The sequence below is a fragment of the Bacteroidota bacterium genome (assembly GCA_040388375.1).
Classification (GTDB): Bacteria; Bacteroidota; Bacteroidia; order UKL13-3; family UKL13-3; genus JAAFJM01.
On the sequence record JAZKBU010000006.1, the window covers coordinates 173,015 to 230,685 of the forward strand.

At 36.0% G+C, this 57,671-nt stretch carries 41 protein-coding genes (1 of these 41 cut by a window edge); 17 read left to right on the top strand and 24 right to left on the bottom strand.

Features of this window, described 5'->3' with window-relative positions:
* Positions 1–180 precede the first annotated feature (180 nt).
* The 3 genes from V4538_10680 to V4538_10690 all read left to right on the top strand — a co-directional run bounded on the left by V4538_10680 (position 181) and on the right by V4538_10690 (position 2,944).
* Entirely contained in the window at positions 181–789 is a 609-nt protein-coding gene (locus V4538_10680) for a zinc-ribbon domain-containing protein (protein MES2381496.1), read from the top strand.
* A gap of 127 nt (positions 790–916) precedes the next feature.
* Positions 917–1,825, top strand: a complete 909-nt coding sequence (locus tag V4538_10685; GenBank protein MES2381497.1) for a cation diffusion facilitator family transporter — start codon at positions 917–919, stop codon at positions 1,823–1,825.
* Positions 1,826–2,944 (top strand): acyltransferase, encoded by a 1,119-nt coding sequence (locus tag V4538_10690; GenBank protein MES2381498.1) that lies wholly within the window; start codon positions 1,826–1,828, stop codon positions 2,942–2,944.
* 3 nt (positions 2,945–2,947) lie between these two features.
* Here the strand turns inward: V4538_10690 and V4538_10695 are convergent, their stop codons facing one another.
* Together V4538_10695 and V4538_10700 are read right to left on the bottom strand one after the other, a co-directional pair.
* Positions 2,948–3,844 carry a DMT family transporter gene (locus V4538_10695; GenBank protein ID MES2381499.1) on the bottom strand — a complete coding sequence of 299 codons (897 nt, stop codon included), beginning with the start codon at positions 3,842–3,844 and terminating at the stop codon, positions 2,948–2,950.
* A gap of 9 nt (positions 3,845–3,853) precedes the next feature.
* Positions 3,854–5,194, bottom strand: coding sequence for an MATE family efflux transporter (locus tag V4538_10700; protein MES2381500.1), 1,341 nt, complete (start codon positions 5,192–5,194; stop codon positions 3,854–3,856).
* Between the two features lie 231 nt (positions 5,195–5,425).
* On the opposite strand from V4538_10700, the gene V4538_10705 reads away from it, so the two are divergent.
* Positions 5,426–6,070 (top strand): peroxiredoxin, encoded by a 645-nt coding sequence (locus V4538_10705; GenBank protein MES2381501.1) that lies wholly within the window; start codon positions 5,426–5,428, stop codon positions 6,068–6,070.
* A 153-nt stretch (positions 6,071–6,223) separates the two neighbouring features.
* Here the strand turns inward: V4538_10705 and V4538_10710 are convergent, their stop codons facing one another.
* Positions 6,224–8,941, bottom strand: coding sequence for a putative LPS assembly protein LptD (locus tag V4538_10710; GenBank protein MES2381502.1), 2,718 nt, complete (start codon positions 8,939–8,941; stop codon positions 6,224–6,226).
* A 56-nt stretch (positions 8,942–8,997) separates the two neighbouring features.
* Between V4538_10710 and V4538_10715 the strand changes: the two genes are divergently transcribed.
* The 3 genes from V4538_10715 to V4538_10725 all read left to right on the top strand — a co-directional run bounded on the left by V4538_10715 (position 8,998) and on the right by V4538_10725 (position 12,367).
* Positions 8,998–9,771 carry an N-acetylmuramoyl-L-alanine amidase gene (locus V4538_10715; GenBank protein MES2381503.1) on the top strand — a complete coding sequence of 258 codons (774 nt, stop codon included), beginning with the start codon at positions 8,998–9,000 and terminating at the stop codon, positions 9,769–9,771.
* 68 nt (positions 9,772–9,839) lie between these two features.
* Positions 9,840–10,862, top strand: coding sequence for an MlaD family protein (locus tag V4538_10720; protein ID MES2381504.1), 1,023 nt, complete (start codon positions 9,840–9,842; stop codon positions 10,860–10,862).
* Positions 10,863–11,251: 389 nt separating this feature from the next.
* The gene (locus tag V4538_10725; GenBank protein MES2381505.1) at positions 11,252–12,367 is read left to right on the top strand and encodes a Fic family protein; all 1,116 of its coding nucleotides are present in this window, start codon (positions 11,252–11,254) and stop codon (positions 12,365–12,367) included.
* A gap of 8 nt (positions 12,368–12,375) precedes the next feature.
* Here V4538_10725 and V4538_10730 read toward each other — a convergent pair whose 3' ends face one another.
* The 15 genes from V4538_10730 to mraZ form a co-directional block, all read right to left on the bottom strand.
* Complete coding sequence (locus V4538_10730) at positions 12,376–12,897, bottom strand: hypothetical protein (GenBank protein MES2381506.1); 522 nt, start codon at positions 12,895–12,897, stop codon at positions 12,376–12,378.
* Positions 12,898–12,905: 8 nt separating this feature from the next.
* Positions 12,906–15,524, bottom strand: coding sequence for a DNA mismatch repair protein MutS (mutS, locus tag V4538_10735; protein ID MES2381507.1), 2,619 nt, complete (start codon positions 15,522–15,524; stop codon positions 12,906–12,908).
* Between the two features lie 198 nt (positions 15,525–15,722).
* Positions 15,723–17,480 carry a cell division protein FtsZ gene (ftsZ, locus tag V4538_10740; GenBank protein ID MES2381508.1) on the bottom strand — a complete coding sequence of 586 codons (1,758 nt, stop codon included), beginning with the start codon at positions 17,478–17,480 and terminating at the stop codon, positions 15,723–15,725.
* Between the two features lie 95 nt (positions 17,481–17,575).
* A complete protein-coding gene (ftsA, locus tag V4538_10745; protein ID MES2381509.1) occupies positions 17,576–18,898 on the bottom strand; it encodes a cell division protein FtsA in 1,323 nt (440 codons plus the stop codon).
* A gap of 31 nt (positions 18,899–18,929) precedes the next feature.
* Positions 18,930–19,718 (bottom strand): hypothetical protein, encoded by a 789-nt coding sequence (locus V4538_10750; protein MES2381510.1) that lies wholly within the window; start codon positions 19,716–19,718, stop codon positions 18,930–18,932.
* A gap of 4 nt (positions 19,719–19,722) precedes the next feature.
* Positions 19,723–21,099, bottom strand: a complete 1,377-nt coding sequence (murC, locus tag V4538_10755) for a UDP-N-acetylmuramate--L-alanine ligase (protein MES2381511.1) — start codon at positions 21,097–21,099, stop codon at positions 19,723–19,725.
* Between the two features lie 6 nt (positions 21,100–21,105).
* Positions 21,106–22,203 (bottom strand): undecaprenyldiphospho-muramoylpentapeptide beta-N-acetylglucosaminyltransferase, encoded by a 1,098-nt coding sequence (gene murG / locus V4538_10760; GenBank protein ID MES2381512.1) that lies wholly within the window; start codon positions 22,201–22,203, stop codon positions 21,106–21,108.
* 20 nt (positions 22,204–22,223) lie between these two features.
* A complete protein-coding gene (locus V4538_10765; GenBank protein MES2381513.1) occupies positions 22,224–23,423 on the bottom strand; it encodes a putative peptidoglycan glycosyltransferase FtsW in 1,200 nt (399 codons plus the stop codon).
* Between the two features lie 68 nt (positions 23,424–23,491).
* Positions 23,492–24,835, bottom strand: coding sequence for a UDP-N-acetylmuramoyl-L-alanine--D-glutamate ligase (murD, locus tag V4538_10770; GenBank protein ID MES2381514.1), 1,344 nt, complete (start codon positions 24,833–24,835; stop codon positions 23,492–23,494).
* Between the two features lie 103 nt (positions 24,836–24,938).
* Complete coding sequence (mraY, locus tag V4538_10775) at positions 24,939–26,207, bottom strand: phospho-N-acetylmuramoyl-pentapeptide-transferase (protein MES2381515.1); 1,269 nt, start codon at positions 26,205–26,207, stop codon at positions 24,939–24,941.
* Between the two features lie 39 nt (positions 26,208–26,246).
* Positions 26,247–27,713 carry a UDP-N-acetylmuramoyl-L-alanyl-D-glutamate--2,6-diaminopimelate ligase gene (locus tag V4538_10780; GenBank protein MES2381516.1) on the bottom strand — a complete coding sequence of 489 codons (1,467 nt, stop codon included), beginning with the start codon at positions 27,711–27,713 and terminating at the stop codon, positions 26,247–26,249.
* Between the two features lie 5 nt (positions 27,714–27,718).
* Positions 27,719–29,854 carry a penicillin-binding protein gene (locus tag V4538_10785; GenBank protein MES2381517.1) on the bottom strand — a complete coding sequence of 712 codons (2,136 nt, stop codon included), beginning with the start codon at positions 29,852–29,854 and terminating at the stop codon, positions 27,719–27,721.
* Entirely contained in the window at positions 29,855–30,268 is a 414-nt protein-coding gene (locus V4538_10790) for an FtsL-like putative cell division protein (GenBank protein ID MES2381518.1), read from the bottom strand.
* Positions 30,269–30,276: 8 nt separating this feature from the next.
* Entirely contained in the window at positions 30,277–31,176 is a 900-nt protein-coding gene (gene rsmH, locus V4538_10795; protein MES2381519.1) for a 16S rRNA (cytosine(1402)-N(4))-methyltransferase RsmH, read from the bottom strand.
* Positions 31,177–31,215: 39 nt separating this feature from the next.
* The gene (gene mraZ, locus V4538_10800) at positions 31,216–31,680 is read right to left on the bottom strand and encodes a division/cell wall cluster transcriptional repressor MraZ (GenBank protein MES2381520.1); all 465 of its coding nucleotides are present in this window, start codon (positions 31,678–31,680) and stop codon (positions 31,216–31,218) included.
* 505 nt (positions 31,681–32,185) lie between these two features.
* Here mraZ and V4538_10805 point away from each other — a divergent pair.
* The 6 genes from V4538_10805 (at position 32,186) to V4538_10830 (ending at position 39,795) form a co-directional block, all read left to right on the top strand.
* The gene (locus tag V4538_10805; GenBank protein MES2381521.1) at positions 32,186–34,015 is read left to right on the top strand and encodes an O-antigen ligase family protein; all 1,830 of its coding nucleotides are present in this window, start codon (positions 32,186–32,188) and stop codon (positions 34,013–34,015) included.
* 9 nt (positions 34,016–34,024) lie between these two features.
* Entirely contained in the window at positions 34,025–35,245 is a 1,221-nt protein-coding gene (locus tag V4538_10810) for a T9SS type A sorting domain-containing protein (protein MES2381522.1), read from the top strand.
* Between the two features lie 115 nt (positions 35,246–35,360).
* Positions 35,361–36,260 carry a gliding motility-associated ABC transporter ATP-binding subunit GldA gene (gldA, locus tag V4538_10815; GenBank protein ID MES2381523.1) on the top strand — a complete coding sequence of 300 codons (900 nt, stop codon included), beginning with the start codon at positions 35,361–35,363 and terminating at the stop codon, positions 36,258–36,260.
* 72 nt (positions 36,261–36,332) lie between these two features.
* Complete coding sequence (gene gldF, locus V4538_10820; protein MES2381524.1) at positions 36,333–37,061, top strand: gliding motility-associated ABC transporter permease subunit GldF; 729 nt, start codon at positions 36,333–36,335, stop codon at positions 37,059–37,061.
* Positions 37,062–37,080: 19 nt separating this feature from the next.
* Complete coding sequence (gene gldG / locus V4538_10825) at positions 37,081–38,772, top strand: gliding motility-associated ABC transporter substrate-binding protein GldG (GenBank protein ID MES2381525.1); 1,692 nt, start codon at positions 37,081–37,083, stop codon at positions 38,770–38,772.
* Between the two features lie 18 nt (positions 38,773–38,790).
* Entirely contained in the window at positions 38,791–39,795 is a 1,005-nt protein-coding gene (locus tag V4538_10830) for a DUF4340 domain-containing protein (protein MES2381526.1), read from the top strand.
* Positions 39,796–39,799: 4 nt separating this feature from the next.
* Here the strand turns inward: V4538_10830 and V4538_10835 are convergent, their stop codons facing one another.
* From V4538_10835 to V4538_10855, 5 genes are read right to left on the bottom strand one after another with little or no spacing between them, the layout of a single operon-like run.
* Entirely contained in the window at positions 39,800–40,447 is a 648-nt protein-coding gene (locus tag V4538_10835; GenBank protein ID MES2381527.1) for a porin family protein, read from the bottom strand.
* A gap of 4 nt (positions 40,448–40,451) precedes the next feature.
* Complete coding sequence (locus tag V4538_10840; protein ID MES2381528.1) at positions 40,452–43,277, bottom strand: T9SS type A sorting domain-containing protein; 2,826 nt, start codon at positions 43,275–43,277, stop codon at positions 40,452–40,454.
* 24 nt (positions 43,278–43,301) lie between these two features.
* Complete coding sequence (locus V4538_10845) at positions 43,302–44,141, bottom strand: hypothetical protein (GenBank protein ID MES2381529.1); 840 nt, start codon at positions 44,139–44,141, stop codon at positions 43,302–43,304.
* 8 nt (positions 44,142–44,149) lie between these two features.
* Positions 44,150–44,986: a hypothetical protein gene (locus tag V4538_10850; protein ID MES2381530.1), complete on the bottom strand. Its 837-nt coding sequence runs from the start codon at positions 44,984–44,986 to the stop codon at positions 44,150–44,152.
* 37 nt (positions 44,987–45,023) lie between these two features.
* Positions 45,024–46,259: a hypothetical protein gene (locus tag V4538_10855; GenBank protein ID MES2381531.1), complete on the bottom strand. Its 1,236-nt coding sequence runs from the start codon at positions 46,257–46,259 to the stop codon at positions 45,024–45,026.
* Between the two features lie 187 nt (positions 46,260–46,446).
* On the opposite strand from V4538_10855, the gene V4538_10860 reads away from it, so the two are divergent.
* From V4538_10860 to V4538_10870, 3 genes are all read left to right on the top strand, one after another.
* Positions 46,447–47,508, top strand: coding sequence for a c-type cytochrome (locus tag V4538_10860; GenBank protein ID MES2381532.1), 1,062 nt, complete (start codon positions 46,447–46,449; stop codon positions 47,506–47,508).
* 6 nt (positions 47,509–47,514) lie between these two features.
* A complete protein-coding gene (locus V4538_10865) occupies positions 47,515–49,284 on the top strand; it encodes a bifunctional metallophosphatase/5'-nucleotidase (GenBank protein ID MES2381533.1) in 1,770 nt (589 codons plus the stop codon).
* A gap of 339 nt (positions 49,285–49,623) precedes the next feature.
* Complete coding sequence (locus V4538_10870) at positions 49,624–52,440, top strand: COR domain-containing protein (protein MES2381534.1); 2,817 nt, start codon at positions 49,624–49,626, stop codon at positions 52,438–52,440.
* A gap of 136 nt (positions 52,441–52,576) precedes the next feature.
* Here V4538_10870 and V4538_10875 read toward each other — a convergent pair whose 3' ends face one another.
* Positions 52,577–53,260, bottom strand: a complete 684-nt coding sequence (locus V4538_10875) for a hypothetical protein (GenBank protein ID MES2381535.1) — start codon at positions 53,258–53,260, stop codon at positions 52,577–52,579.
* 683 nt (positions 53,261–53,943) lie between these two features.
* Here V4538_10875 and V4538_10880 point away from each other — a divergent pair.
* Positions 53,944–57,671 carry the 5' portion of a T9SS type A sorting domain-containing protein gene (locus V4538_10880; protein ID MES2381536.1) on the top strand. 253 nt of this gene lie beyond the right edge of the window, so the window shows 3,728 of its 3,981 coding nt (coding positions 1–3,728); its start codon is at positions 53,944–53,946; its stop codon lies beyond the right edge, outside the window.

A 57,671-nucleotide genomic window follows, 5' to 3' on the forward strand; every position in this document is an offset into this window, starting at 1 on the left:
GACCTTGCATAAATATAACAAACAATTAATAGTAAGCATACAGCCACAAAAAAAACACAAAAGTCAAATTACAAAACAGCAAAACCGCTTAAGAAAAATTAAAATTTTACGGGGCTAAATTTGGAAACAGTACAATTTTTAAGTTAGTTGCAGTTGAAACATTACTCAAACCATTTATATATGATTATTTACGGAACCAAAACAACCCCAGTTGCTACCGAAAACATTGCAGACAGTTGCACCAATTGCCAAACAGCAAACAGCATACTGATGCGTGTATTACAAAAATACGTTCATATTTTTTTTATACCATTTATTCCCGTTGGTAAAACAGGTGCAACCGTTTGCGCTCATTGCAAACATGCCTTAACAAAAGAAGAATTTAGCGGTTCGTTAAACAGCCGTTACGACACTTTAAAAAGCACAGCAAAAACACCTATATGGACTTTTTCAGGACTGGCATTGTTGGCTATATTAGTAGTAGTACTTATTGTTTCCGACAAACAGAAAAAAGAAAAAGTAGCTGCATTGATTCAAACACCACAAAGTGGCGATGTGTATGAAATAAAAAATGATGCTAAACAATACACCTTGTATAAAATACAAAGAATAAGTGGCGATACTTCATTCATTTTAATGAATCAGTACGAAACCAATAAACTATCAGGATTGAAAGACTTAAAAGAAAAAGGTGATGCAGGCTATAGTGAAGATGAAATACCAATGACAAAAGCTGATTTTCAGAAAATGATGGACGATGGTGAGATTTTAGACGTGGAAAGAAAATAGACTTATCATTAAATTAATTTACATATTCAACAAAGGCTAATGGTAAATCATTGGCCTTTGTTTTTGTATCATTTGGTCAATAAAATAGAATAATAAGCTTTAACTTAGCAACCAACAATTAACCCAAGTGGAGCATCACCATTCACATACAGACCATACCACCCCATTAAAAAATGTAAATACTGCGTTTATAGTTGGCATTGTATTAAACTTTTTATTTGTAATAATAGAAGCGGCTTTTGGTTTATTTACCCATTCTCTTTCTTTACTTTCCGATGCCGGACATAACTTAGCCGATGTAGGTACTTTGGCTTTATCTCTTTTGGCATTCCGCCTACTAAAAGTAAAAGCCAATAAACATTATACTTACGGTTACAGAAAAACATCCATACTGGTGGCTCTTTTCAATGCTGTTATTCTATTGGTTTCCATAGGTGCTATTATATATGAGGCAGCACATCGTTTTTTAAACCCTGAACCGCTATCAGGCACCACCATTGCCATTGTTGCCGGTGTTGGTATTGTTATTAATAGCTTAACCGCTTTGTTGTTTATGCGCGATAAGGACAAAGACCTGAATATAAAAAGTGCCTACTTACACTTAATGAGCGATGCTGTGGTTTCATTGGGTATTGTAGTTGGTGGCATTGTAATAGTATATACCAACTGGTTTTGGATTGATAGTGTATTAAGCATTGTTATTGCATTGGTTATTCTTTTTTCAACCTGGCAACTACTGAAAGATAGTTTACGTTTATCGCTTGACGGGGTTCCTGAAAATATTAGTGTGGACGATATAAAAACAACGGCACTCAACATTACAGGTATTAAAGATTTACACCATATTCATGTATGGGCTATCAGCACTACGGAGAATGCCTTAACGGCTCATTTGGTTTTGCAACAAAGCATTACAACGGAACAAGAGCAACACATAAAAAAAGAATTGAAGCATATACTTGAACATAAAAATATTCAGCATATTACGCTGGAAACGGAAAGAGAAAATGAATTATGTAAAACCGTTACCTGTTAAATGAGCATAACAAATAATAACAACATACCTCAAAAATTTTATGGCCTTGATCACTTGCGTGCTTTAGCCATCATCTTTGTTTTTTTATTCCATTATTTTATTCTCAGTCATGGGCAACCTACTTGGTTACCACCTGTAGCATCGTTCGGTTGGACAGGTGTTGATTTGTTTTTTGTATTAAGTGGTTTCCTTATCTCCTCACAACTTTTTGCAAGCATTAAGGAAGAGCAACTCATTTCGTTTAAAACATTTTTTTTGAAACGCTTCTTCCGGATTATCCCTGCCTTTTTAGTAACGCTTACTATCTATTTTTGCTTTCCATTTTTCCGCGAAAAAGAAGCCTTGCCTCCGCTTTGGAAATTTTTAACATTCACACAAAACATAGGTCTTAACATAAAAGATTTTGGCACCTTTTCGCATGCCTGGTCGCTTTGCGTGGAAGAACATTTTTATTTATTACTACCCATTACCCTTTTGCTTTTGCAATATTTAAAATGGCCTAAGCACGCTTACTGGTTATTGATTGTTTTATTCGTGTCGGGTTTTGTTATCAGAATATATTGTTTCAATCAATTATATACGCCTGTAATGGAAACCGAAAATGCATGGATATATTGGTACCAATATATTTATTACCCAACATACAGCCGTTTAGACGGGCTTTTAGTAGGTGTTGCTGTAGCTGCCATCTACCAGTTTTTACCAACTGTTTGGAGTAAACTATCAAAATATGGCAACCTGTTTATTGTTTCCAGTTTATTGGTGTTTGCTGCTGCTTACTTTTTATGTGCAGATGCACTATCGTACAATGCTTCTGTTTTTGGCTTTCCATTGGTTGCCATTGGCTATGGATTCATCGTAATTGGAGCTATCAGTCCAACAAGTTTTTTATACAAATGGAATTCGAAAATAACTACTTATATAGCCTCTGTTTCCTATGCTGTTTATTTAACACATAAAGGTATTGTACATATGACACATCACTTATTCGCTGACTTTAACATTTCCAGCAACTGGATGCTTTTAATTTGTATAGTAACCTGTGTAATGGGAGCATCTTTACTTCATTTACTGGTTGAAAAACCAATACTACAATGGCGTAAAAGAATGATTAAATAAACTTTACATAACTTCTGTTACTTTCTTTTTTAAACTGGCTAAGTACACGCCCGCAAAAACAACAAACATAAATACAAGCTTTTCTATATTCAATTCATCGGTAGCAAATACTATAGCAATTAATGTAGCGCAAACGGGTTGTAAGTATATGTATGAGCCTACCAAACTACTGCTTGCATGGCGCAAGGCATAAGCATTTAACACATAAGTAAAAAAGGTAGAGCCTACCGTAATAAAAACCACAAAGCCTGTTATTTTAGGTGTAAAAGAACTCCACTCTATTTGCATAAAATCGCCAATACCAAATGGCAAAACCAATAAGGTACCAAACAAAAACCCGTATAAAGTAACGGTAAGCGGATGGTATTTATGAATAAGCTGTTTGGCATACACCAAATAAAAAGCATATATAATGGCATTGGCAGCCACCATTAAATCGCCTAACGCACGGGTTGAGCTAAACTCAAACTTGGTACCCCCTACCAACATAATAGCGCCTATGCTGGCCAGTAAAACACCCAATGCTTTGGTTAGCGTAATTTTTTCTTTGTACCAAAACCAAGAAATAAGCACCACAAAAATAGGTGTGTTCATCATTAATACAGAACCATTAATAGGTGTAGTAATGGCAAGTCCTTTAAAAAACAATAACATATTAGCGGCCACACCAAATACAGCACATACGACCATTTTCAATAAATCGCTTTTGTCTTTAATTTTTTCTTTAATAGCAATGCGGTGGAACACCAAAATTAATACACTGGCTACCAAAACACGCAACAATATAAAACCAAAAGGTTTAATGTATAAAGGCATTACTTGTTTGGCTATACTAAAAGTAGCACCATAAATAATGGTTACTATCCAAAGGGCTAAGTGTACTTTTACTTTCTGGCTCATTGCTTTCAATTATAACTTTAACGATTTTACTTCACGTACAAAACGGATGCACAGGAATATGGCTGAAAAGGTTAAACCTATACTTAAGCCATACCAAATACCATATAAACCTAAGTTTAACGGAAACGTAAAATAGTAACCCAAAGGAATACCTATAACCCAATAAGCTATAATGGTAATAACGGTTGGTACTTTTGTATCAGCTAAACCACGCAAAGCACCTAAGCTTACTGCTTGTACCCCATCACTTAACTGAAACATGGCTGCTATATAAAGCAAACCTGCTGTAATGGTTTGTACTTCATGTTCGTTTACCGTTAGCTCTACTATAAACTGGTTAAACAGGGTAAAAATAATGGCACAAAAACCCATGAATATTGCTCCTAAAAAAATACCCGCTTTACCGGCAAACAACATATCCGTTTTATTTTTTCTTCCATAGGCATCGCCAACGGATATGCCTGTTGCTGCTGAAAAACCTGTTGCCACCATATAGGTTAGCGAAGCTAAATTAATAGCTATGGTATGAGCAGCTTGTTCGTCTTTGCCAATCCAGCCAATAATAATAGCCGCAGTAGCAAAAGCACCTACTTCAAAAAAGTATTGAAATCCGCTAGGCAAGCCTACTTTTAAAATAGCTACAAACTGGTTTTTTACAGCCGTTGTTGTTTTAAGCAAATAGGGTTTGTATTGCTTATGAAACAACACATACAATAGCATACTCACAAACATTAAACTACGGGCAACAATAGTGGCATAACCGGCACCTTTTAAACCCAATGCAGCAAAACCCCAATTACCATAAATAAAAATATAGTTTAATAAAATATTCAATGACAAAGCCACTATTGTTATAACTGCCGAAGGCGCGGTAATGGATAAACCATCGCTAAATTGTTTAACTGATAAATAAAGTAATAATGGCAAAGTACTATAGTTAAGCAATTGCAAAAACTCCTGCGCCAAAGGAATAACATTGCTTTGCTGTTTAAACCAATGTAAATTGAAACTTAAGACAGCATTAACCGTAAAAATAAATACGGATAAACACAAGGCCACTAACATGGATGCCTTAAAATAATTAACACATTCAGGAATATTGCCTTCGGCCTTGGCTTTCGCTATTAAAGGCGATACAGCAGTTAAAGTACCCATACCTAAAATAGTAATTAAAAAATAAATAGCATTGGCCAAACCAGCTGCTGCTAAATTGGTCGCATCTATCCTGCCAATCATAATAGTATCGGCTACACCCATTAATACTATACCCACCTGGCCAATAATAATGGGCCAGCTTAAATGTAAAATATTTTTAAAATAGGGTCTGTATATGGTTAATAATTTCTGCACGCTTAAAAAAATTGAGCCGCGAAAGTAGTGCTTTTGAAAATACTTGTTGCCAGAAAATAGCTGTTTAAACAATTATGACATTAAATAGCACAGGCTTCTTTATTGTTCATCAGGCTACTAAAAATTAGCTTAATAGGTAATATAAATTATATCCATTTTATTTTTATAAAAAACAATTCGCCTACATTTGCAGTTCTATTATTTATAAACAACTCAAAAAACAAATAAATTATGACAATGTTAGTAGGCCGTAAGGCTCCTTTATTTAGCGCTGATGCCGTAGTAAACGGTGGCGATTTTGAAGAAAACTTTTCTCTAGAGCAATACATCGGTAAAAAACATGTTTTGTTTTATTTTTACCCGCTTGATTTTACTTTTGTTTGCCCTACCGAAATTATTGCTTTTCAAGAAAGAATAGCTGATTTTGAATCGCGTAACGTACAAGTAATTGGTTGCAGTATCGACAGTAAATTTAGCCATTGGGCATGGTTAAATACACCACAAAACGATGGCGGTATTCAAGGTGTTAAGTACCCTTTGGTAGCTGATATTAACAAAACTATTGCCAGCAATTTTGGCGTATTGGCAGGTTCGTACGGTTACAACGAAAACGAAGACTTAATTTGGATAGGTAACTTAGGTGAAGCAGCTGTTGCTTACCGCGGTCTTTTCTTAATTGACAAAGATGGTATTGTACGCCATCAGGTAGTTAACGATATGCCTTTGGGTCGTAATATTGATGAAGCTTTACGTATGATTGATGCTTTACAGTTTTATGAAGAAAAAGGCGAAGTTTGTCCTGCTAACTGGGAAAAAGGTAAAGACGGTATGAACGCAACTGCTGAAGGTGTAGCTGATTATTTAAGCAAACACTAATCGGTTTCCATATTTAAAAAAAGCTGCACAAATATTTGTGCAGCTTTTTTAATGCTCGCGCTCGCGTGCCGCGAGTGTGTATTTAAATTTATTCTCGACTACGCTCGAATTGACCCGTGAGGTGAGGTAATCAAACAATGTTAGCTTAGTCTGTTAATACGTTCTGCTATCAATATAATCTTTACGCTTAGGAAACTTTAACTCCTGTAATACGGTTGATTTTGGATTGATTTGAAAGTTAAAGAATGAGAAGCCACCCGGTGCAATAGGACTCCAACTAAATGTAAATACCCAGCAATGCAAATCGCGTTTTAAATCAATAAACAAATTAGATACTTTTTTATTGACAAAATCGTAACCTGAAGTATAACCAACGCTCCAACCTTTGGTTAAGGTTACATTACCGCTAAAGCCTAAAGTTTGAATATAATCGGTTTTGGTTAAATCGGTATAGCTATTGGCTAAATACTGGATAGAGTAATTTAAATTTAAACTCCAAGGCAGTTCATAGTTTTCGTAACCCCAACGCTCATTCTCTTTTTTACGTTTTTCTTTTACATTTCTTTTGCCTTGAAATGTTTGTGGCGAGAAGCCATAACCTAAATTTAAATTGGCTTGGGTAATTTTACCTAAACTTCCATCGTTGTTAAAATAATACTGATTAACCCTTTGTATTCTTTGCAAAGTACCTTGTTGCACCACTATATTCTGGTATGGGTCTAGGGTAGCATAAGTATTTACGGTTAGTGTTTTAAAAAGTGTGGTTCTTGCCGCTATACTAATGGTCGACAAATTCAGGGAATCGGCAAAAACATTATACGCACCACCAAAGCTTAAACTCTCTAACAGTTTAATTTTGGTTTCTTTCATGGCTGTATCTTTCCCCGTTCTTATCTTCATTTCCAAATTATTGTTTAAGCCAAAAGTTATATTACCAATTTTGCCCTGATTAGGCTGTCCACCGTAACTTCTTTCAAAAATAGAATACTTAGCCGTTTTACCCGTGCTATCAATTTGTACTGTTCTATAAAAGCCAAACATATTATCGCTAAAATCTGGCGTAAAACTAAAACCAAGACTTGGATCAACTACGTGGCGAATAGCAGCTATTTTACCCTTTTTAAAGGTTAACATTCCGTACCATTTGGTACTTAACGATGCTCCGGTATTAAAACTAAACCAACGTCCAAATTCACTTACCAATCTATTTTCAACGGTATTGTTTACAAACTCTTTTCTAATGGTTGTTGGAGCCCATGTTTCGCTGTAATTGGCATTTACACTCAATACATAAAACTTAAATAACTTAAAAGAGGTATTGATAGGAATAGCATGGGTAATACCATATCTAAAAGCAGTATCGGTAAACTGTTTAAACTCTGATTGGGTACGGCTTTTAAACAAAACCGTATCGGTGGTAGTAAAGCTATTGGTAAATGTTCCGGTATAGCTCATGTTTATTTTTTCGTACCAAAATTCAGCCTCCGGCTTCGACTTTGGTTTTAGCGGATTAAAAGCAGCCGCAGTAAATGTTACATTCGGAAAACTAGCAGCAATGGTTCGTGTTTGTAAATTCTGGTCTATACGCGCATTGGTCGACAAATTGAATCGTCCGTTTTTAAAACCTTTGCTATAAGCTATACTCGACTGCGAAGTAGAGTTAAAGTTTTGAGTACGGTTAAAACTATTTTGCGCATAAAAATTAGAACTCACAAAATTTACATTGGCAGAGAATGTAGTATATGGCCTTGCTCTTTGGTCCATGGCATGATTCCAACCAATGGAATAAGTGCTTTGTTCGTAATAAGTAGCATCGTCAGGGTTACCGTATTTATTATTACCAAACTGTATGTTTACAAAACCATTGTATCTGTAACGGTTATTGTAATTACTTTTGGTATTAACAAGCCAACTAAAATTGGTAAAAATATCGCCCAATAAAGTCAAGTCTAATTTTTCGCCTAAACCAAAATAATACCCCCCTTGGCGTAAATTAGGACCGCGTTGTGCATCAATACCGTATTGCGGAATAATTACGCCCGACTGCTGACCACGTTTTAATGGAAAAATACCAAAAGGTAAAATCAATGGTGTTCTTACCCCTTCTATTACAAAATTAGCCGGGCCTGTAATTAATTTTTTGCCCGGAATAACTTTTATTTTACTGGAAGCTATATAAAAATGCGGATGCTCTGCATCGCAAGTGGTATAGTAAGCACCATCAATATAAAAATTATTTTCAGCATCGCGTTTTACATTAGTACCGCGTACATAACCTTCGCCTTCTTTGGTTTTAAACTCTTTTAAATACCCTTTTTTGGTTACATAGTTATAAGTAATCTGAACAGCCTTGTAATCGGAAGCACCTTGCTTAAACTGTGGTGTACCCACTAAATTACCCAAACTGTCTAAACGTCCTAAACTTGATATGGTATTTTTATTTAAATCAATGGTAATATGTTCTGACTGGTTACTTAAATCCTGATAAAACACTTTGGCATCGCCATACAAATCAAGCTGTTTTACAAATTCATTGTATACAATAGAATCCTGGGCTGAATACTTCACTTTCGATTTAATGGCAGAACCTGTTCTGGGTAAGTAACTACTGGAATCAATAAAAGAAGAATCCTTTTTGGCGAAACCACTTTTGGCTTTTGTGCTGTCTGATTTTATAGAATCTATTGGGCTAATGTTTATTTTAGCATTATTTAAACTGTCTAAGTTAAGCAGTATAGGTGTACCTTGCTGAGCAAATAAAATAGCCTTACCTATTACTAAAAATAGTACCAGCAAAAAAGGTTTAATCCTTACTAGGTTGGCAAATGATGAGCTACTTGTATATGCGCAGTATGAAAATTGAAAATTCATTATTAAAGGTTGCAAAACTAATTAAACTTGGCAAATTCGCTAAGTTTGAAAATTTCGTGCCACTATTTTTATTGTTGATATCTATAGCAGCCGCATTTCCAGCGCTTAATAAAAAACAAGTAAAAACCATTGTAATTGATGCCGGGCATGGCGGACATGACCCTGGTTGCCAATATGGGGGAGCCAGAGAAAAAGATGTAACCCTCAAAATTGCCCTTGAAATAGGTAAAAAAATAAGTGAAGAACTTTCCGATGTAAAAGTTATATACACCCGCCAAACCGATAAGTTTGTGGAGCTTTGGGAGCGTGCTAATATTGCCAATCGCAACCAAGCCGACTTGTTTATTTCTATTCATTGCAATGCCAATAAAAACATAAAGGTCAGTGGCACTGAAACTTTCGCTATGGGTTTACACAAAGCCAACGACAATTTGGAAATTTCGAAACGCGAAAATGAAGTAATATTGTTGGAAAGCGATTACGAAGAAAAATATGAAGGTTTTGACCCAAACTCCCCTGAAACGCATATTATTTTATCGTTACACCAAAATGCATACCTTGATAAAAGTATTGACTTGGCTTCACGTATTGAAAAAAACTTTTTGAAAAACAATGTAAATACCAGCAGGGGTGTTAAACAAGCCGGTTTTGTGGTACTTTGGAAAACAAAAATGCCAAGTATTTTAATTGAAACCGGATTTTTATCAAACAAAAACGACAGGCAATTGCTAACAAGTAAGGAAGGCGTTGAGAAAATAGCTACTAACATTACTCTGTCAGTAAGCGAGTTTAAGCAATACGTTGAGAATTTGCATTCAACTAACAAATAGGAATAAATACTTGCTATTTCTTTCTATAAAAACAATACTTTTGCCCATATTTTTATAATAACGTTTTCGTGAAATTAAGTAAAGAAGCTAAAGTTGGGTTATTTGTGGCCATTGCCATTACCTTTTTATACCTAGGATATAATTTTTTAAGAGGAAAAAAACTTTTCTCATCATACAGCACTTATTATGCAGTTTATAACAACGTAGAAGGTATTGTTACCTCTACCGCTGTGTTTGTAAACGGTTTTAAAGTTGGGCAGGTAGAAGAAATAAGCATGCCTGATATGCTAAAAACTGATAGTATAGTAGTGAAGCTTTTTATACAAAGCCGCATACAAATTAAAGCTAACTCTACCGCACTTATTACCAAATCTGGCTTATTTGACGGTAATGTAATTAGCATTAGCTTTGATGAAAAGCCTGCCGATATTTTAAAAGACGGTTCTTTTATTTTTGGTGCCCGCGAAGAAGATTTGTTTACTTCTATTAACAACATGGTTGCGCCCATTAAAACCAAAAGTGAGCATGTACTGGTTACATTGGATAAGGTATTGAATTCGCTACAACAGGTATTTAACGAAAAAGGAACACAAAACTTAACCAATAGTGTGGTTGATTTAAGCGGTGCTTTGCGTGCTTTGCGTATAACATCGGAACAACTGAGTGCCATTGTAAGTGAAAACGGAAATAACTTAACCAAAACGTTAAATAACGTTCACACCATTTCAAATACTTTTGCTAAAAACAATGATGAAATAAACAGAACGATTAAAAACTTTGGTAAACTAAGTGATTCATTAGCCAACTCTGATATTAAGAAAACCCTTGATAATCTGGCTATAGTAACAGAACAACTGGCTACTATAACACAAAAAATGAACAAAGGCGAAGGTACTTTAGGTAAGTTAGTAAACGATAAAGAACTTTATGACAACTTAAATAAAAGCACCAAAGAGCTGAATTTGTTGTTAAAGGATATGCAACGTTATCCAGGTCGTTATGTAAACGTTTCTGTATTCGGAGGTCCTGCAAAAGAATCGGATAAAAAACGTGAAAAGGATATAAAAGAAGGTAAGTACAAACCTGAATAAAAAGTAAAACATACTTTCTTCTCTTTATACATTAGTTTCAGGAAACTCCTTGATAAAGTTATTGCTATGCTTGTATACTAGTTTAAGACAACATGAGTTATAATTGAAAAACCTTTTATTTTTGGGTTTTGTATTTCAGTGGTTTTAGTCAAGCCCAAAAGCAATTTCGTTTACAAGCAAATATCTAACTAACTATAGTCAGAAAACTCTTTATGCGGAGAATAAACAAACTATTCACCGCATTTTTTGCAGGAAATAAATTCAATTATATTTTTCTTTCATTTCACAAATACCATCTACTAGTCCTTATTTTCAGGCATTTATTTGAAAAATAATTTTGCAATGCGGAGAATAAGTAGTACAATTGCCGCATAATTTGCGGAGAATAAATGCGCTATATACATCAAAATACCACTTGGCCTAACTTTACCTGGAGCCAGGAAGAGTTGCAGTTTTTACTGGGAACAGTAAGAAACTTACAGGGGAAGCTAATGGGTAAAATGGAGTCGATAGGGTTTAATTTAAAGAGCGAAGCATTGCTGCAAACACTTTCTTTGGATGTTATAAAATCGAGCGAGATAGAAGGCGAAATATTAAATGCTGAACAGGTACGCTCATCAATAGCACGTAAACTGAGAATGGATATATCAGGCTTGGTTCCTTCGGATAGACATACGGATGGAATGGTAGATATGATGCTTGATGCCACTCAAAATTTTTCAGAAACACTTACTAAAAAACGTTTGTTTGCCTGGCATGCAGCACTCTTTCCTTTGGGTAAAAGCAGCATGTATGAAATAACGGTAGCGAAATGGCGCAATGATTCAACTGGACCTATGCAAGTAGTATCCGGTGCTATGGGAAAAGAAAGGGTACATTTTGAAGCTCCTGATTCTGCTCTTTTAGAAAAGGAAATGAGCCGTTTTATAACTTGGTTTAACAAAGAAAAAAAATTAGACCCTGTAATAAAAGCAGCAGTAGCCCATTTATGGTTTATAACTATCCATCCGTTTGACGATGGCAATGGACGTGTAGCACGCGCTTTAACGCATATGCTTTTGGCCAGGTCTGATAATAGCTCTCAACGGTTTTACAGTATGTCGGCACAAATACGCATAGAACGTAAAATGTATTATGATATATTGGAGAAAACACAGAAAGGTAATTTAGATATAACCAATTGGTTGCAGTGGTTTTTAAAATGTATGCTCAATGCACTTAACAATACGGATAGTGCTTTTAATAAAATAATACTAAAAGCCAAGTTCTGGAAAAAGTATGAAACCACTAATTTTAACGACAGGCAAAAGCTATTAATCAATAAATTACTGGATGGTTTTGACGGAAAATTAAGTTCATCAAAATGGGCTAAAATAGCCAAATGCTCTGCTGATACTGCTTTAAGGGATATACAGGATTTAATAAACAAAGGGGTATTGAAAAAAGATGGAGCAGGTGGTAGAAGTACTAATTACGAATTAAACGCTGACAACTTCACGGATTAAGTGAAAGTCTATTTTAACTTACTCAAGGCTTTTAAAATTTTGCCTCCCCTGCTTTTATAAGCAGGTAATGCGCCTTCCATATACATTTCAATGCAGTCGTATAACTCGTTGGCTAAATCGGGTTCTTTTAGGGTAATATTATACAATACGGTCATGGCAAAAACCCTTATGGCTATGGCTTCTTTAGGGTTATTCAACAATTGAAAACAATGTACTAAAGTAATGCCTTGTAGCTTTTGGGGTATACTAGTAAACTGTAATAAACGGACTATGTTTCTTTTTATACCATCATGTACTGGCTTGCCTAATAATGGAATTAATTGCTTTAAATGGGGCTGAATAAGTGCATCAATATATTGATTGTTTATACTAGGCAATACCCAGGCAGCTCTATTAGCAATGTCTTTCTCATTCCCTAAAATAATATCTATTAACGCTGCAAAACGTTCGGCATCATTGTCAATCCAATTGGCAACAGCCATGCTTACTTTTTTGCTATGTTCTTTTTGCAGCGTTTCAAGAATATTCATACCAAAACTTATTTAACCATTTGTTTCAGCTCACTTAATTTCATTAATGCCTCTATGGGTGTTAATGTATTCAAATCTAAATTAACCAGGTTGTCTTTTATTTTTTCCAGCTCCGGGTTTTCAACCTGAAACATGCTTAACTGTATGGTTGGCGATTTTATTTTAACACTAGCTGTACTTCCTATTCCTTCTAATCTGTCTTGCTCTAATTGTTGCAAAATTTCAGCCGCCCTGTTGGTTACTAATTGAGGTATGCCAGCCATTTTTGCTACGTGTATACCAAAACTATGTTCGCTTCCACCCAATGCCAACTTGCGTAAAAAAATAACTTTCTTGTCTGTTTCTTTTACGGCTATATGGTAATTTTTTATGCCATTGTCATCTTGCTCTAATTGGTTTAACTCGTGGTAATGGGTTGCAAAAAGTGTCTTGGGTTTATAAGGATGTTTGTTTAAATATTCGGCTATAGCCCAGGCTATGGAAACACCATCATAAGTGGCAGTACCTCTGCCTATTTCATCTAATAATATTAAACTGTTTTTTGAAATATTATTTAATATGCTGGCAGTTTCGGTCATCTCCACCATAAAGGTACTTTCGCCAACACTTAAGTTATCGCTTGCACCTACACGGGTAAATATTTTATCAATTAAACCAATGGTTGCACTGCTGGCCGCTACAAAACAACCCATTTGTGCCATGAGTACTCCCAAAGCAGTTTGACGTAACACGGCTGATTTACCACTCATATTAGGTCCTGTTAAAATAATCATTTGTTGCTTTTGATTATCTAACGAAAGGTTATTGGCTATATAAGCTTCGCCTACGGGTAATTGTTTTTCGATAACGGGATGGCGTAAATTTACTAAGTTTAATTCGTTGCTATTGTTAAGTTGCGGCCTGCAATAATTGTTTGCTTCGGCTAACTCTGCAAAGGCAAATAAGCAATCTATTTTAGCCAATACGATAGCGTTTTGTTGTATTGGTAAAACGTAATCCTGCAAGGCTGAAATCAAATCGTTATAAAGTCTTTCTTCTATAACGGCTATCTTATCTTCAGCACCTAATATTTTTTCTTCGTATTGTTTTAACTCTTCTGTTATATAACGCTCGGCATTGGTTAGTGTTTGTTTTCTAATCCAAGTTTCAGGTACTTTATCTTTGTGTACATTGGTTACTTCCATGTAATAACCAAACACATTGTTAAACGATATTTTTAAGCTTGTAATACCTGTAGCTTGTTGTTCGCGCGTTTGCATTTGCAACAAATAATCTTTGCCACCAAAGGCTATAGCGCGTAAGTCGTCTAACTCCTGATTTACGCCTGCATTAATTACATTGCCTTTATTGGCAGCAAGGGGTGCTTCTGCATGGAGCTCTGTATCTAATTTATCAATAGCCCATTTGCAATGGTTTATTTGCTCGGCTAATTTTTGTAATAACTTATTGTTTTGCTGTAAGAATAGCTTTTGTAGTGGCTCTAATTGTTTCAACGAACGGTTGAGTTGTTGCAATTCACGCGGACCAATTCTACGCATAGCCAATTTAGAAACCATACGTTCTAAATCGCCTATTTGTTTTAAAATATCTATTACCTGAACACGAAAGCTTTTTTGTTGTTTGGCAAAATCTACAATATCTAAACGTTCGTTTATTTGTGCTATATCTTTTAAAGGTAAAACCATCCAGCGTTTTAGTAAACGTGCTCCCATGGGCGTGACGGTTCTATCCAATATTTGTATCAATGGCACACCATTGTCGTTAGTGCTTTGGACCAACTCTAAATTACGAATGGTAAATCTATCCAGCCATACATATTTATCTTCATCTATACGGCTTATGCTTTGTAAATGGCTTATTTGTTCGTGATGTGTTTCAGCTAAATAATGCAAACAAACGCCCGCTGCAGTAATAGCTATTGGCATTTCCTGTATACCAAAGCCTTTTAAGTTTTGCGTATTGAAATGATTCAATAGTTTTTCGTAGCTATACTGGTATTGAAAAATCCATTCGTCTAGTTGATAACTGTAATGCTTTTCACCAAACTTTTGTTTAAAAAACGGAAACTGCTTTTTGGAGATTAATATTTCTGAAGGTTTAAAACCCTGCACTAATTTATCAATATACTCTAACGAGCCTTGCGAAGCCATAAACTCGCCCGTAGATAAATCTAAAAAAGCAACGCCTGCTTCTTTCTCACCATCCAGGTGAACAGCACATAAATAATTATTGCTTTTATTGTCAAGTATTTTATCGTTGTAACTAACACCCGGAGTAATGAGCTCGGTAACACCTCGCTTCACAATGGTTTTAGTCATTTTAGGATCTTCCAATTGGTCGCAAATAGCTACCCGCTGACCGGCACGTACTAACTTGGGTAAGTAGGTATCTAAGGAGTGATGCGGAAAACCTGCTAACTCTATATGTGAAGCTTGACCGTTAGCCCGTTTAGTTAAAACTATGCCTAAAATTTCGGCTGTTTTAACAGCATCGCTGCCAAAGGTTTCGTAAAAATCGCCTACACGGAATAACAAAATAGCACCGGGGTACTTTACCTTTATTTGGTTGTACTGCCTCATTAAAGGTGTTTCGTTATCGGTAGGTTCTGTATTTTGTTTCTTAGCCATTTGTTATTCAAGCAATCTTTCCATGCTTTTAAAGTTGCTAAAATAATACCTATTGGCTTTAATGTTTTAAGGTGTGTATAAATTAGTTCCAAAGCGCTAACCAGTACTCTTAAATCATTCATTTAAAGCACATTTCTAAACAAAAAAGCCACCGTAATATTTAATTACGATGGCTTTTTTTCTTTTAAAAACGTTTATCTAGTCAACATTATCGTGTAAAAACGAATTATTGGTTTTTATTTCTGAGCGACCGCTGGCTAAATCTTCAAATAAACTCAAGCGGGAAATTTGTTGCTCTGAACTATGTGGCACATCATCCAGTTTTTTATTTCTGCGTTTGTAAGCAGGTTCTTTTTCTAAATCACGTAAGCCTTGTGGGTTGCTAATAGTAATATTTAAATTTTTTAATTCTTTTATGCGTTGAATCTGGCGTTCAATTTTTTTGTCTTGCTCATAAAATGAATTGTCTGTTTCGCTTTCCTCTTCTGCTTTTATATTGTTTTCTATAGCTGGTATCTCGTTGTTATTTAAAATAGATTGAATTCTGCTTTCTACCATTGGCTCTTTAACGATTTTAGGCAAATCAAAACTTGCTTCTATTTTATTTTCTGATTCCATAGCAGGGGCTTCTACGTCTAACTCAAAACGCGGTGCTATTTCTTCTACATTGTTTATTTCTATACTTTCATCTATGCGTAACTCAAAACGAAGTTCTTCATCTATATGGTCTTCTTCTTTTGCTTCCTGTACTTCATCAATTAAATTTAATTTAACTGTTGGCTGTACTGCATTTTGAACTGGTGCCACTTCTACCTGATTAACTACTTCGTTGTTTACAGGAGCAACTGGTGTCGGTACTGTTTTTACCACCTGTATCACTTCGGGAGCAACATTAATGGGCGTATTTACTATTGGGCTTACTTCTACTTTGTTTTCGGGTTGAAAATCAGGAGCAGTTGAACCAATAATAATTTTGTTTTCGCGTGGTTTGCTATCAAAACCTGTAGCAATTAAAGTAACGGAAATTTTATCACCTATCGTTTCATCGAAACTGGTACCAAAAATCATTTCGGCTGTTAAACCACTTTCGTTTTGTATGTATGATGAAATTTGTTCTAACTCTTCCATCAATACTTCTTGTGAACCTGAAGTAATGTTTAATAAAATATTTTTAGCACCCAGTATCTGGTTATCATTTAACAATGGAGAAGCCAATGCGGCTTTTACTGCATTAATAGCTCTCTCTGGCCCTTCGGCCATAGCGCTACCCATTAAAGCTACACCGCTTGATTTCATTACTGTTTTCACATCTTCGAAATCAACATTGATATAGCCAGGATGTGTAATGATTTCGGCAATACCTTTGGCTGCTGTCGTTAATATATTATTGGCATGACCAAATGCTTCACGCAGGGCTAAATTGCCATACATTTCTTTTATTTTATCGTTGCTTATAATAAGCAAACAATCAACGGAGCGTTTTAAATTTTCTAGTCCTTCGTCAGCAAATGTTTTTCTGCGTTTGCCTTCAAAGTTAAATGGAGTAGTAACTATACCAACTGTTAAAATATCCATTTCCTTGGCTGTTTTGGCTATAATCGGTGCAGCTCCTGTTCCGGTTCCACCACCCATACCTGCAGTAATAAATAACATTTTGGTATTTACACCCAGCATCTCAATAATATCCTCAATGGCTTCCATAGCGGCTTTTTTACCTACTTCAGGATTAGCTCCGGCTCCTAAACCTTGTGTAAGGCTGGCTCCTAACTGAATTTTATTGGTAATAGCACTTGCTTCCAAAGCTTGCACATCAGTATTGCAAATAATAAAATCTACGCCTTTAATGCCTTGGTCATGCATGTGGTTAACTGCATTACCTCCGCCTCCACCAACACCAATTACTTTAATGATTGATGATTTTTCTTTAGGCAAATTAAATTTCAATTTTGTTTCCATGGTATTGTTGTTTTAGCTAAAACTATAAACGTTTTAACTGTTTGTTCTTATATTGTTTTTAATAATCATGATTTGTTTTTGAGTAATGTTATTACTTAAAAATCTTTCATATCATCATCATTAAACATCCAACTGTTATACTTTTGAATTAATCCTTTTATTAAATTTTTTCCTGCTTTAGGTTCTTTCTTCGCATTACTGTCTTCTTCCGGTTTTATAATTTCGTTCAGGTCTATATTCTCAAAACCTTTTATAACTAAACCAACAGCCGTTGCATACATCGGGCTTTTTATATCTTCAATATGGGTTTTACCTAAATGTTCGTTGGCGTAACCTATACGTGCATCCATACCTGTAACAAATTCAACCAACATGGTTAAATGTTTTAGTTGTGAACCACCGCCTGTAATAACGATACCTGCATTTAATTTTTTCTCTAAGCCTGATGATTTTATTTCATATAAAACTGACTCAAATATTTCTTCAACACGTGCCTGGATAACCAATGCTAAGTTTTTGATAGAAACTTCTTTTGGAGAACGACCTCTGAAACTTGGTATGGTTACTATTTCGTTTTCTTTGTTTTCTTCGGCTAAGGCTGAACCAAATTTGGTTTTTAACAATTCGGCCTGGTTACGTAATACCTGACAACCTTCGGTTATATCTTCGGTAATAATATTGCCACCAAATGGTATAACTGCTGTATGGCGAATAATACCATTTTTAAAAATAGCTACATCGGTAGTTCCACCGCCTATATCAACTAAACATACACCTGCTTCCAATTCTTCATCGGCCAATACTGCATCGGCTGACGAAAGCGGCTCTAATATTAAACCTGCTACATCAAGGTTGGCACGTTTTACTGATTTGTGTATATTTTTTATGGCTTCTATATGGCCTGTTATAATGTGGAAATTGCTTGATAAACGAATACCTGTCATGCCTACAGGATCGGTTACATCAACAATTTCGTCAACTGAAAACTCTTGCGGTAAAACGTGTATTATTTTATCACCGGGAGCTAAAGCTAAATTATGAGTATCTTTTATTAAGCGCTCTACATCTTCTCTGCTTATTTCATCTTCGGTATTAATGCGGCTTATACTGTTGCGGTGTTGTAAACTTTTTATGTGTTGACCGGCTATACCTACATGCACTGAAGCAATTTCGATACGGCTGATTTTTGAATTGGGATTTTTGCTTACGCTTTCTTTCGCCTTTTCTATAGCCTCGTTAATGGCTTTAACTGTTTTGTCTATATTTCTTACTTCGCCTCTTATAACGCCTAAACTCTCAGCCTTTCCCATGCCAAGAATATCAATTTTACCATGTTCGTTTTTTGTACCAACAATAGCACAAACCTTTGTGGTTCCAATATCTAAGCCTACTACTACTTTTAATTCTTGCGTATGCATTTATTTAATTTCTTGTTAAAATTTCTTCTATTTATTTACAAACAATTTGCTTGTCAAATCTTACATCAATGCTTTTGTACTTATTCCATCCAACTCTGCTAAGTCCTTCTTTATAAAACACAAACAACTTTTCAAACTTGTTTTCTATGTCGTTGGCATCGCCAAAAATAATTTGATGATTGCCTACTTTGGGGATTATAATAAACTCATTATCCCTTGTTACAAATATCTGTTCAATTTGAGCTTTCCAAAATGGTTTTTTATCAACATATGTGGCAATCTTATATAGTTCTTTAGCTACAAAACTATACACCGTATCGTTTGGGCTAAACCGTTCAAAAATGTTTCCGTTTGCTATTGGAACATGGGCTGTATAATTACCCGAAAGCGAGAATTTCACTCCTGCTTTATCCATGTAATAACTAACGCCATTGTACCTATATAAACGCAATATTGGTTCACGCTGTTTAATTTTTATATAAATATTTCCCATTAAATCATTGTAAACCTTGGCTTCGCTTAATTGGTTTTGCTTAATCAATTTGCTCTCTAAACGGGTGGTATTGATATCTGTTACGTTTAAACCAATGATGCTTTTTTCATTGCCATCTGACCTGATGGCTTCTATTACTTTTTTCCTATTGAAAAACTCCAGGTTTTCGGGAAATATCTGCACAATGAGTTTAATGGCTTTTACTTCTCTTTCTTGTTGATTGGTATAAACCAGCGCAAATAACAAAGCCGCAGCCAACACTACCCATAGGGTAATGATTGCTATTTTTTTTATGACAGCTTTTGTTTTATCGCTTAAAAATTTCATTTAATTATTTCTGTAATATTTGTTTAACAGGCTCTACCAATAAATCTATATCGCCTGCTCCTAATGTTAAGAACACTTTTGGTTGTGTGTTTTTAATGGCATCTAATAATTCAGCACGTTCTACCAAATGCTTCTTGTTGGTCATTTTATCAAAAATAATTTTAGAGGTAACACCTGGTATTGGCAATTCTCTTGCCGGGTATATATCCAGCAAATAGGCTTCATCGGCTAATGATAAACTCTCTGCAAATCCATCCACAAAATCGCGGGTACGGGTAAACAAATGGGGTTGAAACACAACTACTATTTCATTTTGCGGAAACATGTTTTTTACAGATGAAATAATAGCTCTTAACTCTTCAGGATGGTGTGCGTAATCATCGATAAATATTTGATTGGTATTTTTGATAATGTATTCAAACCTGCGTTTAACTCCTTTAAAATTTAGCAAAGCGGAGCGTAATTCCTCTTCGGTAACACCGCTTAAAAGACAAGCTGCTGATGCCGCTACTGCATTTTCTACATTATGTAAACCGGGAATACCTAATTGTAAATTAGCAATGGTATTGCCTTTAAACACTAAATCGAAAGTATAATCGCCATTATTAATGTTTATGTTTTTAGCATATACATCGGCTTCGGAATGGATTGAATAGGTAAGGTAGTTAACACTTAACTCTTTTATTAAATCCAACTCCTTTTTTATAATAAGCACCCCGCCTTCAACCAATCTGTTGCTATAAGCTAAGAATGATTTTTTCAACTCATTGTGCTCGCCATAAATATCTAAATGGTCGGCATCGGTTGAGGTAATAATACCAATGGTTGGATGTAAGGTAAGGAATGACCTGTCAAACTCATCGGCTTCCACCACCATAATATTATCTGCCAATGTTGTTTTGGACAATAACAAATTGGTGTGGTAGTTGGTTGAAATACCACCTAAAAAGGCATTGCAATCAACGGTACTTTGTTTAAGTATATGTGCCAGTAAGGTTGATGTGGTTGTTTTACCATGTGTACCTGCGACACCAATGGTTTTATGTGTTTCGCTTATAATGCCTAGTACTTGTGAACGTTTAAGTATAGTAAAACCATTGTCTTTTAAATAAGCCCATTCTTTATGGTCTTTGGGAATAGCGGGTGTTAAAACTACCAAGCAAGTATCGGTTGATAGTTGATAGTCTTTTATAATAATATCACCTAAATCTTCAAAATGAATATGAATTCCTTCTTTGATTAATTCGTTGGTTAAAGCGGTAGGTGTTTTATCGTACCCCATTACTTTAATCCCTAAATGATTAAAATAACGTGCAATAGCACTCATGCCAATGCCGCCAATACCCAAAAAGTAAGCTGTTTTTACTTGTGCTAAATTCATGTTTACTTATTTTTTAATCATTTGTACTATTTCGTCCACTATTAATTCGGCTGCATTTGGAATAACAAAAGTGCTTATGTTTTTTACTAGATCTGCTTGCTTGTTTGAATCGTTTATAAGACTTAGTGTTTCTGTAATTAATTGTTTTCTGGCGTCTATGTCCTTTACCAAAACTGCTGCGTTTTTATTGACCAAAGCCATCGCATTTTTTGTTTGGTGGTCCTCGGCCACATTTGGCGATGGCACCAAAATAACGGGCTTGGCTACTTGCGCCAACTCTGCAATTGACAATGCGCCAGCTCTTGAAATAACTATATCGGCAGCAGCATAAGCTAAATCCATTTCATAAATGAATTGTTGTACATTGAATGTTACCCCTGAAATTGATTCTGCTTTGGTAAAGCTTTTACCTGTTTGCCAAATTAAATTGATATTGGCTTCTTTTAGCTTTTCTATTCCTTCAAAAATACTTTCGTTGATGGTTCTAGCTCCTAAACTTCCACCTATTACCAATACTGTTTTTTTTGTTGTATCTAACTTAAAAAAGTCAATGGCTTGTGCTCTTTTATTGGATACATCCAATAAATCTTGACGAATAGGATTACCTGTTTTTATTAATTTATTGGCAGGGAAAAATTTGTCCATATTATCATAAGCCACACAAATTTTCCGTACCCTGTCTTTTAAAATTTTATTGGTAATACCTGCATATGAATTTTGTTCATGAATGAGGGTAGGTAAGTTTTTAATTGTAGCTGCATATAACATAGCACTACTGGCAAAACCCCCAAAACCAATCACGGCATCTGGTTTAAACTTTCTTATAATACTTAGCGACTTCCATAAACTCGATACCACTTTAAATGGAAACAATATATTTTTATAGGTTATTCTTCTTTGTAAACCACTTATCCAAAGTCCTTCTATTTTATAACCGGCTTTTGGCACTTTTTCCATTTCCATTCTATCGCTGGCACCCACAAATAAAAACTCCACTTCGTGGTTTAGTCTTTTTTCTAATGCTTGCGCAACGGCTATGGCAGGGTATATATGACCTCCTGTTCCTCCTGCACTTATAATAATTTTTAATTTATTTCCCATCATGTACTGAATCGTTTCTATGATTATGTAGTAATAAAATTATTGTTTTTCGAATCTGTTTGTTCGTTCTTTTCTTCTATGTTTTCTGCTTCAATATGCCTGCTTACACTCATAATTAAACCCAGTGTAGTAAAGGTAAATAACAAGGATGTTCCTCCTTTACTTACTAAAGGAAGTGTTAAACCTGTAACGGGAAATAAATTTACCGCTACAGCCATATTGATGAGTGCTTGTAATACGAGTTGGAATGTTAAACCAACAGCAATGAGTGCTCCAAAAGCCTTGGGCGCCTTTTGAATAATATTGACTGTCCTGTACATAAACCACAGGTAAAGCAACAGCATGACTATACCTAAAATTAGTCCATACTCTTCTATAATAATGGCATAAATAAAATCGGCATAAGCTTCGGGTAAAAAGTTTCTTTCGCTACTTTGCCCCGGGCCTTTGCCAAATATACCGCCTGTGGCTATAGCCATTTTAGCATGATCAACCTGTAAGGTATTATCTTCTTTATCAATTGGTGGATTTACAAAACTATGTATACGGGCTTGCCAGGTATCCATCCTGCCCATTTTTGAGAGTATTTCGGTAGGTGCAAAATAGAGTGTAAAGCCAAATACCAAGCCTACAAATGCATAAACTGCACCAATAGCTAATAAGTGTTTTACTTTTACTCTGCCTAAAAACATAACCAAAAAGCAGGTGGTAAATAGAATGGCTGCTGTACTTAAATTATCTTTACCAATAAGCAAACAGGTAATTGTTATATGCCCTAATAATGGTAAAATTACTTTCTTAAAATTATCTAATTCGTCTTTGTGTTTCGCCAAGGTTCGAATGGTATATAAAAGGATAGCTACTTTGGAAAAATCGGATGATTGAAAAGTAAATACACCAAATGACAACCACCTTTTAGCGCCATTAATGGTAACACCAAATAACAATGTGGCAATGAGTAATGCATAGGATATATAAAGTAAGAACCTTGCTATACCCATAAAATTTTTATAATGTATGGTATGTATGTAAAGCATAATAGCAAAACCAATTGCTATATAAAAACCATGTTGAAAAAGATAAAACATGGCACTGCTTTTATTTTTATAAGCCAACCAACTTACAGAGCTGTATACAGCCAATAATCCCCATAATGATAATATGAGGATAATGAACCACATGGCTTTGTCGCCTTTGGGTTTAAGAAATTGTGCTAAATCCATGGTGTGTTTTTAATAAATATCAAGGCAATTATTGCAAGCTAATTACCTTGAATATTTATTGATTGTTTTTACAAGTTTCTTACTGCGGCTTTAAATAATCTTCCGCGTTCTTCATAGTTTTTAAATAAATCAAACGAAGCGCAAGCCGGTGATAACAATACACACTCGCTTGTTTTTGCAAATTTGAATGCTACTTGCACTGCTTCTTGTGCACTTGATGTATTGATGATTAAATCAACATCTTTACCAAATGCTGCATGTATTTTTGAGTTATCAACTCCCATGCAAACAATAATGCGTACTTTCTCTTTTACCAGTTCATTCAGCATAGTATAATCGTTACCTTTATCGGTACCACCAGCAATCCAAATAGTAGGTTTTTCCATGCTTTCTAAAGCAAACCAGGCTGCATTTACATTAGTAGCTTTTGAGTCGTTAATAAAATCAACTCCACGCACTGTAGCTACTTTCTCCAGTCGGTGTTCAACATTTTTAAAATCCATCAGCGCTTCGCGAATGGTTTCATTTTTAATTTCAAGAGCCTGACCAACAATGGCCGCGGCTAGTGAATTGTAAGCATTGTGCCTACCTTTAAGTGCAAGTTGAGAAATTAACATAGTATAAGGATTTAATTGATTTTGTTTGATTCGCACAGTAATAGTTCCATCCATTGCGGTTCCACCAATTGCAAGATTTTGGTTTAACGAGAATGGAACTACCTGCGCTTTTATATTTATTTTTTTCAAGTTTTCTAAGGTTATTTCATCATCGGCACAATACAAAAAGTAGTCGCTGGTAGTTTGGTTTTGCAAGATTTTAAACTTAGCGTCTACATAGTTTTGTAACTGGTATTGATACCTGTCTAAATGGTCGGGTGTAATATTAGTTAGTATGGCTATGTTGGCTCTGAAAGCATACATATCATCTAACTGAAAACTACTTATTTCTAATACAAAATAATCGTACTCTTTTCCGGCTACTAAGCGTGCAAAGCTTACTCCAATATTGCCTCCACAGGCTACATTTAATCCTGCTTTTTGCAGTAAATGATACACCAATGAAGTGGTGGTAGTTTTACCATTGGTTCCTGTAATGGCAATTATGTAAGCATTGGTATAACGGGCTGCAAATTCTATTTCGCTGATGATTGGAATTTGTAATGTTCTGATTTTTTGAACTAGTTCATTTTTTTCAGGTATACCCGGGCTTTTTATAATTTCACTCGCATTCAGTATTAAACTTTCGGTATGTTGTAACTCTTCAAAAGCAATAGCATGTAGCTGCAATTCCTCTTTGTAATTTTGAGGAATAGCACCCTTGTCAGACACAAACACCTCAAAGCCCTTTTGTTTGGCTAAGATAGCTGCGCCTGTTCCGCTTTCACCGCTTCCGAGTATAACTATTCGTTTCATTTTTTCTTTTTGCTACTGGCTCCCGATAGCTATCGGGATAGCATTCGGTTGTTGTTGTTATTCTTTTTAAAAGACGTTGCATGCAACGTCTCTACGTTTGGTGTTATCTTACTTTTAAGGTTATAATGGTTATAATGGCTAACATGATTCCTATAATCCAAAAGCGGGTTACAATTTTTGATTCATGAAAACCTAATTTTTGATAATGGTGATGCAGAGGTGACATTTTAAATAATCTGTTGGCTCTGGCAAATTCAATTCCGTGCTTGCGTTTTTGGTATTTGAAGTAATACACTTGTAGTATTACTGATAAATTTTCAATTAGGAATACGCCACATAGAATTGGAATCAATAATTCTTTACGAACCATAATAGCAAATACGGCTATAATACCTCCCAGTGAAAGGGAGCCTGTATCACCCATAAAAACCTGTGCAGGAAAAGCATTGTACCATAAAAAACCAACACAAGCTCCAACTAGCGCTCCACCAAAAATTACCATTTCGCCCAAGTTTGGTATATACATTACTCCGAGGTATTCGGAGAAAACTAAGTTACCACTTATGTAGGCAAAAATACTTAGTACTAATGCTATAATAGCCGATGTGCCTGCGGCCAGCCCGTCTATACCATCGGTTATATTGGCACCGTTTGATACGGCTGTAATGATAAAGGTAACAACGACTAAAAATATCAGGTAATTGTATTTTTCAAAACCTTCCCAAATCCAGCTTAACAGATATTTGTAATCAAACTCAGTTGCTTTGAAAAAAGGGATAGTGGTAGTAGTTGCTTTCTCATCGTGTACATATAAAATTTGTCCATCAATAACTGTTTGTTGTAAGTTATTGGCTTGTATAAACTCCATACTTACGTCTTGTGGCTTGTAAAAATCTTTTGTTTTTACATGTTGGTTATAATACAAGGTAGTGGCTACTATTACACTAATTCCTACCTGACCAACTATTTTAAAACGTCCTGCTAAACCTTCTTTGTTCTTTTTAAATACTTTTATATAATCATCTAAAAAACCTACTGCACCTAGCCATAAGGTAGTAACTACTGATAAAATTATATATACATTATTGACACGTGCAAATAATAAGGTGGGCAATAAAATAGCCGCCAATATAATAAGTCCACCCATGGTAGGTGTGCCTACTTTTTGTTTCTCACCTGCTAATCCTAAGTCGCGTATTTCGTCAGCTACTTGTAAATTGCGCAGTTTTGCTATCAGGTTTTTACCAAATATCATAGAGATAGTTAATGATAAAATAATAGCCATAGCAGCCCTGAACGAAATGTACTGAAACACGCCTGCTCCCGGGAAGTTAAATGCTTTGTTTAAATAGTCGAATAAGTAGTATAACATAATAGGTAATGGTTATTGTATAAATGCTATTTTTAAATTTTATTGGTTAAATAATTGAAAAACTTCTGCTAACACTTCTTTGTCGTCAAAGTGATGTTTTACTCCGTTTATCTCCTGGTAATTTTCATGTCCTTTGCCTGCTACTAAAATGATATCGCCTTTATTGGCCATACTCACGGCTGTTTTAATAGCTTCTCTCCTATCGGTAATGCGTAATGTTTTTTTATAATGAATAGGCTCCACTCCTTTTTGCATTTCATCCAAAATGGTTTCCGGATTTTCGTTGCGTGGATTATCAGCCGTAAAAATTACTTTAGTGCTTAATGCGGTGGCTACTTGTGCCATTATTGGTCGTTTTGCAGCATCTCTGTTTCCACCACAACCCACAACGGTTATCAATTGTTCGTTAGTGCTTCTTATACTGTTAATGGTATCCAATATATTTTTCAATGCATCGGGCGTATGCGCATAATCAACAATGGCAATTAGTCCACCTGGCGACTGCATAAAATCAAAGCGGCCATTGACTGCATTCAGGTTTGATAAATGGGTAATGATTTCCAATTTGTCTTTACCTAATAAGAAGGCTGCACCATAAACGGCTAATAAATTGTAGGCATTAAACTGGCCTACTAACTTAAACCAAGCTTCATCGCCATTGATATTTACCAGCATACCGCTAAAGTCGGCTTCAATTACTTTGGCTTTAAAATCGGCCATTGAATTTAACGAATAGGTATAGCGTGCTGCTTTTGTATTTTGAAGCATTACTGCCCCATTCTTATCGTCTTTATTGGTTAACGCAAAGGCATCATCATTGATGGTATCAAACAATTTTTTCTTTGCCTTAATATAGTTATCAAATGTTACATGGTAGTCTAAATGGTCATGTGTAATATTGGTAAATATGGCTCCGGCAAAATGCAAACCTGTTATTCGGTGTTGATCTATGGCATGTGAACTGGCTTCCATAAAGCAGTATTCACAGCCTTCTTCTACCATTTGGTTTAACAACTCGTTTATTTTAATGGCATCAGGGGTAGTATGTGTACTTGGTATGATGTCTTCGTTTATCTGGTTTTGCACTGTTGATAATAAACCAACGTGGTGGTCAAACGAACGAAACAATTTAAATAACAAGGTAGCTACTGTTGTTTTGCCGTTGGTGCCTGTTACGGCTACTAACTTTAATTTTTGTGAAGGATACTCGTACCAGCAAGCTGCCATGTTAGCCATTGCCACACTGGTATTGCTTACCTGAACGTAACAAACATTTTCGTTTAATACATCTGGTAATATTTCGCATACTATACAAGTGGCTCCTTTGTCAATTACATCTGCTATAAATTTATGACCATCAACCTGAGTACCTTTTACAGCAAAAAACACTGCACCATTGCTTACGTTTCTTGAATCGTAAGTAAGTAATGATACTTCCATTTGCATGTTACCATGTACTGAAATTGTTTCTGTTGCTTGTATTAAGTCTTCTAATTTTACTGTCATCGATTTTATCCTAAAATTAAATTTACTTTTGACCCTTTATTGTAATTGGAACCTGCTTTTACTGATTGATATTTTACTTTACCTAATCCTTTAATGGAAACTTTCATGCCTTTATTTTCTAAAAGAAACAAAGCATCTTTTGCAGTCATTCCTTTTACATCGGGCATTTGTTTGTTTACATGTTTAATAGGCTGCATAGCCAACGAGTTGTCTTGCTTTACCAAATTCATCCAGTTGGTTTCGTACTCGCTTATGGAGTCGTTATGTACATGCGATGAAATACCAACTTCATTTAAAACAGACGTAACTTCTACCTTATGCGCTTTGTATATTTCAGGCAAATCGGTTGATGCCACAGGATAAATTTCTGCTACGTCTTTGTGAATTTGTGTAGAGGTAGCATATATTTTATTGGCTAAATCTTTAAATACGGGTAATGCTAACTGGGCTCCATAAATCATACTTCCCTGCGGACGAATAATAACTACGTAGCAACTGTACTTTGGCTTATCGGCAGGAAAATAACCACACCACGAAGCACGGTATACTTTGGCTCCACCCTGATAATAATCTTCGCCACGTTGTATAATAGCTGTTCCTGTTTTGCCCGCAAAGGTGTATGGCAGCTTCGCATTTTCTTTGTTAAACGCTGTACCATGTTTCACCACTCCTTCCATCATTTTGCGCAATTGTTTCGCTACACTTGGTTTGCATATTTGTTCGTTTAACACTACGGGATTAAATGATTGAACAACATGGCCTGATTTCAATATTTTTTTAACCAATAAGGGTTTAACCATTTTGCCATTATTAGCTACCGCATTGTAAACGGTTAGCATTTGTAATGGCGTTAATGAAATACCGTATCCTCTGCTTACTGCCGACAAATCACTTTTACTCCAATACTTACTTTTTGGGGTAAGGTACTTAGGGGGTAAGGCACCATGTATTTGTAAATCTAAATTGGCATTTAAACCTATCTTATCTAAATACGCGTAATGTTCTGATGGCTTTCTATCATAATATCTTACTATCTGTTTTGCAAAGGCCACGTTTGATGATTGCTCAAATGCCTGTTGCATATTTAACTCCATATAACTATGTGAGTCTTCTACAGGTTGTCCGTATATCATCGCTCTGCCACCTTCTACATTTACTATATCGTTTGGTTTGGCATAACCGTTATCTAACAAACTCATCATCGTTACGAGTTTAAAAGTAGAGCCCGGTTGTACTCTTAAACCAATGGCATCGTTGAATCTTTCTTCGTAAGTACCATCTTTCATGCGGGTTAAATTGGCTATTGCTTTTACCTCACCTGTTTCTACTTCCATTAATATAGCCGTGCCACGCATTGCCATATTTTGTTGCAATACTTTTAACAATGATTGTTGCGCTACATCCTGTAAATTGATGTCGATGGTTGAAATGATATCGCAACCGTTTTCTGCATCTACTTTGTTTTCATTGTTAATAGGAATATATACGCCACCGCTCACGCGTTGTTTCATCTGCAAGCCGGCAGTGCCTTTTAAATAATCATCGTAAAAGCCTTCTAAACCTACATATTTATCGGCATTGGCATTCACAAAACCAATGGTTCTGAAAGCCAGTGTTTGAAATGGTTTTACACGGGTGCTTCTAGGTTCTAATATTAAACCTCCTGTTACACGGCCAATTTTAAACAATGGAAATTGTTTAACGCGTAACATTTGTTGGTGTGTAATACGTTTCTTTAATGTAAAATAACCTATCTCCTCTTTACGCAAATTTTTCAATAAGCTTTTGTACTCACCAGCACTTCTGTCTTTAAACTCCTGGCTTAAATAATAGCTTAATGAATCGCAGTATTTATCAAACGTGTCTTTCTTGGCAAACGAAGGTGCAGTAGCATCTACTATCATATCGTAAATAGGTAACGAGGTTGATAGTAAAGCACCATTACAGTCAAATATATTACCACGTAGAGGCTCTATAGCTTCCTGCTTTACTGAAAATTTACGCGCTTTGGCTTGCCATTTATTTTTCTCTACAAACTGTAGTTTATACAAACTAAAAAATATGGCGCACGCTAATATGCACATCAAACCAAATATGGTTAATGTTCGTATTAGAATTGCTTTACGTGCGTTTATTGCCATTTACTTTATAGTTATTTTTACGGGTGGTATTGTTGCTTCTTTTACGTAATCAGTATCGCCTTTTGTATACTCTGCTTTGCGAAACTCTTTTAACTTATCGGCTATAGCTGATTGCCTGCTGGCATTCATCATTTCGCTTAAAGTTATTATATACTGGTTACGTAACTCTTTGTTTTCTTTTGTTAACTGGTCTATCTTTTTATTCAGCTGGTCGTTGTTATGACTACTCCATATTAAAATGGCGATTAAACCACAACCAAAAATAATAAACGGCATTTGCGCAAACAGCGCATTTGAGTTCAACTTGAAGTCTATATCAGATAAGCGTTTCACGGCACCTTCTATTATTTTGGTGTCGGGCTTTGCTGTTTCCTTTACTTCAGGTTCATCGCCTATTATTATTTTGTTACTCACTGTATAACTTATATTTTTTCAGCTACTCTTAACTTAGCACTTCTAGACCTGTTGTTTTCTTCCTGTTCACTATCAGAAGCTACTATGGCTTTTTTATTTAAAGGATTAAATGGCCTATTGATATTGCCAAAAAAATCCTTGTCTAATTCACCTAAAAAGTTGCCACTGTTCATATAGTTTTTCACCAATCTATCTTCTAATGAATGGTAACTCATAATAACCAACTTGCCTGCGGGCTTAATAATATCGCCACATTGTAGCAACATTCTTTCCAACACCTGCAACTCATTGTTTACTTCTATTCTTATAGCCTGGAATACCTGGGCATAAAACTTAAAATCTTTAAACTTGGGTGCTAAGTGTTTAATAGCTGCTTTAAAATCGCCAATGGTTTCAATGGCTTTTCCGTTTCTGGCAGCTATTATATCGGCTGCCATTTTACGGGAGTTATGCAACTCACCATATTTATATAATACATTGGCTAAGTTTTCAGCGGTATAATTATTAACTACTTCAAACGCTGATAAAGTTTGATGCTGGCTCATGCGCATATCTAATTTTGCCTCATCAAAGCGAATGGAAAAACCTCTTTCGCCTTCATCAAACTGATGTGATGAAACACCTAAATCGCCCAACAAACCATCTACCTTATCAAAACCCTGGTATTGTATATGGTTTTTTAAAAACTCAAAATTCTGATCTATGAAAATGAAACGCTCATCGTTTATTAAATTACGTTTGGCATCTTCGTCCTGATCAAAAACTATTAACTTACCTTTTTTACCTAACTTATTTAATATAGCTCTGCTATGTCCGCCTCCACCAAATGTTATATCCACATAAACGCCATCGGGCTTTATGTTTAATGCCTCTAAGCATTCGTTTAACATGACTGGATTATGATACATTGGCTATTTGTTTTGTTTGTTTGCTTTAATTGTTAATTGCTATTGTTCTTCGTTTTTCTTTTTAGTCATTACCTCTTCGGCTAAAGCACTAAAATCTTCCGGCTCTGCACTTAACATATTATCGTATTCTGCTTTGCTCCAAACTTCTATTTTGTTACCATATGCCAACAACACCAACTCTCCGCCATTTAAGCCTGCATACTCTTGCAATGGTTTTGGCAAAAGAATACGACTGGCTGTATCCATTTCCAATCTGCTTGCTCCTCTTAAAAAGTAGCGTTTAAACTCACGCTCTTTTTTTATGTAATCACTCAGTTTATTTATTTCTCCAGCTATGTTATCCCACTCGTTAGCGGGGTACAATACACAACACTTTTCGAACCCACGATTGATGAAGAAAGCATCCTTCGCTTCTGCAGGAAGTTGCTTTTTCAATGCTGCAGGCACTATTAACCTGCCTTTAGCATCTAATTTACATTCATATTCACCGTGGAGATTGAGCAATTTGTTTTTTGTTATAACGCTGTAAAAATAAAAACAAAAATCCACTTTTCTCCACTTTCCCCCACTTTTGTTGAAAATTGGAGCTTTTTTATATTCACAATCTCCCTTAAAGAAATTCACAATGTCGCATTTGTGTAAGGCGAAATCGGTTTATAAGTTAAAGTGGGGGATTTTTTAAAGCAGGTGGTTTTGGGTAGTTAAAAAGTCGCTTTTAAAGCTTTAAAGGGCAGTTATTTGAGAAATAAAACAGAAAAATGGAACCAAAAATTCTTTTTCAGTTGTAAAAACAACTCCCTGAATCTATCCTCTTAAGTTAAATATTGATTGTTTATTTAGTGGCAAGCTTATACTTTTACCTCTTGATGAAAACTACAACAGTAGCCTGTTTCTTTGCTTGTACCAACTACTATACTAACACATGCCTATTAAACTGATAAAATATTTTTTCTTTCTTGTTGTAGCTTGCATACCGCTTGTACACTGGGCTCCCATATTGGATACCACTATGTTACCCAGACAAATTTGGTTTACCGGATTTACGTTAGTGTGTACCAGCATTTTACTATTTACCAAATCAAAAAGCATTGCATTAACACCCATTCATTGGGCTTTATTGGTTATTATTATACTGAGTGGCTTTTCCATTACGTATGCTTTTAATGCTGCTGAAGCTATTTATACTTTTAATAAATGGTTGCTGTATGCCAGCCTGTTTACCTTGCTTTTAATGCTGTTACAAAATGGCTTAATTGACTTAGCCATTATTAGTAAAGCGGTTTTGGTATTGTTGGTAATAGCCTGTGGTTTTCAAGTATATGAGTTTATACAAAAAGGTAGTTTTAAATTGTTAGAAGGTAAAAAGCTGTATGAAATAAACAGCCTTTTTGGACATAAAAACTTATTCTCTTCTATTGTTTTCTTATGCTTTCCTTTTCTTATTTATTTAATACTTCAAGCAAAAAAATGGTTACAAATAGTAAGTATTGCAGTGCTTTTAATAGCTTTGGCTTTATTGGTTTTAATACAAACCAAAGCGGTATTATTGGCTCTTGTGATAGGTATTGGTGTGAGTGGATTTGCTTTGTTTAACCATATTCCAATCAGCAAAAAAGTAAAGATTGTAAGCGTTTTGGTGTTTATAGCGGCTATTGTTTTTTTAGCCTATATCGGCAGAAACAAACTTACCTTATTGAGCAATAATGATACGGTGAAGGAACGCATATTGTTATGGAACAATACTTGGCAAATGATTAAAGAAAACCCTGTTGGGGGGGTAGGTGCAGGTAACTGGCAAATATTTTTTCCTAAATATGGCTTACAGCATTTTATTCAAACCAACTATTTAATTAGTGATGGTTACACTACTTTCCAAAGACCTCACAATGATTTTTTATGGATTTGGAGTGAACTGGGCTTATTACCTTTATTGGCTTATATAGGTATATGTATAGTGGGTGTTTTTTATGCCGTCAGCAATGTAAAAAAAGCCGATACTATGAAACAGAAAATAGTTTCGGCTGGTTTTTTAATGGCCGTAATTGGTTACGTATGTATTGGTTTGGTTGATTTTCCATTGGAAAGAAGTGAACACCAATTTTTCTTTTTTCTGGTATTGTCTATCATTTGCCATACACATTTAACATATCATAAAAGTAAAACTACTTACAAATCAACAGGGTTATTGCTGCTTATTGTTATAGCGGGTATATTTAATATAACGGTATTTACCAAACGAGTTAATGCGGAAACACATGCGCACCAATTGCTTATAGCACACAGCAAAAACAACTGGAGTCTAATGGTTAAGGAAGCTAAAAAAGCCACTAACTATTTTTACACTATTGATAATTTTTCTATACCTCTTCAATGGTATGCGGGTGTGGCTTACTCAGCATTAAACAGTCCGGCTGAGACTAAAGTACAATTTGAAAATGCGTATGCTGTTAACCCTTATCAAATACATGTTTTAAACAATATTGCTTCAGCAAATGAAATGGAAGGCAAGCATGATTTAGCTATTCAGTACTACAATGAAGCTTTGGCTATTTCGCCTTTTCAGCCTGATGCATTATTGAATAAAAGTGCCGCTTTGTTTAACAAGGGGTTGGTTGATGAAGCCTTTTTAAACATTCTTAAATTTAAATTTGACAGTACAAACGACCAATTTAAAAACTATTATTTAGCTATTGCCAAAGCGAAGTTTGAAAAGGATTTAACGAATAAAAAGCCGGATGCAACAAAACTACCTTTTGAGTTGTCTGATATAAAAAATGACACAGTACTACTAAATAAGTTTAATGAATTAAAAAAAGTTTATCTAGCTTCGTACCACTAAAACTAAAATATGAAAATAAAATTTACCCTCACTTACTTATTGTTGTTTTTAGGACTTGGCGTATTTGCCCAAACCTTTACAATAAACCCAACCAATGCCAACAAAGGACAAAGCTTACCTGTTACCATAACAGGGGTTGGTACTAATTTCGCCAGTGGAACAAACACCATTACCTTTGTAAGACAAGGTTCTGCTACCACTGCTATTACTGTTTCTAACCTTACTGTTATTAATAACAACTTAATGGCCGGTATGCTTAGCGTTGGCTCTAATGCCATTGCAGCAGCTTACAGAGTAAGTATTGCAAGCACAGTAAACCCTACTATTAATTTAGCCAATGGCTTTACCGTTAACAGCGCTTCATCAACAGCAAGTTTAACGGCTATAGCTCCAAATACAGGAGCACAAGGACAAAGCTTAGCAGTTTCTATTACGGGTACCAATACACATTTTAACAGTGCCAGCAATACAGTGAAATTTTTCTCGCAGGGAACAGAATCGTTTGATATTTATGAACTGTACAACACTCCGTTTGGCAGTGGTATATTGTCTTCCAATTTATTAATAAGTCCAAATGCACCTACCGGGGTTTATTCTGTTGGTGTTGAGAACAGTGTAGATGGTTTATTAATGTTAAACAACTCGTTTACCATTACGGCCAACAACAAATCGCTTACTACTGTTACGCCTAACCATGCCGAACAAGGAACTCTAGGGGAACTTTCTGTTACCATTACCGGTTTAAACACGCAGTTTAATACAGGTAGCCCTACTTTTTATTTTATACGCCAGGGTAGTCCAACGGCTAATATAGAAGTGGCGAGTGTAACAGCTACCTCGGCCACATCGGTTAATCTTAAATTGCGTATTCACTATAATGCACCTATTGGCTTGTACGATATTGGCTACTTTAATATTGATGACGGTGCTGTTTTAAAATCGGATGCATTTACGATAGACCCTAGTACCGGCATTAAAGAAATAGATTTAAAAGCTACAAAAATTTATCCGAACCCTGCCAGCAAACAGGTAACTATTGAAAGCAAGCAAAATATTGAAACCATTACGCTGTTTGACGTTACGGGTAAAGAAATGGGCCATAAAACCCCAGAAAGGGAAACACAAACGTATGAGTTAAACTTAACGGATTTGGCTATACCAAAAGGCATTTACTTTATAAAAGTAGTAAGCCACGATGGATCAGTTACCAAGAAAATCATTATAGAATAAGTATAGCTTGTACACATAAAAACTAAAAAAAGCCCCTGACTAAAATTAGGGGCTTTTTTATTGCGTTTGAAACCAACCTTTTTCTTACTTTCGCTGACCTTTGCAATACACTCACATGACAATTAAAGTAGAAAGTTTAACAAAAATATATGGCAGCCAAAAAGCTTTAGATAGCATTAGTTTTGAAGCACATAAAGGCGAAATATTAGGCTTTTTAGGACCAAACGGTGCAGGGAAATCAACCACGATGAAAATACTGACGGGTTATATTCCAGGCACTAGCGGCAAAGCATTTATAAACGGAAACGAAATAAATGAAAACAGTATTGCTATTAGAAAAGAGGTAGGTTATTTACCTGAGCTGAATCCGCTTTATACGGATATGTATGTAAAGGAGTATTTGGTTTTTATAGCCAATACTTATGGTTTAAAGCAAAGTGCAAACGAAGCTGCGGAAAGCATGATAACTAAAACAGGACTAACTGCTGAACGCAACAAAAAAATAGGCCAGTTAAGTAAAGGATACAAACAAAGAGTGGGCTTAGCAGCCGCTATGATTCACAACCCAAGTGTACTTATTTTAGACGAACCTACCAGTGGATTAGACCCAAACCAGGTAACTGAAATAAGGCATTTAATTAAGGAAATAAGCAAAGACAAAACAGTTATACTTTCTAGCCATATTATGCAGGAGGTGGAAGCCATGTGTAACCGAGTGGTAATTATTAATAAAGGTAAAATTGTAGCGGACAATACGATTGAAAAGCTACAACAAGCATTAAGCAAGGAGTTTATTATAGATGTAGAGTTTAAAAACAATCCTAGCCCAAGTGAGTTGCAAGCTATTGACAAAGCATTTAAAATAAGTACTACTAAAAACGGATTTACCATCAGGGCAGCTTACGATGCAAGGGAAAAAATTGCGCAGCAGGCGGCTCAAAACAATTGGTTGGTTTTATCTATGCATTTAGAAGAAAGTTCGTTGGAAGAGGTGTTTCAAAGTTTAACCAAATAACATAAAATTCGTTTTTGCATTATTAACTCATCCACACTATAACAAAACAGTTTAAATCTATAACTATTCAAAATGCTCTCTATACTAAAAAAAGAAATACGCAGTTTCCTTAGCTCATTAATTGCTTATGTGGTAATTATTGTGTTTTTAATAGCCACAGGATTATTTATGTGGGTGCTGCCCGATAACAATGTGTTTGATTTGGCTTATGCCAACTTGGATACTTTATTCAGTATGGCTCCTTGGTTATTTATTTTCTTAATATCGGCTATTACCATGCGTAGTTTTAGCGAGGAGAAAAAGAATGGAACCATTGAGCTGTTAACTACCAAACCCATTAGCGATTTACAAATTATACTGGCTAAATATTTTGCCGGTGTTATACTGGTATTGTTCTCGCTTATTCCAAGTTTACTGTATTTTTATACGGTTTACCAATTAGGTGCGCCTGCGGGTAATATTGATATTGGCGCTACCTGGGGCTCATACATTGGTTTGTTTTTTTTAGCCAGTTGTTTTGTAAGCATTGGCTTGTTTGCTTCGGTAGTTACCGATAACCAGATTGTATCGTTTATACTGAGTATGTTTTTATGTTATTTGTTTTATAACATGTTTGACTTACTGGCCGACTTTAAACTGTTAGGCTCGTGGGATAGTTTAATAGCCGGTTTAGGTATTAACGCCCATTACGAAAGTATAAGCCGTGGTGTTATTGACAGCCGCGATATACTTTACTTTATCAGCTTTATAATTTTATTTATTTATGCTACTAAAACCGTTTTTAGTTCGCGCAAATTTTAATTCTTTTTGAAAAATACTTATGTTTAAAATAAATAAAAGGAAACAATCCTATATTCAATTACTGATAGTTATAGCTATAGCCATTTTAGTAAATGCTATTTTGAGTAACTACTTTTTCAGGATTGACTTAACCAAGGAAAAAAGATTTACACTAGCTCCTGCCAGTAAAAAACTAGCTGCCAAAGTAAATGAAAGTATGCTGGTAAAAGTATATTTAGAGGGCGAGTTTCCGGCAGGTTTTAAAAGACTGAAGCAGGCTACCAAAGAAATGTTGGATGAGTTTAAAGTTTATTCAAACAACAATATTCAGTACGAATTTATTGACCCCTTTAAAGGTGTTACGGAAAAACAAAGCAACGATATATTAGAGGAGTTAAGTGAAATTGGTATACAGGCTACCAGCATACAAGTAAAAAAGGATGATGAGTTTAGCCAGAAAATAATTGTACCGGGAGCGGTATTGTATTACAAGGACAAGAAGTTTCCTATTAACTTATTAAAAGGTCAGTTTGGGCAAGCACCGGAGGCCGTTTTAAATACATCTATAGAGCAATTGGAATACGAAATAGCCAATGCCTTACGCAAAGTAACACAGGTAGCAGTAAAACAAATTGCTTTTATAAAAGGACATGGTGAACTGGATAAATGGAACATTATAGATGGCAAAGCAGAGCTTAAACAATTTTATGAAATAGATGATTTGGATTTAACCATAGTACCTCCGCAAAAACTAAACGAGTATGCAGGTATTATTATTCCAAAACCTACTTTGCCTTTTAGCGATTTTGATAAATTTAAACTGGACCAATATGTAATGCATGGTGGTAAAATTATTTGGCTGGTTGAATCGCAGTTGGCCGATATGGATAGCTTGCATAACTCGCCACAATATTTATCTATAAGCTATAACCAAGGTTTAGAAGATTTATTGTTTAAGTACGGTGTGCGCATAAACAACAATATTATACAGGACATACAGTGCAATACCATACCTGTATTATCGGGTATGCGCAATGGCACACCGGAACAAAAGTTATTACCTTGGATGTTTTACCCCGTAGTTCCACCTACCAGCAATCATCCGATTGTACGTGGGGTTGACCCGATATGGTTTCAGTTTGCAGGCAGTATAGATACTGTGCCAAGTAAAAATATTAAGAAAACGGTATTGTTGGCTTCATCGCAATACTCCAGAGCTGTACCCGCACCTGTTAGAGTTGATATTCAAATAGCTCGCCTTAAACCGGAACCCGAATTGTTTAGAACAGGTGGCAATAAAATAATGGCCGTATTACTGGAAGGTGAATTTAAATCGAATTGGGCACATAGATACGATGCTACCAAAACACCGGAGCTTGATTTTAAAGATAAAATTGACAACAACAAAATGATTGTTATTTCTGATGGCGATGTTTTCCGCAACCAGTACAGCATAAGCAAAGGGCAGGTATTTCCGTTGGGTTATGACCGATATGCCAACCAACAATTTGGCAACAAACGTTTCTTGTTAAACTGCGTTGATTACTTATGTGACGACAGTGGCATTATAGAAGTAAGAAGCAAAGAAGTAACACTACGCTTATTAGATAAGGCTAAGATTAAGAAAGAGAAACTGTTTTGGCAGTTGTTTAATATTGCTTTGCCTATTACTTTAATATTACTTTTTGCTGTTGGCAACCAGTTTTACCGCAAAAGAAAATACACCGTTTAATAAAAAACCGTACAAAACATGAATAAAAAAATATTGATATCAATACTCGTATTAGTGGCTGTTGGCATTGTTTATTATGTAGTAAATAAAAAGCCCTGGGGCATTAACTATAAAGACATAGCTGACTTTGCTATTGAAGACACCAGCAGTATTGATAAAATTTTTATAGTTGACAGAGAAGGGAACAACGTAACATTAACAAAAAAAGAAAATGGTTATTGGTTGGTGAATAATAACAAACGTGCAGACAACAGTAAAATGGAGTTATTGCTATTTACCATGAAAACCATGAAAGTATTGCGCCCGGTGTCGGAAAATGAACACAATACGGCTATAGGTAACTTAGCTACTGAAGGTATAAAAGCAGAGTTTTATTCAAAAAACAATGCGGTAAAAACATTATATATAGGCAGTTCAACACCTGAGCAAAACGGAACTTATATGCTTATAGAAGGTTCAAGCAAAGCTTATGCTACCCACATACCCGGCTTTTTTGGTTTTTTAACTACCCGCTTTATAAGCGATAGTTTGGTATGGAGAGACAGAACGGTATTTAACTATACACCTGAGCAAATAAAAAAAATAGAAATAAACTATGGCAACGGCAATGGTTTTATTATTGACAATACACAAAGCAATGCGCCACAGGTTTTGAACTTAAACAATACACTAAAAGCCATTACCGATATACAATTTGTAAAGTATTACGTAGGCTCGTTTAAGCAACTTAATTTTGATGGTTATGATGAGAACCAAAATGCACATGTAATGGATAGCTTGCATAACGCACAAGCATTTTGCACTATAAAGGTAACGGATAACAACAATCAGCTTAACAGCTTAACACTATACGCCAAACCCATTGACAAGCATACCAAACAGTTATACGATACCGTAACCAATAAAGCTTTTACAAGCGATCAGGAACGTTATTGGGCATTTATGAATAGCGATAAAAGCTTAATGCTGGTGCAACAGTTTAACTTTGGACGTGTGTTAAAACAGCTAAACGATTTTAAATAATTAGCTATAAATTTTTGAGCTTATTTAGATTAAAAAAGAGGCTTAAAGCAAAGGTGTTGTTAATGCCACCATTGTTTTGTGATACGTTTAATAACCCTTGCTCATAACGAATTTGCACTCCTATTTCATTTTTGTAAACAACACCAAAACTTCCCGTTAAACCAAAATCGTAGGTATTATAGTTTTTGGCCTGCTCATGATTTAAATAGCTATGTTGTGGATTTACCCATGCTGAAAACAGCAACGCATTATACACGCCAATACCTAAAGCCATGTTTACATTTTTATGAACAGGTATGTACTTTTTAATTACAATGGGTAATTGAATATAATGTAAATATATATTTTCAGTATAGGAGCCTACTTTATCGTTTACACTATTGGTATAAATAACTTCTCTTGCAGAGCCTTTTCTAATATACTGTAAACCAATGTCCGTATGCCAGCCTTTTTGCCAATGGGTTAATACATTTGCTCCTACTTCCATACCCACAATTGGCTGAGTAAACAAACTATTATTAAGTAGCGTATTCTGATTAATGCCAACCGTAACAAACAGTTTAGAATTGTTTGTTAAGCTATCCATTTTAGCCGCCTTGGCTTCTATGATTAACAAAGTAAAAAGGACTATATATAAAACTCTTTTCATCATTATTTTATTTAGCTATAATAAATTTCTTGGTCATTTTCATTCCGGCATTGTTTACCAATGAACAGAAATAAATACCACTTGACAGTTCTGTTAAATCAACATTGATAACAGAGCCATTCAATACATTTTCTACATACAAGTTATTAGATACTTCTTTCCCTGTAATATCAACTACTGATAGCTTGATACGTTCTTCACTGCTGCAAGCCACAGTAATACTGATATTATTTTGAGCAGGATTAGGAAACAGGGTAAAGCCAAAGTTAGCAGTACTATCCAACTTGTTTTCTATCAAATCATCGCCTTTATGAAACGATTGCGCTTTTGCTTTATATGCACTATTGTCACACAAAGCCTTAATTTCATCATCGGTAGCATGTAAAGTAGCAATATTAACATCTGGGCAATTCCATAAATTTAAATTGGAGAAAAATTCATTTCTAATTACGGAATTAGGATACATGGTACTTTCCTCCGATAATTCTATTGGTTCTTCAGCTACTAACTCTACATTATCATTAATAGTAATATTATTACCTAACACTATTTTACGAGCCTTTAACCAGGTATTGGAAGGAATTGATGTATTACTTGGAATTATAATATTTCCCGGAACCATCATGCTGCTAATTCCCGGCACGTAATTAACATCATTACTATTAGGGTATGAATAAGGAAAGCAAGATATACTTAAAAGTTCCTGGTATTTAAAACCCAGATGTGTAACTAAAGGTGTAGGAAAAGTAGCTTGTTCCAGTCTTACCAATTGATATGTTTTAAAGTTAGCACGACAGTCAGCATTTGGTGGCTCAGGATCTAAAACCGGGTTAGTAAAAGAACTGGTAATATCATAAGTCACCACATTGGTTATTGGTTCTGCCTGAGCATTGTCTTTTCTTTTATACCTAACTAACATTTTTACATATACCTTTGGCATAACACCATTAAACAAAGTAAATGTTACATTTTTTAAACACGTTAATGGCACGTACTTGGTTCTAAGTCTAACAACAGAATTGTCATGACTAATATATTCTAAATCATAATATGCTTTTTCAAGGCTTTTTATTTTATCAGTTACACTTAAAGAACCATTAAACAAGTCGGGATAGTAAGGTAATGCAGGTTGGTTGAAGAAATTAGGAAATATATCATAATTGAGTGTCAAATTAGGGGTATTATTATATTCCAAAACAAAACAGGCATCTATCAGTTCTACTTCTAAATCTGCGGCCGGGTTTACAATGTATTTAATATCTTCATTCAGTTTATATTGTTTAAAAACCGGAGTAGCATTAAAGGCTGCATTTTGAGATAATACCACATCGAAATTGGTGAATTTGGGAAACATCTGTTGATTTATTTCTTCACCTAAATCAAAATCATAGAATTTAAATACTTCATCTCTCCGTGCAATTGGAGCAAATTTAAATTGAGGAGCTTTCAAAATATTAAAAACGCCCAGTATATTATTATATATTGGTGTTAAATTAGATGATACCGTTTTTGAGCCCGGCACCAAAAAATGTACTGGTTTCAAAGGACTGGGAGAACTAATCGTACCATTCAACTTTAAGCTCACATTAAATACCATAGGTGGAGATGGTTTTGTTGTTTCTTTTTTACCGCCATTTATAAAAAAATCTATCAAACCAATGGCCGAGCCTACATAAGGAACAAATGAGGCTATGGTCTTCAAATCCTGATATTCAGTGCTCCCCTGGTAATCGCCAATTTTGTCAATCCCTATGCCTCGTTTAAAGGCATCATCAGTTCTACCTAAGGCATCCCATAAAGCATATTTGGCAGGCAAATTATTAACCCCCTGGTATTGCGGATTTTTCTTTACATAATCATCAAACCAATCACTGACCAATTTATTTTTATACTCCTGGTTACTTTTATTAAGCATATCATCAATTTGCTTTTTATAGCTGCCAAAATCGTTATATCCTTTAATTGCAGCATTACCAGCCCCAGTAACCAAATCTTTGAACGATGTTTTACCATCAGCTTCCGCTTTAATGCCGCTACTATTCATCAAGTCCTGAACAGCCGTCCCTTCAATGTTTGCCGTTATAGTTGAGTTAGTTACCAATACAGGTAAAATTTCTATAGTATTAACTTGGATATTATTAATTGTAGTACAAACACATGGGTCGTAAGCTGTTTGTATTTCGCTTACGAGCCACTGGTAATCATCTTCGTTATTTTGAAGGGCATAATTATTTAATGATTTAAACTTAGCTTTTGTATCAAATTCCAATAAAGTTTTACTTACTTCATTGGCATGGGTATATATTCCGTTTTTTAAACTTGTCACTTCAAAATATATCTGTATGTAAGCACTATTAGCCGTTTTATTCCCTATAACTGCTAAATATACTTTCATTTTACCGGTATATCTATTGTATAAAATAAAGATTGGATTGGCAGTTTTCCTTCCAATGGTACTGCCAATTGTAGGTGTACCAAAATCTTTTAATAACAATTCCCAACCGTCTTCCGGATATATATCTTGTTTACCATTTATTAATTGCGTTACCTCATAACAGTAAGTATTATCGTTATTGCAGCTGCCGGAACCATCCGGTTTGGTACAGAAATATGGCAACTCCACCAAAATGGATGGTGTAGTCAGATTATCTCGCAAATAAACAGGGTGTACCAGATCGGATTTAGTCCAATCCCAATTTTCTGTATTGTCAGTATTAGGCTCATCCCATTTGGTGGTAATAGTATTTATGTTATTCCAACATCCATTCTGTTGTGTTTTGCCTGTTAATGCAATCAGACAAATAAATACCGATATAAAATATATTTTTTTCATGTTATTGAACTACTTATATTATTATTAATTAATTTTTGTACCAATAAATACTTCTCTATTTTTAAAATCCCTGTTTCCCACAGGCATAGTATCTGCGTAACTGTATTCAATAGTAATTTGTTTATTATTCTTTCTATCTAACCAAGCATAACCTTTTAATGGAGGAATGGTATATATTCCTTTTCCCTTGCCATTTCCATCTGCCAAACTAATACTTAAGGCCTTAGGAGATATTCCATTACAATACCACCCTATATTTGCATTATTATTATTATTTACATTTAGAACTGCCTTATCATAAGGAATACCTGAGAATAAACCTACATAAGCGGGGTCACCAACGCCATCTTTCCAAAAGGTATCAAAAAGGGTTACGTTAAAATCAAAGTCGGGTTTTGATAATGTATGCCCTCGGTAGGTTCCATAAATAGGATAATAAGGATAAATGGGTGGTTCAGGTGGTGAGGTAAATTTAACCGGCCACACATAAAAAGAGCGACTTGCCGAATCAATGCCATCATCATTAGGAAAGCATAGCTTATTGGGTTTGCGTTTTATGACCAACTTTACATCAAGCCAGCCTATTGGAAAATTGGTACGTATAAATGATTGGGTATGTAAGGTTTCGGCACCTAATATCCATGTATATTCATCGGCTGCTTGCAATGCCCTGAAACGCACTTTATTGTAATTGGCTATGGTATCTCCCTCAAAATACCTGTCGCCTACCAGCTCTTCTATTACAAAATCGGCTTTTACCTCCTGCGCATTAGTGCAAGGATTTTCCGGTGCTATTTCCTTATCCGGATTACATTGGGCAAATAATAATACCGATGTAATTATTATTAAATATCTTTTTTTCAAATGCAACATTATTTTATTTTTTCACCAATAAATGTTTCTTTATTATTCAAATCAATACTACCCGCTGGAATGCTATCTGCATAACTATATTCTATGGTTATTTTTTTTGTATTAACCCTATCAAGCCAAGCATATGCTTTTATACGAGGAGCATAAGGTGCGGGCACTCCTGGAAATTTTCCATAACCTTTATTATCCATCACAAATGCTTTAGGAGAAAAGCCTCCTTTGTCATCACATAAATCCGCAAAACTTGCATTATTACCTGTGTTTTTATTCCACTCTGATGTAATATAAGGCATACCTGTAATAATACCTACATAGGCAGGGTTGTCATTTCCGTTTTTCCAAAAGGAATCACCTAAAATTATATTAAAATCAAATTCGGGCCTTGATAAGGTATGCCCACGGTAAGTACCAAAAATTGGGTAATTAGGGTATACAGGTGGATTGACTGGCCATCTATTATCTATAGGCCACACATAAAAAGGCCGACTTGCTGAATCTATGCCATCATCATTAGGAAAACACTGCTTGTTAGGTTTACGTTTTATGACCAGTTTTACATCCAACCAGCCGAATGGAAAGTTGGTACGTATAAACGATTGGGTATGCAAGGTTTCTGCACCCAATATCCATGTGTATTCTTCAGCCGATTGCAATGCCCTAAATCTAACCTTAGTGCCATAATCTGCTATGGTATCACCTTCAAAATACCTGTCACCTACCAACTCTTCTATTACAAAATCGGCTTTTACTTCCTGCGCATTGGCACATGGGTTTTCCGGTGCTATTTCCTTATCAGGATTACAAGACCATGTACTTACTACCATTGATGCACTCATTAAAAATAGATGTATAAATTGAAAACGCACGTTAAAACTATTCTGCTAATTTAGCTTTTAAGGTTTCAATTTCTTTTTGCTGTTTTTCAATTTCCTTTTGTTGTTGTAAAACATACAAATGTAACTCTTCTACTTTCTCCAATAATTTTACCTGCATTTCGCCTACATCTATCTGGTTTTTATTGGCAGCTATTTCTTCGGCACTAGGTATATTGGGTAGGTGTTTATATTTACTTATATAAGCGCCCAATTCACTCAATGGCTTTAGTTTGTAATTGTTTTCAAATACATAATCGGGGAACGGGTTAGCCAGGGTAACAATAGATTTACGGGCATATACATAACCATTATCGTCCACCTTAAATAAATCCTGTGTTGCATTTTTATATAAAATTTGTTGCTCGGTAACAGTGAAAAAATTACGGTTATTGCTGTTAATAAAGAAGCCGATAATCGGGCTGCTTACACCATTGGTATTTAAAGTAAGTACACCGGCACTTGATGCAAAAAGGGCAGTGCCGGGAACAGAACCTCCCCTCGTAATAGATAAAGAACTACTATTAATAAGCAAATTGGCATTGACATCAATCCTATTATGGTCTACTTTAAAAACGGATGTAGTGGTGGTTCCATTGTTTGAATTGACTTCGAAAAGGGGAGGAAAAACGGTACCAGGTAATCCCACTACTAATGATTTTGTTATACTTACTGTACTGCCTGTACTTAATATACCACCTGTTGGGCCTGCCCACTGAACGGGGCCTGTATTGTTAATTAACGATTTCCATTGCCCGCCAACATAGCCTTCAAAATCGGTTCCAGTATATCTTATTGTTCCGGGATTATTTAACGTAGTATTACCAAAACGTATTCCACCCATAATATCTAATTTTTCTATAGGGCTGCTTGTTCCAATACCAATATTCCCGCCACTGCTAACAGTTAGTCTGTTGGCTGCATTGGTAATAATTGAAAAAGCATGGTCGCTTCTTGTACCTGTTATACCACCGGTAGGGGAACCATAAAAACCGTAAGCATGTGCCCACAAACCCGCATAAACATTTGCATTATTGGTTGTAGCAATAATTTTTGAGTGTTCTTCTCCGTTAACATTTAACACGGTATTCCAACCCTCCACGTTTTCAGGGGTAGGCGTACCAATACCTACATTGCCGTTGTTTAATATCTCATCACTTCCATTTGTTACCCATTGCGCATTTACTGTTAAGGTTACAGTCAATAGTAAAGCAAATAATAAATTAATTTTTTTCATTTCTTCTTTATTTTATATTGGCAAGATAGCTTTGCCATTATTAAGAAGTCAATAGGGGAAATACTCTTTTTTCGTAGTATAAATACTCTTTTTTTAAAATCTATAAGCAATTGTTTTTGTATCCATACCCATCTAAACATTGCATCTTTCTTTTTTTTATTAAATTCAGCCGTTTTTCATTTACCCCATGTTTAAAAACACTACCCATGAGCAGCAAATACTTAATGTAATTAAAAGCATTACGTTTATTGTTTTATTTTTAGTAATGGGCATGAGCGTATGTGGTATTGTTTTCTGTTTGCAGTTAAGCCATGTGTTAGATAACAATACAGTAACCGTAAACACCTCGAATAAAGAAAACATTGCCACTTTAAGCAGTCCAAATAAAACAGAATGGTTATGTCCTGATACCAATAGCATAGCCGATGAACCCAATGCTGCACTCATAAAATATGGCAGAGATTTAATTATAAATACCAGTTATTATTTAGGACCTAAAGGCAAGGTAGCACACTTAAGCAATGGCATGAATTGCCAGAACTGCCACTTAGAAGCAGGCACTAAAATATTTGGAAATAACTACAGTGCAGTAGCCGCTACTTATCCAAAATTCAGGGAGCGTTCAGGCGGGGTGGAAAGTATTTTTAAACGGGTAAACGATTGTATAGAACGTAGTTTAAATGGTACTGCTTTAGATACCACCACCCAAGAAATGTTAGCCATAAAAGCTTATATAACCTGGTTAGGTAAAAACGTAACCAAAGGCGAAAAGCCTAAAGGTGCAGGCTTACAGGAACTGCATTATATAAGCCGTGCTGCCAATGCCGATAATGGCAAAGTAATTTATGTAAACAAATGTGCTTCGTGCCATGCAGAGCAAGGCGAAGGTAAATTGAATGCCGATTTGGTTTCGTACCAATACCCTCCTTTATGGGGAACGCATAGCTACAATATAGGTGCAGGTTTATTCCGCTTATCGCGCTTTGCTGCATTTGTAAAAGACAATATGCCTTTTGGTGCTAACTATAAAACCACACAGTTAACTGATGAAGAAGCGTGGGATGTAGCCGCTTTTGTTAACTCGCAACAAAGGCCAACAAAAAACTTACTGGCCGACTGGCCTAAAATAGCCGCTAAACCTGTTGACCATCCCTTTGGCCCGTATGCCGATAACTTTACCGAACAACAGCATAAGTATGGGCCATTTGAACCCATAGCTGAATACAAAAAACAAACTAAACAAAAATAAGAGCGTATGCCTATATATAAATGCCAACACCATATTGATTGCAATTGCCACGAAGAATTAATTATCAATAAAGAATCGGAAGATTTTTCGAGAAGGAATTTTTTAAAGCTGGCCAGTACCATTGGCTTTGGTTTCTCTATGGCTCCATCGGTAATGGGCAATATAAAACAGCAACAAGGTAAAGACTTAGCCATAAACGCAAGCCAAAGTGTACAAAGCGGAAAGGCTAAAAAAATAAGCATACTCCATACGGCTGATATTCACGGACAGCTAATGACGCACGATGAGTTTTTTTTAGAGCAAGGCCAAGTAGTATATAAAAAACGGGGTGGACTGGCTAACTTAAAAACATTGGTGAATACCTATAAAAAACAAAACCCGTACAATACCCTTTTGCTAGATGGTGGCGATTGTATTATGGGCTCGGCTGTTGCAGCCTTTACCAATGGCTCCGCAATGGTGCCCTTAATTAATAATATGGGTTATGATATTACTTTACCCGGAAACTGGGAAGTAGTATATGGCAAAGAGTGGATGATGAATGATTTGGGTAGTTACAATGCACAAAAAATATGTGCCAATATGTACCACGATACAAACGATGAATACAAAGGCGATTTACTATTTCAACCTTATACCATTAAATATATTGATGGGATAAAAATAGGCTTTATAGGTTATAACGATCCGTTAACCGCGCTCAGGCAGGCACCGGCTTTTAGCAGAGGTATACGCTTTACAAGGCCCGAAATGAATATAGCCAAGTATATAAAAATACTCAAGGAGAAAGAGCAATGTACGCTTGTTATTTTATTGACGCATATTGGACTGGCTCAACAGGTTTATTTATCGAATCAGGATTATGTAAAAGGGGTAGATTATATTTTAGGAGCCGATACGCATGAGCGGGTACGCAAACCATTGCAAGGCAAGTATTGTAAAGTAACCGAACCGGGAGCCTTTGGCTCATTCATAAGCAAGCTGGATATAGTAATAGAAAACGGTAAGATAGTAGACGACAACTATGAGCTGATAGAAGTAGACCCTTATAAGTATAAAGAAGACAAAGAAATGAAAGGGCTGATAGATAAAGCACGTGAGCCTTATAAAAAAGAACTGAATACCGTTATAGGGCAAACTACTACACCATTGGTAAGGTATTATGTATTGGAAACTACCATGGATAATTTACTGACCTCGGCCGTAAAATGGAAAATGAACCCCGATATAGCTTTGAGCAATGGCTTTCGTTTTTGTCCGCCCATAGTACCCGGTAAAGATGGCAAAGCCGATATAACGGCTGAGCAATTATACAGCATGCTACCGGGTGTAGCCAAAGCACGCAGAGGCGAAGTAACAGGCAAGCAGCTATTAGATTGGTTAGAAGGGGAACTGGAAAATGTATTTGCCGCATCGCCCGAAAAACGACAAGGCGGCTGGCTGGTACGCTTTACCGGTATGAAAATAAATATAACCATTGGCAAGCCAAAAGGCAAAAGGGTAAACTCCGTATTAATAGGCGATGCACCACTTGACTTAAGCAAAACATATACCGTAGCAGCCTGCGAAAGAGATGGCGATTTAGAAACCAATTTATGCAGAATAACGGATGTAAAAAATCCGCAAAGCATGGAATATACTTTACACGATATAGTAAAAGAGTATTTACAAGTACACTCCCCCATTGCCCCTAAAATAGAAGGCAAAGTAACCGTTACCGATGCCCCGCAGGATTTACTATCGCAGGTAGCCGATACAGATTATGTGTTCAGGTAGCATCCTCTGTTGTCCGCTCCCGATAGCTATCGGGATATGTCTCCCGACCAACCGCTATAATGTAAAAAGCCCATTTGACGATTTGGATTTGTAAAACAATACTATAGTTTTGCTATGTAAGTATAGCGAAATACATCCTTATCTGCCCATAATGGAGAATTAATGATGTGTTTATAATTCTTTACACAAGTTATAGATTATGTTAATCGACTGCTAAGTTGTGCTAAAAATTCAATAGGCAAGCCGAAAACCGTTAACTAAAACCAATCCAGTGAAAGATGTTGAGAAAACCAGAATACAAAAGGTAATTTTACGTAATAAATTTTGAACTAACTTAGCTTGGCAAAGTTAAGAGTTAGCATAAAAACACTTAAAGAAATGAAACCATACATTAAGGATAAACTGAAAGATTTAAGATCTAATACCGATAACGTACAACTAACAACTAGCAGACTAAAGGAAGTTCCTAACGAACTCAAAATTTGTATTGGGATTAAGTATCTTGATTTATTCGGCAACTCTATTCACGAAATTCCCGACTGGTTCTTTCAATTTAAGAAGCTAGAACACCTAAGTCTGAAAAACAATACACTTAAGGCATTACCGACTATTGTATTCACTCTCGAGAATCTTAAATACTTAAACTTGGCAGAAAATCAAATACATGAAGTAGATAGTCACAACTTTATGAATTTGATAAATATTGAAAAAGTTGATATAAGCTACAACCAAATAACATCAATTTCATCTGAGAGGATAGAGTACCCAAAATGTAAGAGTTTAAATATCAAAGGTAATAAATTACAGAAATTCCCAACTGCAGTGAGTGATACTCACACTCTTGAAAAATTAGATTTGTCTGAGAACAAAATCAGTTCAATAGAAGATGATGCCTTTGATGGACTTGAGAATTTAATAGAACTTGATTTAAGCTTCAATGAGCTTACATATTTACCAACTAGTATCGGTAAACTAAGAAAGCTCAAGAGGTTGAATTTAAGTGGAAATAAGATTAGTTCTTTGCCGAAGGAATTTGAAAATCTTACCTCGCTGGAATTCTTAGATTTTGATCGTAATCCAATTGGAAGAGTACCAGTAGAAATTTCCTCTCAGGGAGTTTCAGGAATCATAAACTATTATTTATCCCTTGGTGATAATGTACAATTATTTGAAGCAAAGTTGCTAATAGTTGGGCAAGGTAATGTTGGAAAAACTTACTTAATGAATCGCTTGATACATGATTCGATACCTGAAACGCACACTACAGAAGGTATTGATATAAAAACTTGGAAGATCGAAACAAAGTCATCATCTGACTTTAGAGTTAATATTTGGGATTTTGGTGGTCAAGAAATTTATCATTCAACTCATCAATTTTTTCTAACAAATAGGTCTCTTTATTTGCTAATCTGGGAAGCAAGAACAGATCAACATCTTATTAGCTTTGATTATTGGCTTAATGTTATTCGTCTTTTAAGTAACAACTCTCCAGTAATAATTGTGCTAAATAAAATTGATGAACGAATCGCCAACATTGACGAAAAATCACTCAAAGCTAAATTCAAAAACATCGTTTCATTCCATCAGGTCAGTGCAAGCAGTGGTCAAAATATTGACGTACTCATAACAGGAATTGGAACTGAAATTGATTCCTTGCCACTTATTGGAGACAAGCTTCCAAAAGTGTGGTTGGAGATAAGGACAATATTGGAATCTTTGGAATCCAACTATATCTCAGCTGAACATTATTTAACAATTTGTAACCAGCGTGGGTTGTCAAATAAACGAGCACTTTTTTTAAGTCAATATTTTCATGATTTAGGTGTTTTTCTTCATTTCCAAGAGGATAATTTGTTAAGAAATATACTGTTTTTAAAGCCGGAATGGGCAACAAATGCTGTGTATAAAATCCTTGACTCAAAAGATGTCATTAATCGAGACGGTGAGTTTGATTCAGATATGTTGGACATAATACTAGATGACTTTGAACGTGATAAACGTCCATATATAGTTACACTGATGAAGAAGTTCGAGCTATGCTTTGAGGTTGAAAAAAACGTATTTCTAATACCAGAGCTACTTAAACCGGAAAAACTTGAGTTTGATTGGGATTACAAAGATAATTTACGTTTTGAATATCATTATGATTTCATGCCTGCAGGCATAATGGCTCGTTTCATTGTAAGAACAAGAAATTTAGTTTATGATAAAACATTCTGGAAGAATGGAGTAATTATTCAAAGAGAAAATACACGAGCATTGGTGACCACTGATCAGTATTCTCGAAAACTTTGTATTTGGATTCATGGCAATAACGCACCCTTTTTACTTGAGATTATCAGGAAAGAATTAAATGATATTCATCAATCTTTGAATTACCCCGATGTTCCCGAGAAAATCCCATGCAATTGCCAAGAATGCGCTAATTCTATGAATCCTCATTTGTTTAATTATGCGTTTGTAAAAAGAATAGGGTTTGAAAATACTTTCAGAACACTACCGTGTGAAGTAAGTGCCACGGGAGTGAATGTTCATAAACTTCTCGGGTTATATAGAATTGATAACCCTGAGCCTGATAATAACCCAATGTACTCACTTGATAAAATCCTAACTGATCTTATTGAAGTGGGGTCAAGAATTCTTGAACGAAAGTTTCAAAAGAAAATTGAAGACCTGGTTAATGATGATATTGTTGATTTGTTAAGAACCAAAGGGCATAACATCGCAGATCAATCGAGATCTGGGATTTCAGGTAGCGGCAAAGGAGCAGGCGAATTAGACATCATGATTAGGATGAGTAATGGAATTCCGGTTACCATCATTGAATGTTTCAGACTTGAAAGTTGTGGCTCAAAGAACGTAGTTGTTGCAGAGCACATCAAAAAATTACTTACAAAATATGATACACATGAGCTTAAACGCAAATTTATAGTTGTATTTGGTGAGGCAGAACGATTTGATAACTTGTGGATCAATTATTCTGAATACATAAAGAACCTAAATTCAAATGATGATTATGGTGATAAATACCCTCTTTCAGGATTCACTGTAAGAAATGATTTACATAACTTTGCAAATATGAAAGTTGGTATTTCCAGACATGAAAACAATGGGGAAACACTTGAGGTTGTGCATGTGATGTTAAATATGAAGTAAAGAGACGTTCCCAAAGCTGGTGCACGCCTGTGGCGTATTCCAATCAAAACAAAAACAACACACAACACAGGCATGCGCTAGCCATGACAGCATCACAAAGTGATTCAATATAAATAACACCGTATGCAATGCGGTGTTACAAAACAGTACCCGGCCTCTCATTATCTGCCCGTAACAAACCAAAGTTAAAGTAGCTGTTAAAAGCAGCTTCGTTATCTATGGTATGGGCAATTATGATAAATACACATTTGCTTAAATGTTGGGTCAGTGCTTTTCGGTTTTGCTGTAAGGCTGTTTGGGCCGATTTTTTATTTGATTTGGTTGCTACCTGCGTATCGCGTGCATTGATATAAGCCGTTTGTAAAGCAGCTAAGTTGTTGATGAAATCAGGCGGTAATTGGGCCGCGTATTTGGCAGCGGCTGCGCTGTAGCTAAACAATAGTATTTTAATACCTTCCACCGTAGCACCATAATACTCCGTGAGTCCTTGCGGGTAAAACTCGGTATAGCCGGGACTTTTTTTACCAAAGGTGCTTTTAATGGTTCCTTCTTCTTTTGCAATAAAAGCCAAAACAGCATCGTATGCCTCCTGGCGGCTTATGGTACCGCCTTTTTGTACCGCATGGTGCGTAGCCAGCTCGCCATAAGTGTTTGCAAAATCGTGGTGTAAGCTAACCAGTAAATTTTTATCGGCTTGGGGCAGTACCGGATTTTGTATGGTGTTTAACCTGCTTATAAAATCAACCGTGAATAAATTGATTTCGTTCCGGCTAAATTCTTTACTACGGAACAAATTTTTAGTGAGCTTTGAGAAGTTCATAGTAGGTAGGTATTTAATTCAATAACGCAAACCCTCACATTTTATTTTTAACTACTGAATCAATTTACCTCCAAAAAATAAATTTTTAGTATGTTCCTGAAATACGGACTATATATAAAATATATTTTTATGCCTTTCCTAAAATCAGGACTGTATGTAAAATTTATTTTTAGTACGTTCCTGAAATGCGGACTGTATATAAAATATATTTTTATGCCATTCCTAAAACCAGGACTGTATGTAAAATTTATTTTTGGTACGTTCCTAAAATGCGGACTGTATATAAAATATATTTTTATGCCATTCCTAAAATCAGGACTGTATGTAAAATATATTTTTATGCCTTTCCTGAAATCAGGACTATATGTAAAAACTATTTTTGGTATGTTCCTAAAATGCGGACTGTATATAAAATTTATTTTATCCGTAATAAAGGAAAATAATATGCTTATAAATGATTAGTTGGTGTGCGTACCAACCATGGATAGGAAATGGTTGGCTGTTAAGTATACCAACCTCGGACAGCACATGCATAGGAAAATCACGGAGTGATTTAATTTTAATAACACCGTATGCCATGCGGTGTTATTAAAACCTCCTTTGTAAAAAAAGCACCCTAACCCCCTGATGTTGAATTATTAATTATAATAAGTATATATTCGAATGACTAAAATTATTTAATTATGCTTAAAACTTTTACTTTAAAAACTTGTATTTCCATTTGTTTACTGCTTATAAGTATTACGTTACTAAAAGCACAGGTATTGCAGAGTACGCCTGCTACCATCATCAATAATTTAAGTGCGCCTGCCATGCATTTTAATAATTCGTCAGGCATGGGTAAAACAAGTACCTGCGGTGTGGACACGGTCTATTACCCGTACAACAAAACCACCGCTTTTAATGCCATTTCGCTAAATGCCAGTACCAGTGGTAATTCATTTTCGCAATGGTACCCTGCTCCACAGGCCATTACGGTTTCGGGTTTCGATTTTTATGCCTGGCAAAGTGCTGCCAGCAGTGCAATAGTTACCCTTACCTGCCGCATGTATGCAGCAGGTATTGATTCCATGCCTACAGGGTCGCCTCTGGCTTCGGTAACGGTAAATGTTGACTCCTCTTTTGGTTCAGGTTTATTAACGATACTCAGAAAATCGGCCGTATTCTCTACACCGGTTACTACCAGTGCAGCGTATGTATTAACGGTGGAAACATCGAGCTCGGTTAACGTTTCGGTTATAGCCAATAGCTGGACGGCTTTGCCTCCTAACGGACAAAGCCAATGGTTAAGTTCGGTAAAAATTGGCGCTACTTATATTAGAAGCTATAGCATTAATGTAGGAGGTACTCCTTTCAATGCTGATTTTATATTTCAACCTTATGTGTCGTATTCATTAACGGCTAATTTTACCCGCTCGGCTTGTATTACAGGCTCCAACATGGTAAACTTTACCAATACCTCATCAAGTGTTTTATTCAATCCGTTTTACAGTATCAGGGCTTTTCAAAACATACCTCAGTTTAGTTGCATGTGGGATTATGGCGATACTTCGGGTACCTGGTACACCGTTAACGGCAGCAGGTTTTATACCAACCGCGCACCATACACTGTAAAACTAAAAGATACTTTATACGGCTGGCGCAATGGTTGTGCTGACGAAGCTACCATGATTGTACCTGCGGCTCCGGCTGCACCAGTAGCCAGTAACAACAGCCCTTTATGTAGCGGTGCTACTTTACTGCTGAAAGCCGATACCATACCGGGAGCTACTTATTACTGGACGGGGCCTAATGGTTTTATATCAACCCTACAAAACCCAAGTATAGCCAATGCTAATTTAACGCTTGCAGGTGCTTATAATGTAATGGCTATTATAGGTCAGTGCTCATCGGCAGTGGCTACTACCAATGTAAGTATTATCACTACACCCATTGCTTCAAGCAACAGTCCGCGCTGTGCAGGGCAAACGCTTAATTTATCAGTAACCAATATATCGGGTGCTACTTATGCCTGGACCGGGCCAAACAGTTTTTCATCAACGGCACAAAGTCCTTTTATTAATAATGTAACGGCACTTGATTCGGGTCAATACAGTGTAAGTGTAACGCTTGCAGGTTGCGGTACCTTAGGGCCGTTTACCGTTGCAGGTGCTGTTAACAGAGTACCCGCCACACCTACGGTTACAGGCAATACGCCTCTTTGTGTAGGCGATAATTTAAATTTAACATCAAGCACCTATGTAGGTGGCAATTATAGCTGGACAGGGCCTAATGGTTTTTCATCGAGCCAACAAAACCCAACCCGCTCTAATATGCAAAGCTCTTATGCCGGAACTTATACGGTCAATATTTCAGCTAACAATTGTACTTCGTTACCGGCCTCTGCCACCATTATAGTAAACAATGTACCTGCTACACCAACGGTTGGCAGCAATGGTCCTTTATGTACAGGGCAGTCGTTAAGCCTAACAGCAAGCAGTATAGCAGGTGCCAGCTATAGCTGGAGCGGACCCAATAGTTTTACTTCTACTTCGCAAAACCCTGTACGTACCAGTTTAACTACGGTAGATGCGGGCAATTACAGTGTAATAGCCACCGTAAACGGTTGTGCATCTATAGCAGGCAGCACCAATGTTTTAATTACTACTTCCACACCAAGCCCGGCAGTAAGCAGCAACGGACCTTTATGCCCGGGACAGAATTTACAATTAACAGCATCGGCCATTGCGGGTGCTACTTATAGCTGGACAGGGCCTAACAGCTTTACTTCAACCCAGCAAAACCCAAGCATTAGCAGTGTTACCGCATCGGATGCAGGCTCTTATAGTGTAACGGCCACTACATCAGGTTGCGGCACTTCGCCACAAAGCAGTGTAACACTGGTTATAAATAGTTTACCTGCCGCACCTGTAGTGGGTAATAATGGCCCGCTTTGCGATGGACAAACCATTAACTTAACCGCATCAAATATTACCGAAGCAGTTTATAATTGGGTGGGGCCAAATGGCTTTTCATCTACTGATCAAAACCCAAGTATAACCAATGCTAATAGTTTAAAAAGCGGACAGTATAGTGTGTATGTAACTGTTACCGGTTGTGGCACTTCGCCTACGGTTAGTACTACTGTTACTACCCATGCTATTCCGTTGGCTCCTAATGCCAGCAGTGGTGGTGCAGTTTGTTTGGGCGATAGTTTAAAACTATTTGCTTCCTCAAGCACCGTTGGGCCAAATGCTATTTATACCTGGACAGGGCCAAACAGTTTTTCATCAACCATTAAAAATCCATTTATTTTAAACACTACCGCCAGCAATGCCGGAACGTATAGTTTAACAGTAAGCGATTCAGGTTGTGTGTCGCCTGCTGCCAGTACTTTTATCAATATAAAAAGTATACCGGCTGCACCTACGCCTACCAATAACTCCCCTATTTGCGAAGGCGTTACTTTAACCCTATCTGCTACTAATGTAAGTGGAGCTACTTATAAATGGACAGGACCGGGCTATTCATCATCGGACCAAAACCCATTGATAAAAAATACGGTAAGCAGTGCCAGCGGTACTTATTATGTTACCTCAACGGTAAATGGTTGTACTTCATTACCTGCTTCTACTACAGTATTAATTAACCAAACACCTGCCTCACCTATAGCCAGTAACAATGGCCCTAAATGTGTGGGCGATAATGTAACCCTTACTGCTTCTAGTGTAGCCGGAGCCAGTTATAGCTGGAGCGGGCCTAATGGCTTTAACTCTACTTTACAAAACCCTGTTTTATTAAGTGCGGCTACTAATTTCTCCGGTGACTATAGTGTTATTGCCGTTTCTTCATCGTGCGTATCGGAGCCGGCTATTACTACTTTACAGGTAAACAATTTTCCTGTTGCTCCGGTATTAAGCAGTAACCCTGTTACGGGTATTGCTTGTGCAGGCGATAGCATACAATTGTTTGCTTCGTTTACCAATGGTGCTACTTACGAGTGGACAGGACCTGCAGGTTTTAACTCGGCCATGCAAAGCCCAACCTTGCGCAATATAAATCCATCGATGACCGGAAAATATTTTGCTACCATTACCAAAGGAGGTTGTACTTCGCCACAAACCAGCTTTAGTGTTACGGTAAATGATTTACCAAATACCAGCGAAATTTCAGGCTCAAATGAGGTAAAAAACTTTGAAACAATAAGCTATACTGTAACAGGTACTACGGGCTCTACTTACTTATGGATTGCATACGGAGGAGGTTCGGTAGTGTCGGGCAACAATACCAATACGGCTAGTGTTAAATGGGGTGCAGCCAATCCTGCAGCTTCTGTTAAGGTACGCGAAACCAATGCAGCCAATTGCAAAGGGGTCATAAAAGAATTAACAGTAAATGTTAAATCAAACATTGGTGTAAGCGAAGCATTTAA

Coding starts and splice junctions, on each gene's coding strand:
- V4538_10680 (MES2381496.1), top strand. CDS start 181: ATGATTATTTACGGAACCAAAACAACCCCAGTTGCTACCGAAAACATT.
- V4538_10690 (MES2381498.1), top strand. CDS start 1,826: ATGAGCATAACAAATAATAACAACATACCTCAAAAATTTTATGGCCTT.
- V4538_10695 (MES2381499.1), bottom strand. CDS start 3,844: ATGAGCCAGAAAGTAAAAGTACACTTAGCCCTTTGGATAGTAACCATT.
- V4538_10705 (MES2381501.1), top strand. CDS start 5,426: ATGACAATGTTAGTAGGCCGTAAGGCTCCTTTATTTAGCGCTGATGCC.
- V4538_10710 (MES2381502.1), bottom strand. CDS start 8,941: ATGAATTTTCAATTTTCATACTGCGCATATACAAGTAGCTCATCATTT.
- V4538_10725 (MES2381505.1), top strand. CDS start 11,252: ATGCGCTATATACATCAAAATACCACTTGGCCTAACTTTACCTGGAGC.
- V4538_10730 (MES2381506.1), bottom strand. CDS start 12,897: ATGAATATTCTTGAAACGCTGCAAAAAGAACATAGCAAAAAAGTAAGC.
- mutS (MES2381507.1), bottom strand. CDS start 15,524: ATGGCTAAGAAACAAAATACAGAACCTACCGATAACGAAACACCTTTA.
- ftsZ (MES2381508.1), bottom strand. CDS start 17,480: ATGGAAACAAAATTGAAATTTAATTTGCCTAAAGAAAAATCATCAATC.
- ftsA (MES2381509.1), bottom strand. CDS start 18,898: ATGCATACGCAAGAATTAAAAGTAGTAGTAGGCTTAGATATTGGAACC.
- V4538_10750 (MES2381510.1), bottom strand. CDS start 19,718: ATGAAATTTTTAAGCGATAAAACAAAAGCTGTCATAAAAAAAATAGCA.
- murC (MES2381511.1), bottom strand. CDS start 21,099: ATGAATTTAGCACAAGTAAAAACAGCTTACTTTTTGGGTATTGGCGGC.
- murG (MES2381512.1), bottom strand. CDS start 22,203: ATGATGGGAAATAAATTAAAAATTATTATAAGTGCAGGAGGAACAGGA.
- V4538_10765 (MES2381513.1), bottom strand. CDS start 23,423: ATGGATTTAGCACAATTTCTTAAACCCAAAGGCGACAAAGCCATGTGG.
- murD (MES2381514.1), bottom strand. CDS start 24,835: ATGAAACGAATAGTTATACTCGGAAGCGGTGAAAGCGGAACAGGCGCA.
- mraY (MES2381515.1), bottom strand. CDS start 26,207: ATGTTATACTACTTATTCGACTATTTAAACAAAGCATTTAACTTCCCG.
- V4538_10780 (MES2381516.1), bottom strand. CDS start 27,713: ATGACAGTAAAATTAGAAGACTTAATACAAGCAACAGAAACAATTTCA.
- V4538_10785 (MES2381517.1), bottom strand. CDS start 29,854: ATGGCAATAAACGCACGTAAAGCAATTCTAATACGAACATTAACCATA.
- rsmH (MES2381519.1), bottom strand. CDS start 31,176: ATGTATCATAATCCAGTCATGTTAAACGAATGCTTAGAGGCATTAAAC.
- V4538_10805 (MES2381521.1), top strand. CDS start 32,186: ATGTTACCCAGACAAATTTGGTTTACCGGATTTACGTTAGTGTGTACC.
- V4538_10810 (MES2381522.1), top strand. CDS start 34,025: ATGAAAATAAAATTTACCCTCACTTACTTATTGTTGTTTTTAGGACTT.
- gldA (MES2381523.1), top strand. CDS start 35,361: ATGACAATTAAAGTAGAAAGTTTAACAAAAATATATGGCAGCCAAAAA.
- gldF (MES2381524.1), top strand. CDS start 36,333: ATGCTCTCTATACTAAAAAAAGAAATACGCAGTTTCCTTAGCTCATTA.
- gldG (MES2381525.1), top strand. CDS start 37,081: ATGTTTAAAATAAATAAAAGGAAACAATCCTATATTCAATTACTGATA.
- V4538_10830 (MES2381526.1), top strand. CDS start 38,791: ATGAATAAAAAAATATTGATATCAATACTCGTATTAGTGGCTGTTGGC.
- V4538_10835 (MES2381527.1), bottom strand. CDS start 40,447: ATGATGAAAAGAGTTTTATATATAGTCCTTTTTACTTTGTTAATCATA.
- V4538_10840 (MES2381528.1), bottom strand. CDS start 43,277: ATGAAAAAAATATATTTTATATCGGTATTTATTTGTCTGATTGCATTA.
- V4538_10850 (MES2381530.1), bottom strand. CDS start 44,986: ATGAGTGCATCAATGGTAGTAAGTACATGGTCTTGTAATCCTGATAAG.
- V4538_10855 (MES2381531.1), bottom strand. CDS start 46,259: ATGAAAAAAATTAATTTATTATTTGCTTTACTATTGACTGTAACCTTA.
- V4538_10860 (MES2381532.1), top strand. CDS start 46,447: ATGTTTAAAAACACTACCCATGAGCAGCAAATACTTAATGTAATTAAA.
- V4538_10865 (MES2381533.1), top strand. CDS start 47,515: ATGCCTATATATAAATGCCAACACCATATTGATTGCAATTGCCACGAA.
- V4538_10875 (MES2381535.1), bottom strand. CDS start 53,260: ATGAACTTCTCAAAGCTCACTAAAAATTTGTTCCGTAGTAAAGAATTT.